General features: G+C 51.6%; 59 protein-coding genes, 1 pseudogene and 3 other annotated features (2 of these 63 running past the window's edge). Of the genes and pseudogenes, 55 read left to right on the top strand and 5 right to left on the bottom strand.

The window, feature by feature from the left end; genetic code table 11:
• The 28 genes from EDM56_RS08645 to EDM56_RS08780 all read left to right on the top strand — a co-directional run.
• Window positions 1–914, top strand: the 3' portion of a protein-coding gene (locus tag EDM56_RS08645) for a type II secretion system F family protein (RefSeq protein WP_122917489.1). The gene continues 295 nt to the left of window position 1, outside the view; only the last 914 of its 1,209 coding nucleotides appear in the window; its start codon lies beyond the left edge, outside the window; its stop codon occupies window positions 912–914.
• Window positions 915–936: 22 nt separating this feature from the next.
• Entirely contained in the window at window positions 937–1,449 is a 513-nt protein-coding gene (locus EDM56_RS08650) for a type II secretion system protein (protein WP_246009312.1), read from the top strand.
• A 55-nt stretch (window positions 1,450–1,504) separates the two neighbouring features.
• Entirely contained in the window at window positions 1,505–2,278 is a 774-nt protein-coding gene (locus tag EDM56_RS08655) for a prepilin peptidase (protein ID WP_246009313.1), read from the top strand.
• Between the two features lie 10 nt (window positions 2,279–2,288).
• Window positions 2,289–3,383 carry a type IV pilus biogenesis protein PilM gene (pilM, locus tag EDM56_RS08660; RefSeq protein WP_122917490.1) on the top strand — a complete coding sequence of 365 codons (1,095 nt, stop codon included), beginning with the start codon at window positions 2,289–2,291 and terminating at the stop codon, window positions 3,381–3,383.
• Window positions 3,380–4,015, top strand: a complete 636-nt coding sequence (locus EDM56_RS08665) for a PilN domain-containing protein (protein WP_122917491.1) — start codon at window positions 3,380–3,382, stop codon at window positions 4,013–4,015. The genes pilM and EDM56_RS08665 overlap by 4 nt, the downstream gene beginning before the upstream one ends.
• 29 nt (window positions 4,016–4,044) lie before the next feature.
• On the top strand, window positions 4,045–4,752 hold the full coding sequence (pilO, locus tag EDM56_RS08670; RefSeq protein WP_122917492.1) for a type 4a pilus biogenesis protein PilO: 708 nt from the start codon (window positions 4,045–4,047) through the stop codon (window positions 4,750–4,752).
• Window positions 4,753–4,828: 76 nt separating this feature from the next.
• The gene (locus EDM56_RS08675) at window positions 4,829–6,205 is read left to right on the top strand and encodes a hypothetical protein (protein WP_122917493.1); all 1,377 of its coding nucleotides are present in this window, start codon (window positions 4,829–4,831) and stop codon (window positions 6,203–6,205) included.
• A 162-nt stretch (window positions 6,206–6,367) separates the two neighbouring features.
• A complete protein-coding gene (locus EDM56_RS08680; RefSeq protein ID WP_122917494.1) occupies window positions 6,368–6,610 on the top strand; it encodes a DUF4321 domain-containing protein in 243 nt (80 codons plus the stop codon).
• 31 nt (window positions 6,611–6,641) lie between these two features.
• A complete protein-coding gene (locus EDM56_RS08685; RefSeq protein WP_122917495.1) occupies window positions 6,642–7,235 on the top strand; it encodes a Maf family protein in 594 nt (197 codons plus the stop codon).
• Between the two features lie 74 nt (window positions 7,236–7,309).
• Window positions 7,310–8,011 (top strand): RadC family protein, encoded by a 702-nt coding sequence (gene radC / locus EDM56_RS08690; RefSeq protein WP_122917496.1) that lies wholly within the window; start codon window positions 7,310–7,312, stop codon window positions 8,009–8,011.
• A 64-nt stretch (window positions 8,012–8,075) separates the two neighbouring features.
• On the top strand, window positions 8,076–9,119 hold the full coding sequence (locus EDM56_RS08695) for a rod shape-determining protein (RefSeq protein ID WP_122917497.1): 1,044 nt from the start codon (window positions 8,076–8,078) through the stop codon (window positions 9,117–9,119).
• Between the two features lie 12 nt (window positions 9,120–9,131).
• On the top strand, window positions 9,132–10,115 hold the full coding sequence (mreC, locus tag EDM56_RS08700; protein WP_122917498.1) for a rod shape-determining protein MreC: 984 nt from the start codon (window positions 9,132–9,134) through the stop codon (window positions 10,113–10,115).
• Complete coding sequence (mreD, locus tag EDM56_RS08705) at window positions 10,115–10,639, top strand: rod shape-determining protein MreD (RefSeq protein ID WP_122917499.1); 525 nt, start codon at window positions 10,115–10,117, stop codon at window positions 10,637–10,639. Before mreC ends, mreD begins: the two co-directional genes overlap by 1 nt.
• A 31-nt stretch (window positions 10,640–10,670) precedes the next feature.
• Window positions 10,671–13,106, top strand: coding sequence for a peptidoglycan D,D-transpeptidase FtsI family protein (locus EDM56_RS08710; protein ID WP_122917500.1), 2,436 nt, complete (start codon window positions 10,671–10,673; stop codon window positions 13,104–13,106).
• Window positions 13,107–13,202: 96 nt separating this feature from the next.
• Window positions 13,203–13,871: a septum site-determining protein MinC gene (gene minC, locus EDM56_RS08715; RefSeq protein WP_122917501.1), complete on the top strand. Its 669-nt coding sequence runs from the start codon at window positions 13,203–13,205 to the stop codon at window positions 13,869–13,871.
• A gap of 128 nt (window positions 13,872–13,999) precedes the next feature.
• The gene (gene minD / locus EDM56_RS08720) at window positions 14,000–14,794 is read left to right on the top strand and encodes a septum site-determining protein MinD (protein WP_122917502.1); all 795 of its coding nucleotides are present in this window, start codon (window positions 14,000–14,002) and stop codon (window positions 14,792–14,794) included.
• An 82-nt stretch (window positions 14,795–14,876) separates the two neighbouring features.
• On the top strand, window positions 14,877–16,004 hold the full coding sequence (locus EDM56_RS08725; RefSeq protein WP_122917503.1) for an FtsW/RodA/SpoVE family cell cycle protein: 1,128 nt from the start codon (window positions 14,877–14,879) through the stop codon (window positions 16,002–16,004).
• Window positions 16,005–16,256: 252 nt separating this feature from the next.
• Window positions 16,257–16,457 (top strand): cold-shock protein, encoded by a 201-nt coding sequence (locus tag EDM56_RS08730; RefSeq protein ID WP_122917504.1) that lies wholly within the window; start codon window positions 16,257–16,259, stop codon window positions 16,455–16,457.
• 184 nt (window positions 16,458–16,641) lie between these two features.
• Entirely contained in the window at window positions 16,642–17,442 is an 801-nt protein-coding gene (locus EDM56_RS08735) for a M23 family metallopeptidase (RefSeq protein WP_122917505.1), read from the top strand.
• On the top strand, window positions 17,435–18,280 hold the full coding sequence (locus EDM56_RS08740) for a M50 family metallopeptidase (protein ID WP_122917506.1): 846 nt from the start codon (window positions 17,435–17,437) through the stop codon (window positions 18,278–18,280). Before EDM56_RS08735 ends, EDM56_RS08740 begins: the two co-directional genes overlap by 8 nt.
• Window positions 18,281–18,371: 91 nt before the next feature.
• Window positions 18,372–19,853, top strand: a complete 1,482-nt coding sequence (locus EDM56_RS08745; protein ID WP_183192355.1) for an Rne/Rng family ribonuclease — start codon at window positions 18,372–18,374, stop codon at window positions 19,851–19,853.
• A gap of 73 nt (window positions 19,854–19,926) precedes the next feature.
• Window positions 19,927–20,015: a sequence feature (ribosomal protein L21 leader region), on the top strand.
• 13 nt (window positions 20,016–20,028) lie between these two features.
• The gene (gene rplU / locus EDM56_RS08750; protein ID WP_122917508.1) at window positions 20,029–20,340 is read left to right on the top strand and encodes a 50S ribosomal protein L21; all 312 of its coding nucleotides are present in this window, start codon (window positions 20,029–20,031) and stop codon (window positions 20,338–20,340) included.
• A 12-nt stretch (window positions 20,341–20,352) separates the two neighbouring features.
• On the top strand, window positions 20,353–20,709 hold the full coding sequence (locus EDM56_RS08755; RefSeq protein ID WP_122917509.1) for a ribosomal-processing cysteine protease Prp: 357 nt from the start codon (window positions 20,353–20,355) through the stop codon (window positions 20,707–20,709).
• Window positions 20,706–21,005 (top strand): 50S ribosomal protein L27, encoded by a 300-nt coding sequence (rpmA, locus tag EDM56_RS08760; protein ID WP_425456287.1) that lies wholly within the window; start codon window positions 20,706–20,708, stop codon window positions 21,003–21,005. Before EDM56_RS08755 ends, rpmA begins: the two co-directional genes overlap by 4 nt.
• Window positions 21,006–21,282: 277 nt before the next feature.
• On the top strand, window positions 21,283–21,861 hold the full coding sequence (locus EDM56_RS08765) for a Spo0B domain-containing protein (protein WP_183192356.1): 579 nt from the start codon (window positions 21,283–21,285) through the stop codon (window positions 21,859–21,861).
• 22 nt (window positions 21,862–21,883) lie between these two features.
• Complete coding sequence (gene obgE / locus EDM56_RS08770) at window positions 21,884–23,164, top strand: GTPase ObgE (RefSeq protein WP_122917511.1); 1,281 nt, start codon at window positions 21,884–21,886, stop codon at window positions 23,162–23,164.
• Between the two features lie 167 nt (window positions 23,165–23,331).
• A complete protein-coding gene (locus EDM56_RS08775; RefSeq protein WP_183192357.1) occupies window positions 23,332–23,883 on the top strand; it encodes an HAAS signaling domain-containing protein in 552 nt (183 codons plus the stop codon).
• Window position 23,884: 1 nt separating this feature from the next.
• Window positions 23,885–24,754: a DUF4097 family beta strand repeat-containing protein gene (locus EDM56_RS08780; RefSeq protein ID WP_122917513.1), complete on the top strand. Its 870-nt coding sequence runs from the start codon at window positions 23,885–23,887 to the stop codon at window positions 24,752–24,754.
• 110 nt (window positions 24,755–24,864) lie between these two features.
• Here EDM56_RS08780 and EDM56_RS31440 read toward each other — a convergent pair whose 3' ends face one another.
• On the bottom strand, window positions 24,865–25,014 hold the full coding sequence (locus tag EDM56_RS31440) for a hypothetical protein (RefSeq protein WP_183192358.1): 150 nt from the start codon (window positions 25,012–25,014) through the stop codon (window positions 24,865–24,867).
• 206 nt (window positions 25,015–25,220) lie between these two features.
• On the opposite strand from EDM56_RS31440, the gene EDM56_RS08785 reads away from it, so the two are divergent.
• The 6 genes from EDM56_RS08785 (at window position 25,221) to EDM56_RS08810 (ending at window position 32,079) form a co-directional block, all read left to right on the top strand.
• Window positions 25,221–25,667, top strand: coding sequence for an ACT domain-containing protein (locus tag EDM56_RS08785; protein WP_122917514.1), 447 nt, complete (start codon window positions 25,221–25,223; stop codon window positions 25,665–25,667).
• 81 nt (window positions 25,668–25,748) lie between these two features.
• Window positions 25,749–27,047, top strand: a complete 1,299-nt coding sequence (locus tag EDM56_RS08790) for a homoserine dehydrogenase (RefSeq protein WP_122917515.1) — start codon at window positions 25,749–25,751, stop codon at window positions 27,045–27,047.
• 4 nt (window positions 27,048–27,051) lie between these two features.
• Window positions 27,052–28,143 carry a threonine synthase gene (gene thrC / locus EDM56_RS08795; protein WP_122917516.1) on the top strand — a complete coding sequence of 364 codons (1,092 nt, stop codon included), beginning with the start codon at window positions 27,052–27,054 and terminating at the stop codon, window positions 28,141–28,143.
• 4 nt (window positions 28,144–28,147) lie between these two features.
• Window positions 28,148–29,071, top strand: a complete 924-nt coding sequence (thrB, locus tag EDM56_RS08800; protein ID WP_122917664.1) for a homoserine kinase — start codon at window positions 28,148–28,150, stop codon at window positions 29,069–29,071.
• Between the two features lie 20 nt (window positions 29,072–29,091).
• Window positions 29,092–29,970 (top strand): prephenate dehydratase, encoded by an 879-nt coding sequence (pheA, locus tag EDM56_RS08805; RefSeq protein ID WP_122917517.1) that lies wholly within the window; start codon window positions 29,092–29,094, stop codon window positions 29,968–29,970.
• Between the two features lie 129 nt (window positions 29,971–30,099).
• Window positions 30,100–32,079, top strand: coding sequence for an FUSC family protein (locus EDM56_RS08810; protein WP_122917518.1), 1,980 nt, complete (start codon window positions 30,100–30,102; stop codon window positions 32,077–32,079).
• 46 nt (window positions 32,080–32,125) lie between these two features.
• Here the strand turns inward: EDM56_RS08810 and EDM56_RS08815 are convergent.
• Window positions 32,126–33,289 (bottom strand): annotated as a pseudogene (locus EDM56_RS08815) (2-isopropylmalate synthase); the annotation flags it as partial.
• Window positions 33,290–33,464: 175 nt separating this feature from the next.
• Window positions 33,465–33,735: a binding site (T-box leader), on the bottom strand.
• 61 nt (window positions 33,736–33,796) lie between these two features.
• Window positions 33,797–34,074 (bottom strand) — a binding site (T-box leader).
• Window positions 34,075–34,222: 148 nt separating this feature from the next.
• Here EDM56_RS08815 and safA point away from each other — a divergent pair.
• A complete protein-coding gene (gene safA / locus EDM56_RS32055; RefSeq protein ID WP_281274944.1) occupies window positions 34,223–35,383 on the top strand; it encodes a SafA/ExsA family spore coat assembly protein in 1,161 nt (386 codons plus the stop codon).
• A 15-nt stretch (window positions 35,384–35,398) separates the two neighbouring features.
• Window positions 35,399–36,418, top strand: a complete 1,020-nt coding sequence (locus EDM56_RS08825; RefSeq protein ID WP_122917666.1) for a phosphotransferase — start codon at window positions 35,399–35,401, stop codon at window positions 36,416–36,418.
• A 99-nt stretch (window positions 36,419–36,517) separates the two neighbouring features.
• Here EDM56_RS08825 and EDM56_RS08830 read toward each other — a convergent pair whose 3' ends face one another.
• The gene (locus EDM56_RS08830) at window positions 36,518–38,488 is read right to left on the bottom strand and encodes a bifunctional 2',3'-cyclic-nucleotide 2'-phosphodiesterase/3'-nucleotidase (protein WP_122917519.1); all 1,971 of its coding nucleotides are present in this window, start codon (window positions 38,486–38,488) and stop codon (window positions 36,518–36,520) included.
• A 196-nt stretch (window positions 38,489–38,684) separates the two neighbouring features.
• On the opposite strand from EDM56_RS08830, the gene EDM56_RS08835 reads away from it, so the two are divergent.
• The 17 genes from EDM56_RS08835 (at window position 38,685) to yajC (ending at window position 53,733) form a co-directional block, all read left to right on the top strand.
• Window positions 38,685–39,278 (top strand): BofC C-terminal domain-containing protein, encoded by a 594-nt coding sequence (locus tag EDM56_RS08835; RefSeq protein ID WP_246009314.1) that lies wholly within the window; start codon window positions 38,685–38,687, stop codon window positions 39,276–39,278.
• Between the two features lie 66 nt (window positions 39,279–39,344).
• Window positions 39,345–39,542 carry a hypothetical protein gene (locus tag EDM56_RS08840; protein ID WP_122917520.1) on the top strand — a complete coding sequence of 66 codons (198 nt, stop codon included), beginning with the start codon at window positions 39,345–39,347 and terminating at the stop codon, window positions 39,540–39,542.
• Window positions 39,543–39,690: 148 nt separating this feature from the next.
• Window positions 39,691–40,191: a crossover junction endodeoxyribonuclease RuvC gene (gene ruvC / locus EDM56_RS08845; protein ID WP_122917521.1), complete on the top strand. Its 501-nt coding sequence runs from the start codon at window positions 39,691–39,693 to the stop codon at window positions 40,189–40,191.
• A complete protein-coding gene (gene ruvA / locus EDM56_RS08850; RefSeq protein WP_122917522.1) occupies window positions 40,188–40,805 on the top strand; it encodes a Holliday junction branch migration protein RuvA in 618 nt (205 codons plus the stop codon). Before ruvC ends, ruvA begins: the two co-directional genes overlap by 4 nt.
• A 6-nt stretch (window positions 40,806–40,811) precedes the next feature.
• On the top strand, window positions 40,812–41,810 hold the full coding sequence (ruvB, locus tag EDM56_RS08855) for a Holliday junction branch migration DNA helicase RuvB (RefSeq protein WP_122917523.1): 999 nt from the start codon (window positions 40,812–40,814) through the stop codon (window positions 41,808–41,810).
• Entirely contained in the window at window positions 41,807–42,025 is a 219-nt protein-coding gene (locus tag EDM56_RS08860; protein WP_122917524.1) for a DUF2905 domain-containing protein, read from the top strand. The genes ruvB and EDM56_RS08860 overlap by 4 nt, the downstream gene beginning before the upstream one ends.
• A gap of 131 nt (window positions 42,026–42,156) precedes the next feature.
• A complete protein-coding gene (locus EDM56_RS08865; protein ID WP_246009315.1) occupies window positions 42,157–42,894 on the top strand; it encodes a M15 family metallopeptidase in 738 nt (245 codons plus the stop codon).
• A 67-nt stretch (window positions 42,895–42,961) separates the two neighbouring features.
• Window positions 42,962–44,581 carry an ABC transporter substrate-binding protein gene (locus tag EDM56_RS08870; protein WP_122917525.1) on the top strand — a complete coding sequence of 540 codons (1,620 nt, stop codon included), beginning with the start codon at window positions 42,962–42,964 and terminating at the stop codon, window positions 44,579–44,581.
• 29 nt (window positions 44,582–44,610) lie between these two features.
• A complete protein-coding gene (locus EDM56_RS08875) occupies window positions 44,611–45,615 on the top strand; it encodes an ABC transporter permease (protein ID WP_122917526.1) in 1,005 nt (334 codons plus the stop codon).
• Between the two features lie 12 nt (window positions 45,616–45,627).
• Window positions 45,628–46,503 (top strand): ABC transporter permease subunit, encoded by an 876-nt coding sequence (locus EDM56_RS08880; protein WP_122917527.1) that lies wholly within the window; start codon window positions 45,628–45,630, stop codon window positions 46,501–46,503.
• Between the two features lie 13 nt (window positions 46,504–46,516).
• A complete protein-coding gene (locus EDM56_RS08885) occupies window positions 46,517–47,488 on the top strand; it encodes an ABC transporter ATP-binding protein (RefSeq protein ID WP_183192359.1) in 972 nt (323 codons plus the stop codon).
• A 4-nt stretch (window positions 47,489–47,492) separates the two neighbouring features.
• The gene (locus tag EDM56_RS08890; protein ID WP_122917528.1) at window positions 47,493–48,290 is read left to right on the top strand and encodes an ATP-binding cassette domain-containing protein; all 798 of its coding nucleotides are present in this window, start codon (window positions 47,493–47,495) and stop codon (window positions 48,288–48,290) included.
• Window positions 48,283–48,813 (top strand): helix-turn-helix domain-containing protein, encoded by a 531-nt coding sequence (locus EDM56_RS08895; protein ID WP_122917529.1) that lies wholly within the window; start codon window positions 48,283–48,285, stop codon window positions 48,811–48,813. The genes EDM56_RS08890 and EDM56_RS08895 overlap by 8 nt, the downstream gene beginning before the upstream one ends.
• A 190-nt stretch (window positions 48,814–49,003) precedes the next feature.
• On the top strand, window positions 49,004–51,073 hold the full coding sequence (locus EDM56_RS08900; protein ID WP_122917530.1) for a SpoIID/LytB domain-containing protein: 2,070 nt from the start codon (window positions 49,004–49,006) through the stop codon (window positions 51,071–51,073).
• Between the two features lie 42 nt (window positions 51,074–51,115).
• Window positions 51,116–52,147 carry a tRNA preQ1(34) S-adenosylmethionine ribosyltransferase-isomerase QueA gene (gene queA, locus EDM56_RS08905; RefSeq protein ID WP_122917531.1) on the top strand — a complete coding sequence of 344 codons (1,032 nt, stop codon included), beginning with the start codon at window positions 51,116–51,118 and terminating at the stop codon, window positions 52,145–52,147.
• A 96-nt stretch (window positions 52,148–52,243) separates the two neighbouring features.
• The gene (tgt, locus tag EDM56_RS08910) at window positions 52,244–53,374 is read left to right on the top strand and encodes a tRNA guanosine(34) transglycosylase Tgt (protein WP_122917532.1); all 1,131 of its coding nucleotides are present in this window, start codon (window positions 52,244–52,246) and stop codon (window positions 53,372–53,374) included.
• A gap of 38 nt (window positions 53,375–53,412) precedes the next feature.
• Entirely contained in the window at window positions 53,413–53,733 is a 321-nt protein-coding gene (gene yajC / locus EDM56_RS08915) for a preprotein translocase subunit YajC (RefSeq protein ID WP_122917533.1), read from the top strand.
• 116 nt (window positions 53,734–53,849) lie between these two features.
• Here yajC and EDM56_RS08920 read toward each other — a convergent pair whose 3' ends face one another.
• Complete coding sequence (locus EDM56_RS08920) at window positions 53,850–54,224, bottom strand: TIGR04086 family membrane protein (protein ID WP_122917534.1); 375 nt, start codon at window positions 54,222–54,224, stop codon at window positions 53,850–53,852.
• Window positions 54,225–54,357: 133 nt separating this feature from the next.
• Here EDM56_RS08920 and corA point away from each other — a divergent pair, with 133 nt between their 5' ends.
• Both corA and EDM56_RS08930 read left to right on the top strand, forming a co-directional pair.
• A complete protein-coding gene (gene corA / locus EDM56_RS08925) occupies window positions 54,358–55,335 on the top strand; it encodes a magnesium/cobalt transporter CorA (protein ID WP_122917535.1) in 978 nt (325 codons plus the stop codon).
• A gap of 143 nt (window positions 55,336–55,478) precedes the next feature.
• Entirely contained in the window at window positions 55,479–56,177 is a 699-nt protein-coding gene (locus EDM56_RS08930) for a YetF domain-containing protein (RefSeq protein WP_122917670.1), read from the top strand.
• Here the strand turns inward: EDM56_RS08930 and spoVB are convergent.
• A protein-coding gene (gene spoVB, locus EDM56_RS08935; protein WP_122917536.1) for a stage V sporulation protein B crosses the window boundary here: on the bottom strand, window positions 56,174–57,671 show its 3' portion. 83 nt of this gene lie beyond the right edge of the window; the window shows 1,498 of its 1,581 coding nt (coding positions 84–1,581); its start codon lies beyond the right edge, outside the window; the stop codon is at window positions 56,174–56,176. The two genes, EDM56_RS08930 and spoVB, sit on opposite strands and share 4 nt — an antisense overlap.

The following is a 57,671-nucleotide window of genomic DNA, read 5'->3' on the forward strand; positions in this document are numbered from 1 at the left end:
GCAAAACTTTGATTGAAGTGACCGAAAAGCTGCGCAAAGGAACAGCGCTGTCGCAGGCAGTCGGCGAATTCCCGAAAATTTTTCCGCCAATTTTCATTAACATGGTGCGGGCAGGGGAAGAAGCAGGGAATCTCGATGACGTACTGGAACGGTTGGCGATCCAATTTGAAAAAGACTATTTCACGATGGAGAAAGTGAAATCGGCCATGACGTATCCGATTGTGGTCGGCATCTTTTCCATTCTGTCGATCGCGTACCTGCTGACGAATGTCGTACCGCAATTCGCGGGTATTCTCACGGCGGCAGGCACAGAAATCCCTGCGCTGACGCGTTGGGTGATGGGTATTAGCAACAGCTTGGTCGAGCAGTGGTATTTGTGGTTGCTCGGCATCGCGGCCCTCCTACTTGCGTGTAAGCTCATTTCGAGCAACCCGAAGGGACGATACGCGATTGATTACATGAAGTTACGGCTGCCGATTTTCGGCGTCGTGTTCCGCAAAGCCGCGATCGCCCGGTTCACCCGCACGCTCGGTTCACTGTTCAACAGCTCCGTACCTGTGCTGCAATCGCTGTCGGTCGTGGAAAGAGTCATCGGCAATGCAGTCATCGCAGAGGTCATCCGCAACTCTCGCGAAAGCCTCAGCGCCGGACAACGCCTGTCCGATCCGCTGCGCCGTTCCTGGGTATTCCCGCCGCTCGTCACCCAAATGATCGCGATCGGCGAAGAAACAGGTGCGCTGGATCACATGCTGGGCAAGATTGCCGATTTCTACGAATCCGATGTGGAAAACACCGTAGACAAGCTCAAATCACTGATCGAACCCATCATGCTCCTCATAGTCGCAGGAGTAGTCGGCACCATCATCGCCTCGATCATGCTGCCGATGTTTAAGATTTATGAAACGATACACTAGGAACGGATTGGAGAGAAGGAAAATGAAAAAAATGTGGGCTCGTTTGCAACGGTTGGTTAAAGAGGAAAAAGGTTTGACGCTGATTGAACTTTTGGCGGTTATTGTTATTTTGGGGATTATTGCTGCCATTGCGGTGCCGGCGATTACGGGGATAACGAATAATACGAAACAAGAGGCTCATAAGGCGAATGCTCATCAAATTGTTGAGGCTGCGAAACAAATGGTTGCGATTAATAATTCTTCGTTGAAATTTATAACTGATATTACGAAAGAGGGAGATATTACCGTTAATTCAAAAGGTGAAATTATTAAATTGGAAGACTTGGAATCTGCAAATTATTTTCCGAACGGTATTAAAGATCCAGTAAATCCGAGTAAAAATTATGATAGTGATAATTCATCAGTTATAGTGATTAAAGACACTAATGGCTCTTTCCAATACTATGTTACTTTGGTTGCTGATTCAAATGGAACCAAATATTTTACGAAAGTCAACGAATTAAAAATCGATACAACCGCACCTGTAAAACCTTAAGTAAACGTAATATGTATGGAAATTTTAATTAAGTAGCCCCCCGAAAGGAGCCATCATGGCGCCACTGGATCTCTTCTTCACCCTCTTCTTCTTCATCCTGGGGCTCTGCTTTGGCTCCTTTTACAACGTAGTCGGCCTGCGCATCCCGCTGAAGCAATCAATCGTGAGCCCGCCCTCCCGCTGTCCGAAATGCGAGCGGCGGTTGAGCTTTCTCGATCTGCTGCCGGTCGCAGGCTTTCTGCTCCGACGCGGAAAATGTGCCAGCTGCAAAAAGCCAATCGCAATCATGTATCCGCTCATGGAATTGTTGGCGGGCATTTTGTTCGCGTTTGCCTATCTGCAATACAAAACGCAGCCAACAGAGCTGCTTATCGCACTTCTATTAATCTCACTTTTTATCATCGTATCGGTCAGTGACACCACCTACAGACGAATCCCCAACGCGGTGCTGCTGACCTTCTTGCCGCTGATCGTCCTATGTCGGATCATCTGGCAGATGGATTCGTGGTACAGTTATTTGCTCGGCGGGGTGCTCGGCTTTGCGCTGCTGTTCGCTATCGCTGCCATCAAGCCGGGGGCGATGGGGATGGGTGATGTGAAGCTGCTCGGTGTATTGGGATTCGGTATCGGTTGGCAGAACGTGCTGCTCACATTATTTCTCGGATCCGTGATCGGCTTGCTGGTCGCCATCGTTTTGCTCGTTTCGGGCAAGGTGAAATGGAAGGGCGCAATCCCGTTTGGCCCTTCTCTCTGTGCTGCGGCGCTGCTAGCATTTTTTTACGGCGATCGTTTGCTCGAAGTCTATTTATCCTTGTTCATCCAACTGTGAGGTGAAGGTCATGTGGAAACGTCTACTGAATGGGAATACAGCGAATTGGCAGGTCGGGCTGCACTTCCTTCCCTATGCGATCAAGCTGGCGGAGGTGCGCGCCGCCGATTCTACCTATGTGCGCAAGCAGGGGATCGTCCCGATTAATCCCGACATCATCGATAACCATGGCGTTCGCGACCGGGAATGGTTGGCTTTTGAACTGGAGAAAAAAGTGAAGGAATGGCATCTGCGCGGTAAGGAGGCCATCCTGTCTGTACCGCTTTCCAATGTTATCATTCGACGGCTGTCAATTCCGAAGGTACATGACAAGGAGATTCGCGATCTGGTGGAGGTCGAAATCGAAAACTCGCTGCACCTACCGTTTCAAAATCCGGTGTTCGATTTTGTCAAAATCCAAAATCATCTTTTCTTGCCCAAGAAGGACGAACAGGAAAAAAACAGCGAGAGTGCCACTGGGTATGAGCTAGAAGCTGAGCTGGAGCTTCAGCGCGAGCAAATCCAGCTGATGGTAATCGCTGCGCCGGAAGATACGGTCCAAAGCTATGTCGAAACGGTACGTAAGGCTGGTTTGAAGCCGATTGCGGTCGATATCGAGCCGCTAGCCCTGTATCGAACGCTCGATCAGGAGTTTCCGGAAATCTCGGGAAATGGCATTTTAATGATCAACATCACCTTAGCCGGAGCGGAGGTCGCGATTTTTTCAGCAGGCTACCCGGAGTTCGTCCGCTCGGTCGAGCTGTCGGTTCCTTTTTTCAACGCGCAGCGCAGCAGAAGCTCGCTAGAAATGGCGAGACAAGCGATCGGCTTAATGGAGCGGGAAAATCGGCTGGAAAGCTATGTGAACGACCTGAATTCGGAAATGACAAGAATCATGAACTTTTACCAATATTCCATGCACGATGGAAAACAAAAAGTCGAGCAAATCTATGTGACGGGCGACTTTGGCGATATGCCAAAGCTGGCGGAAAAGCTGCGCAGCCGGTTTAGCATACCTGTCCATACCCCGGCTTTTTCACAAGTGGTCCGTTTGGATAAAATCAGCAGCCTGTTTGCCTTTGAAGCGGCGGTCGGTCTTGGACTAAAGGAAGTGCATAGTCGATGAGCGCTCACATTCAGATTAACCTTTTGCCACGGCCCAAACGAAAAATACGTCAAATTCCAATCATATTGCTGCTCGGTATTCTTGTGATCGGGGCGGGCAGCTGGTATTTGCTAAGGGACTATCAGGCGGCGGTCCGTGACAATGCCGCGCTCGAAGCGCAAATTCACGCGGTCAAAGCCCAAAAAGAAGCGTTGCAACAGACAATGACGCAAGCCAACCAAAAGCCAGCTGATAAAGTGGATGCGACGGCATATCTTGCGCTGCCGCAATTAATCCAGAATGCGTCGGTTTCGACCGATTTTCTTTTGGACCGATTAGCGGAGCTGTTGCCTGCGGACAGTGTAATCAGTACCGTTGAATTCAAGGAACCGGACCAGGTGAAGGTTAGTGGAAAATTCAGCACGGTCGAAGAGGCGGTCAGTTTCATCCAAGCTGTTGACCATTCTGCTTATTTCTCGATGGCAAAGATCGGGTCAGTCAGTGTAAGCAAAGACCAAAAAGCGTTGGTAGAATCCGTGATCGGGCAAAAAGTCGCTCCGTTTTACATGCTGTCCTTTGAATTGGTGGTCAAGAAGAATCAGGTCACGGGTTCGCCGAATGCACAGCCAGCGACCCCACCCCAGGGACAATAACACACCAAAAAGGAGAGGAGAAATGTGGCATGACGATCAGTCGACAGACACTGCTTTTGGTGCTGATGTTATTTTTCCTTGCTGGGGGTGCGTTTTATTACTTCACTCTCATGCCGCTAAAAGCGAAGTCAGCCCAGCTCTCCGCAGATTTAGAGAAGGAAGAGTCGTATCTTGCAGCACTTAAAAAAGCAGACGTGAAAAACAAGGAGCAGGAAGTGGCAACGCTCCCGCCAAAGTTCCAAAACCAAGTACCAGAAGCCCCCTATCTTGAGCAAATCATGCTGGACATGACCCGTTTGCAAACTATCAGTGGAGTTGAGATGGATGGGATCGGACTGTCCAACAGCTTGGAAAATACAGCGGATCAAACTGGCCAAGGCAAACCAAAAGCCACGAAGTTTACGCCGATCGGAAAGGCGGCAGGGCAAGAGGGACCCACGTTTACCGGATTGGAGAACGTAAGCATCTCGACGAAAATTACGGGCAGCTATGCGCAGGTACACCGCTTTTTCCAAGAGGTGAACCAGTTGCCTCGGGTGATTCGCATCGATCAGGTCAAAATCACGTCAAATGGCGGGAACAATCTGATAGAGCTGCGCCCTTCGGCCGATGTGCAGAAATTCACCGCTGATGTGACGATGGAAGCGTTCTTCTCACCAGCGCTCGCACCTTACTTCCCGAATCGTTTGCCGATTGTCGTAGCGCCACCGGCCAAACATGTCAGTCCATTTGAATAAAAAGCTTGTCATATTCGTAGATTTCCCCCCGTATGCTAGTTACTAGAAGAGTGCTAGTCAGAGGGGGATTTTTTTTATGCAAGCCAAAAAAAGCAACCAAATCACGATTAAACTAGATGGACAGCCTTTGCCCCAAGCAAAACCGAGCCGTCTGCCTATACAGCCTATCAAACCCGCCCTAGCCGAACAGCAGGAAAAGACACAGCATCAAACCATGCCAGCTTTCGAGGATACGAAAATGCCAGCAAATCCCGTGCCGGCGCCAGTAGCCATTCCCCATGACGATGACGCCATGCAGCGCCTATCAGCCATCCGGCAAGCCCGGGAAAGCAGAGCAGTAGAAGCTTTCCATAAACCGGAGTTGGTGGAAGCTGAAGTCCTTCCGAGTGACATCCGTGTAGCAGAAAACATTGAAACGAACGATATACAGCAAGGGCCGCTGTGGGAGGAAGAGGACGAGCCGAAACGTGGCAAGGTTGCTGCGTTTTTCGGGAACAAATACCGCGTGCTTTGGAAAAAGCCAGGGATGAAGATGCTGATTACTGTGACAGGGGCGGTGGTGGTCGGGCTGCATTTCGGGTTCCTCGTCCTCGCTGTGTTCATGAACGAACAGCTATCCCAATCCTATCGAACCGTCCTGGATGGAACGGTGCAGACGTTGGCGGCAGTTCAGGGAAATGTGCAACAAAATACACAACAGAATGGACAAAGCACCGCGGCTGGGACGCATGCTCCGCCTGTGGCAGGCGAGGCATCGAAAGGGGCGATAGGAAGCCAGGAGATACAAGTGACGCTGCCTGACCAACGGCTTTTCATCGCGCAGGGCGGTGTGTTCAGCGATCAGAAAGCGGCTGATCAGGCGATTAAACCGCTTGTTGATAAGCAGCTGCCGCACATGTACTTCGAAGACGGTCAGAAACGTTACCTGTATCTCGCGGCAGCGACGAGCCGCGACCAAATTCTCGGCCTCGCCAGCCAGTTAAAAGCAATTGGTCAGGATGTTTATATAAAGGAAGTGTCATTTCCAGGAATTAACAAATGGCTGACATTCCAAGCCCAACCGACGGTAGCGGGTATACAGCCTGCCTCATCGGTCAATCCGGCGGATGCACAAGAGTTTCTGCTCACGGGTTTTGAGCTTGCCCGCACGCTTGCGGATTGGTCGGGACAGATGATGCGTGACGGCAAGGTGGTGAAGCTACCCGCAGATGCTGATGCCAAGCTGACCGAGCAGCATCGAAAACTGCTCGAGCAAAAAAAATCTTTTGTCCAAATTATGCCTGAAGCGGCGCATCAAGACCTTGAATCAATGGTGAACGGCATCACCCAAGCGGTGACAGCGTATGCCCAGGTGAAAAATCCGAACGCGGAATCGTATGCCTGGCAGGCGCAAAAAGGGGTACTCCAATTTGTGGAAAGCTACTTGCAGTTCGTAAAGAAAATACAGCCGTAATAATTGATGGGACAGACTTTCTTGCATGGAGGTCTGTCTTTCTGTAGAGTGGAAAGCAAGAGGATTTAAGGGATTGTTTCGCCATCTGTCATTTGCTACACTTATGTGTGGTTGTGATACCATCCAACCTTATGAAAGTAAGGATATAAAGGAAGAGAGAGAATGATCGGGAGAGAGACAGTTACGTTCGTGTTGATTTTGCTCGCTGGAATGATTGCGGGAAGTATTCTCGGCGATATTTTGGGGGAGTGGCTTCCTTTTTTGAGGGTATCGAAGACTGTGTCATGGTCTCCTTCTCTGGACCTTGACATTCTGACGTTCAAACTTTCGCTTCAGTTGAAATTCAACTTGGCCAGCATCGCTGGACTCGCATTCGCATTCTGGATTTCACGACGTGTAAGATAATTACTTGCTAGTAAGCTGGGTGGGAACAAAAATGTCAATTCAATCAACGCTTCTTCCGCTCATTTTAGCCTCGGGTTCTCCGCGCCGAAAAGAGCTGCTTTACGCATTGGGGTTTCCTTTTGTTGTGCAGTCAAGCGATGTGGACGAATCTTGTGACGCCGATTTGGCACCGGAAGCAATTGTAGAAGAGCTGTCGCTGCGAAAGGCAAATGCCGTGGCAGCAGAAAAGACGAGCGGGCTGGTGCTCGGCTCCGACACGATCGTCGTATTGGACAATCAGGTTCTGGGCAAGCCGCAGGACGAAGCGGAAGCGTTCCGCATGTTAAAGTCTCTGACTGGTCGCGAGCATGTCGTTTTCAGCGGAGTTGCTTTGGTGGACGCAGCAAGCGGACGGCATGAAGTGGCGCACAGCTCAACGAAAGTACGGATGCGGCCGATGTCAGATGAGGAGATTCTCGCTTACATCGCGACAAAGGAACCGATGGACAAGGCAGGAGCCTATGCCATCCAAGGAATTGGAGCAACCATCGTCGAGGGTATCGTCGGCGATTATTTTACGGTTGTGGGATTGCCTCTTGCATTGACGGCAGACTTGCTCAAGCGATTTGATTTGCATGTCCTGTAGCGGATGATCCGACTGCCTAGACCTTCTTCTTTAGAAAAATCACCGCAACGAAAGAAGAAGCGGAGGGCAGAAAAATGAGTAACGCAAATGTGTGCAACAATTGGGGGAGCAATTACGTCTTTATAGAAGAGCGTCCACGCGAGCGTTTGCTTCGTTTGGGTGCTCAAGCCCTTTCAGAGGCGGAATTGCTCGCAATATTGCTGCGAACAGGCACAGAAAAAGAGAATTCCTATCAGCTTTCTATTCGCCTGTTGTCTTCATTTCACGATTTGCGCGGGCTCTCACAGGCTTCTTATGATGAACTGGTCAGGATCAAGGGAATTGGACCGGTTAAAGCAATTGAATTGCAGGCCGCGTTTGAGTTAGGTCGTCGGCAAATGGGAAATATAGTTGGTAAACGTCCGGTCATTCGTTTACCCAGAGACGTAGCCGACTTGATGATGCCGCAGATGTCGATGCTCACGCAAGAGCATTTTGTCTGTCTGTTTCTCAATACGAAAAATCAAGTGATTGGCAAACAAACGGTATTTGTGGGCAGTCTGGACGCTTCGATCGTACACCCGCGTGAAGTCTTCAAAGAAGCGATTAAGCGTAGCAGTGCTTCCGTCATCTGTTTACATAATCATCCGAGCGGTGATCCGACACCGAGCCGCGAGGATATTGCTGTAACGAAGACACTAGTGGGAGCAGGGGACTTGGTGGGCATATCAGTGCTCGACCATGTCATCATTGGTGATGGTAAGTACATCAGTTTGAAAGAGCAAGGCTATTTGTAAGGATTAATTCGTTAGAAAGAGCAAGATTCGTTCTTGCTTGCGAACATACGGAAGGAGATTTTTTATGTTTGGTGGTTTCGCACGCGACCTGGGCATCGACCTGGGTACAGCCAATACGCTTGTTTATATTAAAGGAAAAGGGATTGTTGTCCGTGAGCCGTCCGTCGTGGCGATTCGGACCGATACGAATACGATCGAAGCGGTGGGGAATGCCGCTAAAAACATGATCGGTCGTACGCCAGGCAATATCGTGGCTGTCCGCCCGATGAAGGATGGGGTCATTGCCGATTTTGAAACAACTGCGACAATGATGCGCTATTTCATTCATCAGGCGCAAAAAAACCAAGGCTTGTTCAGCCGTCGTCCCAGCGTGATGGTTTGTGTTCCTTCCGGCATTACCGCAGTAGAAAAGCGTGCGGTTGAGGATGCGACCAAGCAAGCAGGAGCGAAAGAAGCGTTTACGATCGAAGAGCCGTTTGCAGCCGCAATCGGTGCTGATTTGCCGGTTTGGGAGCCAACAGGAAGCATGGTTGTCGACATCGGAGGAGGTACGACCGAGGTTGCGATCATTTCGCTCGGCGGGATCGTAACCAGCCGTTCGATTCGTGTAGCAGGTGATGAAATGGATGAAGCGATCATCCAGTATATCAAACGCCGTTACAACCTGATGATCGGTGAGCGCACTGCGGAGACGTTGAAGCTCGAAATCGGTTCAGCAATTGCACCGGAAGAAGAAGAGTCTGTCGATATTCGCGGACGCGACCTCGTAACCGGATTGCCGAAAACAATCAGCGTGACGAGCGAGGAAATTGCTTCCGCTTTGTCCGAAACCGTAGTATCCATTGTTGAAGCAGTGAAGATCACACTGGAAAAAAGTCCGCCTGAGCTTGCTGCAGACATTATGGACCGCGGAATCGTGTTGACCGGTGGTGGTGCACTTCTGCGCAACCTGGATCGTTTGCTCAGCAAAGAGACCGGGATGCCCGTTCACGTTGCCGAAAATGCGCTTGACTGCGTAGCAATCGGTACCGGACGAGCACTGGATAATATGCATCTGTTCAAGTCGAAGCATGGTATTACCTCTTCCCGTTCCAAACGGGGCCGGTAAGAAGGCGGTGGCATGTTGTTCTTTGGAAACAAACGATTAATGGTAGTGCTTGTCGGGCTCGTGCTGCTCATTTCCGTCATGGGTTTTACCTCCAAGACGCGCGGAGCGTTGACGTGGCCTGAGAAGTTTTTAAAGGATACATTCAGCGTGGTGCAGGGCATTTTTTACGGCCCTGCCCAGGCTTTTTCCACTTTTTTTGAAGATGTCGGTGATGCCTATAACGTCTATGAAGAAAACCGGGCATTGAAAGCCAGCCTTGACCAATATGCGCAAGTCACTGCCAAGCTTGCTGTCCTCGAAGCGGAAAATGATGAATTGCGCAAAACATTGCAGGCGGAAACGTCTACCTTAAAGCAATACCATCTCCGAATTGCGGAGGTTGTTGCCCGCAGCTCTGATTATTGGAACAATGCAGTGACGATCGACAAAGGGCTCAAGCATGGGATCAAAAAAGACATGGCTGTCGTGACTGCGCAAGGTTTGATCGGCCGTGTGCAAAGTGTTTCGAATTTCTCCTCAACTGTGGAGCTTTTGACAAACATTGAGGGTGGCAACCATATCGCTTCTGTCATTTTGGGCAAACAGGTTGTCAATGGCACGACGGTGTATCAACAGGCGAACGGCGTCATCGAAGAGTACGATCCACGGGAACGCATGTTGATCATGCGCAAAATTCCGCTCAACCAAAAAATTGAGGTCAACCAACAGGTGCTGACATCAGGCCTTGGCGGCGTCATTCCGCGCGGCTTGCCGATCGGGATCGTGGCTCGTGTGCAGCCTGATGATTACGGCCTGACCCAAACCGCATACATACAGCCAAGCGCGGATTTCGGCAACTTGAATGAGGTCATGGTTGTGGAGCGCGCGTTTGTGACGACGCCAACAGGAGAATTGATTCCGTCCTCGCAACTGGATGAGACAGGCAATGTCAAATCACCAGCAGTCGGATCGCAAAAAACTCCCGGTACGAAGTCAAGCAGCGGAGGCGGACAGTAATGCCACGTTTTTATTTGAGTGCAACGCTGCTGCTTCTGTTTTTGCTTGAAGGCACCGTCTTTCAAGTGTTTACCCCGCAACGATTTCTGGAGACAATGACGCTTGTTCCACGCTTTGCTTTGGTCGGTGCCATTTTAGTTTCCTTCTTTTTAGGGAGGCGAGAGGGACTGTTTTATGGCATGGCGCTTGGCTTCCTCCATGACGTCCTGTTCGGCAATCTGATTGGCGTTTACACGTTATCGATGATGGTAGCGAGTTATTTCGCCGGTTTGATTGTCAAACTGTTCCATCGCAGCCCAGCGGTTTTTTTAACGACGATCAGCATTGTTCTGTTCGGCCATGAGTGGCTAGTCTACAGTTTGTTCCGGTTGTTTTCGATTGCGATAGTCGATGTGCAGTGGGTGTTAACGAAGCAGATCATCCCGAACGTCATCGCCAATGTAATCTTCGCGATCATCGTCTATTGGCCGATGGCAAAACTATGCGACAAAGTCCGAGCAAGACGAGAAAAAACGAGTGAGTAGTGGGAGTATGTGAGAGGAGGAGGATGCGTTGATGGGCGAAAAGAAAGAACACCAATCACATATCCCAACCCGCTTGAACATCTTGTTCGTCGTCGTGTTTCTGTTTTTCGCGATTATTATCCTTCGACTTGCGTTCGTACAGCTTGTGGAGGGTGAACAATATAAGCACGATTTGGAGAAATACAGCACGCGTGAACTGCCGATTCCGGCACCGCGTGGACGTATTTTGGATGCGAATGGTGAAGTGTTGGTCGCCAACAAGCCGGTTTATACCGTGACGTTCGTTGAAGACCAGAATCAATCGATCAACCAAGAACAGGTTGCCGATAAGCTAGCAGGCATTCTGAAAGAAAACGATGAAAAGCCAGGCACAGACAAGGAATTGGTGAAAAAAGCGCTAGAGTACAAAGCCACGCTTCCTGTCTCTTTTAACGCACAAGATACCGCAAAGCTGATCAGTAGGCTCGTGCCTTACTTAAACAGCCTCCCAAAGGCGGAGAATGTTGATCGGCTGAACGATTCGGATTTGATCAAGACGGCGTTGAAAATCAACCAGACCGTCCGCTCTCCGCTTGACGGTGACGGGCGGGAAAAATTGAAAAGCCAAGTCAAAGCGGCATGGAAAACAAATGCTCCCGCGACCGATTTGCAGGATGTTATGGACGGGGAACTGATGAAATATGCCATCCAATACAACCTGGCAATTCCGGCGCGTCTCGATGACAAGGATCGGGAAAATTTGGCCAAGGAAGTAAAGGCAGGGCTGCGCTTGTTGCCAGAGCCTGCGAATCTCAAAGAGCGTTCCGACATGGACCTGCTCAAATACGCTGCGATGTTTGATCTCGATGTACCGCTTAATCTGACGGAAGAGCAGCGACTCTTTCAATGGCGCAAGATGGGGATTTTAAAGGAAATGCGGTCTTATGGCATCGCAAGCTATATCCCGCGTCGCGTCAAAGTGAACATCTCGCATGAGGAAATGTACCAGATTGAAGAGCGCCGCTCTGAGCTGCCCGGGATTAACGTCATTTTGGAGCCGCTGCGAGAGATTCACAAGGATCCGGACGGAACAGGATTCGGCACGCATTTTCTCGGCTACATTAAGCCGATCCGCCCCGAAATGCTGACTGAGTACGTTGCGCAAGGCTATTCGCGGACGGACATGGTTGGCGAGACAGGACTGGAGCGTTTTTATGAGCGCACGTTGCGCGGTAAAGATGGCGCCAGCGAAGTGCATGTGAATAAAGATTCGCAGACGGTCGAGAAAAGGCAAAAACGTGATCCAGAGCCGGGGAATGACTTGGTGCTTGCGTTGGATTGGAAGTTCCAAAGCAAGGTGGAGAGCATCTTAATGAATCATATCGAGGACTTGAAAAAGCGCCCATCCACCCCAAAAGAGCTGCGCGATGCGCATGTCCTGGTGATGAATCCGACGAACGGGGAAATACTGGCGATGGCCAGCTATCCAGATTATGACCTGAACCTTTATTACGACCAAGAAGAATTCAACAAGCAATGGAAGACATTGATTTTGCCAAACGAGCTGAACCATTTCATCGGCTCTTCCTATCCGCCAGCGTCAACCTACAAGCCCTTGTCCGTTATGATGGCACTGCAGGAAGGATTGACGACGCCGGGTGAAACGGTCATGGACCGGGGCGGCTTGAAGGTCGGGAACGTGTTCATGCGTAACTGGAAAGCGGGCGGACACGGTCCGGTCAATGCGCGCCGTGCCTTGCAGGTTTCCAATAACACGTACATGTACACGATGGCGGTCCGGCTTGCTGACCGCGCGATGAACAACAACATAAGCTATACCACACAGTTTTCGGTTCTCGATTACTACAATGCGCAATTCGGCCTCGGTGTGAAAACGGGTGTCGATTTGCCTTATGAAAGCGCAGGCTGGCCGAATCCCAACAATTATTACGGCAACCTCGCGCACGCGCTGATCGGGCAGTACGACCTCTTCACGCCGATGCAGATGGGCCAATATGTTTCAGCCATCGCAAATGGCGGCTATCGGATACGTCCGCATCTGGTCAAAGAAATTCGCAAAGGGACCACCGATCTGAAAAAGCCGGGACAGACGTTGACGATTATGGAAACGGAAGTGTTAAACCGCGTGCAGATCGATCCACAATGGATCAAGGTCGTGCAAGAAGGGATGCACATGGTGACACAGCCGGGTGGTACCGCTTCCGGCACGTTCAGAGGCTTGCCGTTTGAAGTGGCAGCTAAAACAGGGACCGCCCAGTTAGGGAAAAAGGCGGAGAATGCGCTGATGGTCGGCTACGCGCCTTATCAAAATCCACAATTGGCTTTTGTCGTACTAGTGCCTAACTCCATTAAGGATGGCGGGCACAGCTCTGATGCATCCGGTCCGATTGCGCGCAAAATTTTAGAGGCTTACAACGAGATGTACCCTGGAAAATTGACGCCGGCACCAGTCGTGCCTTCTCCCTAACAAAAGAAATAACGACGGATTTCGCCAAAATTTTCCCATTGAGCAGGAAAGTATTTGGGGATTGGCGAATGGTATCGTTTGAGGTGAACGGCGACAATGACTGCAACAAAGCAAAAGGTTACCATTAAAGGCAGAAAAGACGGCCTGGTCTTCTTCATGGATGATAGTTGTTCATTCGAAGAGCTAATGGCTGACCTGCGTGAAAAAATAGAGCATAGTCACAATCAGATCTTGTCTGGCCCGTTGATCCGCGTCACTATTCAGTTGGGGAAGCGCTATTGCTCGCCCGAGCAGATGGAGCAGCTGACACAGGTCATTCGGCAAAAAGGCAATCTGGTCATTCATACAATTGACTCTGACGTAATCTCCAAGGAAGAGGCGTATGCCGAGATGTTGAAGGCGCGCTTTTCTTTGGAGGTCCGCAACGTCCGCAACGGACAGGTCATTCACTTTGATGGCGATCTTTTGCTGCTTGGAGATGTAAATCCAGGCGCGATGATTACCAGCACGGGAAGTATTTTTGTATTGGGCCATCTCCGAGGAATTGCTCATGCCGGCGTAAATGGTGATAAGCAAGCGATCATTGCTGCCGCCTCCCTAGAACCGACGCAATTGCGGATCGCTGATGTGATCAGCAGGCCAGGTGAGGAATGGGCGGAACAAAAAGGGACGACCGAGTTCGCCTATTTGGAAGAAGATAAAATGATCGTCGCCAAAATGAATCATTTGATGCGCGTTCGCCCTGAATTAGGGGATAAACGGTGAAGAGCCGGTTGCCCTGTGTAACAGAGCGAAACTGCTGATAAACGAGACTACATCGATATGTTTGTAAAGGGTAGCACAGGCACCCTTGCAAACAGAGGCATGAGGCATGAAGAAAGTGGGGATGCGATTTGGGTATTGCAATTGTAGTAACATCGGGAAAAGGCGGGGTGGGCAAGACAACGACCTCAGCCAATCTGGGAACTGCACTTGCCATGAACGGTCAAAAAGTCTGCATGGTGGATACTGACATCGGATTGCGTAACCTCGACGTTGTGATGGGCTTGGAAAACCGAATCATTTACAATCTGGTAGATGTTATTGAGGGCGAATGCCGTCTGCAGCAGGCTTTGATCAAGGATAAGCGAGTAGAAACGCTTGCGCTATTGCCAGCTGCACAGACAAAAGATAAAACAGCCGTCACACCTGACCAAATGGAGAAGGTAATCAGCGAGCTGAAGGAAGAATTCGATTATGTTGTGATTGACTGTCCAGCTGGTATTGAGCAAGGGTTCCGCAACGCGGTAGCCGGTGCAGATCAGGCGATTGTGGTCACTACTCCGGAAAAAGCGGCGGTTCGCGATGCTGACCGCATTGTCGGCTTGCTGGAGCGGGAAAAAGTGGGGATGCCGAAGCTCATCATCAATCGGGTTCGCCAGCACATGGTGAAAAATGGCGACATGCTTGAAGTCGAGGATATTTTGGATTTGCTAGCCATTGACTTGATCGGGGTTGTCCCTGATGATGATTATGTAATCAAGTCGGCCAACATGGGGGAACCTACCGTGCTGAGCCATGAATCACGCGCTTCGCTTGCGTACCGCAACATTGCCCGTCGGTTGCTGGGAGAATCGGTTCCGCTTATGCAGCTTGACCAAAAAAGCGGCATGCTGACCAAGATGCGCAAATTTTTCGGATTGGGCTAAAACAAAGAAGGCTCTCGCACTTTGAGCTTCCTATCAGAGACAGGGGAATACCCTGTTTCTATATTTTTGTAGGGGGAGAAACATGGACTTGGAAAAAAGACTATGGAAAGAGCTGGACTGGACGGTCCTGCTGATTCTCCTTGGTCTAGGCGCATTCAGTTACTTAGGCATCTCAGGGTCGGCAGCAGGCGTCGATAAGGCGAACATGCAAGTAATTTGGTATTTGTCAGGATACGTCGTGCTGTTCGCGATGTTGCTTTTTGACTACCGCGTTTTCTATACGCTTGCTTTTCCTTTCTATGCGGTGGGGATCATCATGTTGATCGGGGTCTTTTGGACGACGCCTATCAACAACACGACGAGTTGGTACAATTTAGGACCCGTGCTGCTACAGCCGGCAGAACCGATGAAGCTGTTCACGATTTTGGCTGTGGCGCGGCTGTTGGCCAAACAATCGGAGAATCCGGACCGTTTCCGCTATTTTTACCAGCTGATCCCTCCTGCAATGATGATCGGTGTTCCGACGCTTTTGATCTTGGTTCAGCCCGATCTGGGGAATGCGACGGTCTACTTGGGAATCGCGGCCACGATGCTGGTTGTCGGTGGGATTCGCAAGCGGCACATCTTGTATCTGCTGACCTTGATGGGTGCTTTTGTCGGGGTCATGACCTACTTTTACATGTACCATCGGGATACAATTTTCTTTAAAATCTTCAAGCCTTACCAGTGGGACCGCATCGTCTACTGGCTGAATCCCGATCTGGATGCAGTGGGAAAAGGCTTTCAGCTGAAGCAAGCGCTGATTTCCATTGGTTCCGGACAATTGATGGGAAAAGGTGTCCATACGGCAACGCAAGCCAGCTTCGGTTGGGTTCCGGTAGGGGAGAGCGACTTCATCTTTACGGTCGTTGCGGAGAAGACAGGGTTTATCGGCGGGGGGATTTTGATGATCCTGTACTTTTTCCTCGTCTATCGTCTGATCCAGATCGCGATGCAGGTGAAGGACCCATTCGGCTCCTATGTTGTCTCCGGCGTCGTCGGGATGCTGACCTTCCAAATATTCGAGAATATCGGGATGACCATTCAGCTGATGCCGATTACGGGTATTACGCTGCCGTTTATCAGTTACGGGGGAAGCTCGTTGATCACGAACTTTATGATCCTCGCCGTCGTGCTGAATATTGGTATGAGAAAGAAGTATGGCAGGTAACAAGTTTGTGCAATCGCCTTCAAAAAGCGTGACAAACCCAGATAAGTATGGTAAACTCTGTTTAAGTTAACCATTTTACTGACCTAAAAGTGATTTGATGATTGGATGATAGTCGTACCTTATGAGATGCGTCACCATGTGGTCAAATCTCATTTGGTACGGCTTTTTTCGTACATGAAAGAGCGCTTTAGTAAATTAGGTTAACGCAACTTAACGCCTCAAATAGGCGTGATTTTTGGGAGGTAATTCTTCATGCAACAAGGTACAGTAAAATGGTTCAATGCAGAAAAAGGCTTCGGCTTCATTCAAGTTGAAGGCGGAGAAGATGTATTCGTACACTACAGCGCGATCCAATCCGAAGGTTTCAAAACCCTCGAAGAAGGTCAAAAAGTTGAATTCGAAATCGTTCAAGGTAGCCGCGGTCCACAAGCTGCTAACGTTAACAAGCTGTAAGCTTTAATTGAACGATCAAAGCAGTTTCTCTTGAAAAAGGGAAACTGCTTTTTCTTTTTTTCGCAGATGCTGAAGCGCAGCCCTGGACGATGCAGGATACGCGGCCGAAGGCGTGTCCAGACACGGCATATACGGGGGAGACAAGTCATACAATGATACAAACGCTTGCCCCGGAGGGACGCCTATGTTCAATGAGGTAGACCGTGTTAAAGAGCGGAGACGGGAGCGCATCGAAAAAATCCGCATGCAGCAGCCGCGGGATGGGATGCCCCCTCATTTTCATGAGTTGAATGATCCGATTGAGGAGAGTTTTCGGCCAAGCCTGTATCCTGTAAGCAACCGTGTGGAAGAGGAGAAGGACGAGACGCTGCGCATGCCGCCGCAGGACAGGCTTGGCTTGCAGACGTTTGGTTCTCTCCTGTTAATCGGCGTAGCCTATTTGGTGTTCCAATCCAATGTCGTGTTGCCGACCGGATGGAAGGAGACGGCGAAGGAGGTCATGACGCGCGATTATAACTTTGAAACCGTCGCGAACTGGTATCAAAGCGCGTTTGGCAAGCTTCCGTCCGTGTTGCCGGCGTTTGCCGGAAAAGATGCAGCTGTGCCTGCCCAAACCAATGTTCAGACGCAGAAATGGACGGCACCTGCAACGTGGAAGGTCGTACAGCCGTTCACTAATGCAAACGGGCGTGTCGTTGTAAATGTAGGAGCCGACGGCAAGGTGCTGAATGCGGAGCAAGGGTGGGTTACCTTTATCGGCGAAAAGCCAGGGCTGGGGTTTTCGGTTGTGGTACAGTACGCCAATCAGCGGGAAGTCTGGTTTAGCAACTTGGAGCAAGCAGCAGTCGCTCTCAACGATTGGGTGTATCCGGGCAGCACGATTGGAATTGTGAGAGCAAATGGGAACCAAGAGCGGCAAGCCGTGCTGGTGGCCAAGGAGGGAGAGAAATTCATTAATCCACTGGATGTGATTCCGATTGAGTAATCTACAATTTCGCGGCATCAAGTTTCGCATCCATCTGCTCTTCTGGGGCGTCATCGCGTTATCGCTCGCGGCTGGCTACTTCATTGAAACGATCACGCTTTTCGTGATCATTTTCATCCATGAGCTCGGACACATCGCGGTGGCCCGGGAGCTGGGCTGGACAGTGAAAGAAGTGCAGTTCCTGCCATTCGGCGGTGTGGCGATTATGGAGGATGAGGCGGCCTCGGCCCCTTTGGATGAGATCGTAATAGCCTTGGCAGGGCCGTTTATGAATATCGTGATGATTTTTTTTTCACTTCTCTTTTGGCGGTTCGGCTGGTGGACGGAAGAGTGGACCCAGTTTTTCATGGTAAGCAACTGGCTGATCGCAGGGTTCAATCTGCTGCCGATCTGGCCGCTGGACGGGGGACGGATCGTGCAGGCGATCCTTTGCTTCTGGCTCCCTTTCCGGATGGCAGCGCTCGGGACGTTGGGCATGAGCGTGCTTCTTGCCGGTATCCTTTTGGGCAGCGGCCTATTTTTTCATCATATCAACAGCGTGGTGGTTGCGCTTTACTTGCTGTTTGTGAACATCGAGGCGTTTTTGCGATTTCCCTATCACTTTATTCGGTTTTTGATGGACAAGTACGCACGGCTGGAGGAAGAGGAACGCATGCATCCAGTTGCCGTTCATGGGGCGACATCAGTGGCAGGAGCTTGTCAGGAGCTTCGGCGTGGGTATCAGCATATGTTTATTGTCAAAGGGAAGTCAGGCGGCATTTTGACTGAAGAGCGTTTGTTGTATGCGCTGCTTGTGGAACGAAGGCATCAGCATCCAATATCTAGCTTGCTGACGTAAGGAGCCGCTTGCAGCAGGGTTGCAAGCCTACGGTCTTTCCTTGTATAACAGGGATAGGCCTTTTATTATGGATACTTCGGAGGCGGACAGTTTGAAGCGAATTTTGATTGAGGCGTACAACGGGAATGAGCGCATTGCCGTTTTGGAGAATGGACGACTCGCCGAGCTATACTTGGGAGCGGACGGGTCGGGACAAATTCTCGGCAACATTTATCGTGTTCGAATTCAAAAAGTATTGCCTGCGATGCAAGCGGCATTCGTGGATGCCGGGCCGGAGGGCAATTTTTATTTGTATATCGACGATGCTTTGCCCCCAAGCTGGAAGGAAGAGCGCGGGACGCCCAAGCCGAACATCCGCGATTTGGTGCGTGAGGGAGAAGAGAGGATCGTGCAGGTATCCAAGGAAGCGGTGGGCAGCAAATCGCCCAGCGCTTCCTTGGACGTGGGGTTGCCCGGCCGGATGCTGGTGTATCAGCCTTTCGCAGGCGGTCAAATTTCGATCTCGCGAAAGCTAGACGATGAGAAAGAGCGGCTGCGCTTAAAGCAGGCTGTCACCCCCTTGCTTGCCGGCACGGAGGGCGTGATTTTGCGGACGCAGGCGGAAGGGGCGAGTGCGGAGGAGTTGGGCCAAGAGCTCGCATATTTGCGGAGCATTTGGACGGATGCGCTTGCAGATACGGCTGGAAAAAAAGTGCCTTGTCTCATCTACCAGGATGCCGATCCGCTGTTAAAAATGATCCGCGATACGGCATCCGCAGAGCTTGATGAGCTGGTCATCGGCGATTTTACCGTTTTTTCGCGAGTTAAACGATATGTGGCTGCTGTTTTTCCCGATATGCTCGAAAAGCTGTCGTTCTACCAAGGCAAGCAGCCGTTGTTTGACGTATCCAAAATCGACGACGAGCTGCATCGGGCCCTGCAGCGTGAAATCACGCTTCCGAGCGGAGGCTCGCTTGTGATCGACCAGACGGAGGCGATGACCGTCATCGACGTCAATACGGGCAAGTTTACAGGCAAAGCGTTTGGTGATCTGGAAGAGACAGTGACACGCACCAATCGGGAGGCGGCCAAAGAAATCGCCTACCAGCTGCGACTGCGTGACATCGGTGGGATCATCATCATCGATTTCATTGATATGAAAAAGGTGGCCAATCGCGAACGGGTTCAAGCGGAGCTGACTGCAGCGTTGGCGGCAGATCGTTCGCCCGGCAGCGTTTTGGGTTTCACCAAGCTAGGCTTGATGGAGATGACCCGCAAAAAGAGCCGGCAGACACTTTCGCACGCGCTTACAGTGCCATGCTCGCTTTGCAGTGGCAAAGGCAGGGTCTTGTCAGGGGGCGAGCTGCTGTATCAGCTGGAACGGGATTTGCAGCAGATGGTTCGCCTCAATGACATCGAGGCCGCAGTCATCGAGCTGCCTGCTGAACTGCACGAGCAAGCGAGAGAAATGGCAAAGCGCCTTTCCATCGAGCTGCTTCTTGGAACGCCGGACAGCCATCAGCCGGGCAGCTGTCAGATTCGTTATGCGGGGAGTTTGGCCGAAGCACGTGCAAAAGCAGAGAGAATGAAATGAGACTGTGCTATTGACGATAGGCTGCTAGCTATGCTATTCTAATCTTTGTCATGCAGATATGCTTGTCACCTCAAGCATGCTGTAACCGCACGAACCAGGTACATAAGCTGACCGTACCCGCTGGGAGCAGTCACACCTGTCATGGCGAGTCTTAGTATAGGGAGGTGCAATACAAATGTACGCTATTATCGAAACTGGTGGCAAACAGTACAAAGTTGAAGAGGGCTCCGTTCTTTTCATCGAGAAACTGACTGCAGGTGAAGGCGAAGCTGTTACTTTTGACAAAGTTTTGCTCGTGAGCAAAGACGGCAAAGTAACTGCAGGTGCTCCAACTGTAGCTGGCGCGACTGTAACTGGTAAAGTAGAAAAACATGGCAAAGGTCAAAAAGTGCTCGTGTTCAAATACAAAGCCAAGAAAAACTATCGTCGCAAGCAAGGTCATCGTCAACCATTCTCCAAAGTTGTGATTGAAAAAATCAACGCTTAATTTGGTGACACGATGATTACGATTGAAATCAAACGCAATCCTACCAGTATTGAAGAGGTCATTGTCTCCGGACATGCCAAGGCTGCCAGACACGGAGAAGACATCGTCTGCTCCGCTGTTTCGGCAATTACCTTTGGCACTCTCAATTCTGTTCACGTATTGCTCGGAATCATGCCTGACGTAAAGCAAGCGGATCAGAGCGGCGGCTACCTCAGCTGGCGGCTTGCCATCGATACCGATAAGGCCATCGGGGAAAAGCAGCAATTGCTGGCGGAAAGCATGGCGATTTCTTTGATCGCAATTGCGGAAAACTACGGCAGATATGTAACAGTCTCTGATACAAAATGGCAAGGAGGTGCAACACAATGAAAATGCTTTTTTCCGTTGATCTTCAGTTCTTCGCCTCCAAAAAAGGGGTAGGTTCGACCAAGAACGGACGCGATTCCATCGCGAAACGTCTGGGCACCAAACGTGGTGACGGTCAATTCGTAAAAGCTGGTAACATCCTCGTTCGCCAACGCGGTACGAAGATCTATCCAGGTACGAACGTAGGCATTGGCGGTGACGACACGCTGTTTGCTACTGCTGATGGTATCGTTCGCTTCAAGCGTCTGGGCCGCGATCGCAAACAAGTTGTGATCGAACCAGTAGCGACTCAAGCATAAGAAAAGTCAGCGAGACATAACCCAGCCTAACCGCTGGGTTTTCTTTTTAACGAACGACAACTCATATGCATTAGCGTGATATGATTCGGAGTGTAAGAAGACTCCATCCAATCGCGGCCACTCTTCGCTGAGCTGGCCGCGATGGAGGTTTTCGTATGAAAAGGACCCCGTTTTTGTGAAGCGAGCCGTTGCGGAATCGCTGGCTCGACAAGGAGTGGCCGCATTCTGAATCGATGTGCTGGCAAGCGGGGATTATATGGTATCGGGTGTGAAGACGTTGAGCGACGACCAAAAAATGATTACCAAGCAGACGGACCTGGTGCTCCAGCTCTTAAATCTACAGCGACATGATTGGTTAAACCATGTTCAGGTACTGATGAGCTATTTGAAGCTGGGTCGTCCGGAACGTGCGGAAGAATATTTGAGGCGGGTAACCGAGCTGACATTTCAAGAAGGAATGATTTCTCGCATTCAATTTCCACAATTGGCCGTTTTTTTGCTTAGCTTTCATGCGCTGCACAATGAGCTGCGGCTCGATGTGGAGATGGAAGGACCCATCGACTTCTCAACTATCGATATCGATCGCGAAAGCGTGTATCGGTTTCTAACAGGTCTGGTGTTTGCGGTACAGGAACATCTGGACTCATCGGCTCCTGATGCAGCCAGCATGCTGATTTCGTTTTCTCAAACAGAGGAAGCCCTTGTCATTCGTTTTGACTTAGATGGGATGCTTACTGCATCAGGGGAAGCGATTGTGGCAAAAATGGTAGAACAACAATCAGCTGCATGTATGACCGAATGGATACATACCGAGGAAGAATGGCTTTTGGAAACACGCTTTTTATATAGGATGTAACGATCAAAGGGTAGGTGGCACCATGTTTGTAGATCAAGTGAAAGTCTATGTTAAAGGCGGGGATGGCGGAAACGGAGCGGTATCCTATCGCAGGGAAAAATACGTTCCGCTCGGCGGTCCTGCTGGAGGCGACGGAGGCCGCGGCGGCGATGTCGTGTTTGTCGTGGACGAAGGATTGCGCACGTTGGTAGACTTTCGTTATCAGCGTCATTTTAAGGCACCGCGTGGCGAACACGGACGCAACAAGTCGCAGCACGGCGCGGGCGCAGAAGATATGCTGGTTCGCGTACCTCCAGGAACAACCGTCGTCGATGCGGATACGGGCGAAGTGATTGCTGACTTAGTTGAGCACGGACAGCGTGGAATCATTGCAAAAGGTGGACGCGGCGGACGCGGGAACACTCGTTTTGCCACTTCTGCCAATCCGGCGCCGGAGATTGCGGAAAACGGCGAACCAGGCCAGGAGCGCAACATCACGCTGGAATTGAAATTGATTGCGGATGTCGGACTCGTCGGCTATCCGAGCGTGGGCAAATCGACGCTGCTTGCCAGCGTCACGGCAGCACGCCCCAAAATCGCAGCGTATCACTTCACGACACTAAAGCCGAATCTGGGCGCAGTCGATTTGGGAGAGCGCAGCTTTGTGCTGGCGGACTTGCCTGGGCTGATCGAAGGTGCGCATGAAGGCGTCGGCTTGGGACATCAGTTCCTGCGCCATGTGGAGCGGACGCGCCTGATCATTCATGTAATCGATATGGCAGGCACAGAAGGCCGCGATCCGTACGAGGATTATTTATCGATCAACCAAGAGCTAAAGCTGTACAACATCCGTTTGGAAGAGCGCCCGCAAATCATCGCAGCCAACAAAATGGACCTGCCGGAAGCGGAAGAGAACCTTAATCGTTTCCGTGAGCTGGTCCCTAATGTGCCGATCTATTCGATCTCGGCTGCTACGAATCAAGGCGTCAAAGAACTGATGTATGCGGTAGCGGAGAAGCTGGAAACCTTGCCGCTGAAACCGGTGATCGAAGAAGTGGCAGAGGTGGAAGCGCGCGTCGTATTCAAGGCAGAGCCAGAAGCGGCAGAGTTCGAGATTACGCGCGACAGCGAGGGTGTATTTATCGTGAGCGGCGAAAAAATCGAGAAGCTGGCGCGGATGACCAATCTGAACAGCTACGACTCGATTCAGCGCTTTTCACGCATCATGCGCAGCATGGGCATCGACGACGCGTTGCGTAAGCGCGGCGCGAAGGATGGCGATACCGTGCACATTGGCGATTTCGAATTCGATTTCGTCGAATAATCATCAAATGCAGGCAAAAGGAGGGGAGCAATCCCTCCTTTTCTTTTTGCAGAGACCGTGTTGCTCTCGAAAAGGACAACTGCTAAGATTTCATGAAGCGGATTGTCAGCATGATCATTTTGATGCTAATATTTGGGAAAATCGGCTTTGAAGGGAGAAGAGAGAGCTTGACGCGGTTGGAATTTATCCAAGAGCTGGACGGGTTATTGCGGAGTTTGTCCGACAAGGAACGGTTGGACATCCTCGCTGACTATACCAAGCATTTTTTAAGCGGCATGGAGCAGGGAAAAAGCGAGGAGGAGATCGCTGCTTCACTGGGAAGTCCCGAAATGATTGCACAGCACATCATCGAGGCGCGCGGACAGGAGCGGCAGGTAGCGGGGGAGTCCGTTCCGATCGGCGTCAGATCGATCATCGTGGCGATCGCCTTGATCATGTTCAACCTGATTTTTGTGCTGGGGCCGTTCATTGGTTTGTTAGGGACACTGTTCGGCATGTTCGCGGTAGCTGTAGCCCTCGTGCTATCTCCGCTCGGCATCGTAAGCGGCATGGGCTATGCAGGCACGGAAGCTGAACGATGGTTTATCGTCTTTGCCGGAATCGCGGCGGTAGGGCTTGGAGGCATGATCGGAGTAGCGTTAATTGCCATCACCAAATGGATCTTCTATTTGACCAAGCGTTACCTCCAGTTTAATTTGACGCTGATCCGGGGGAAATAACATGAAACGAATTTTGAAATATGTATTTTTGCTGTCGTTACTGCTGTTTTTTGTAGGGGCCGGCGGACTTGCCTATACGTACATCAAGCATCCGGACATTCAATTTGGCTCAATTGCGACGAAAAAAATTGAGGAACAGAAAAAATTTCCGGCAGACCAGATATCAACGCTTGCTGTGGAAACGGACACGACTGATATCTCGGTCATCCCGTCCGCTGATGTGGACATCCATGTAAATCTGGGTGGGCAAATTTCCGAGCAGCAAAGAAAGGGGCTTACGTTCGAGACCAGTCAATCAAAGGACGGCACATTGAGCGTCAATGTAAAAAAAGGCATCGTATTTGGCTTTCCGTTTCAATTCGATGGTAGGCTGGAGCTGATTATCTCCGTTCCGCAGAAAGCGTTTGAACGCATCGAGCTCACGAGTAGCACAGGCGATGTCAAGATCAAGAATGCGCAAGCCAAGCAGATGAAAGTGGAAACGTCGACAGGGAACGCATTTGCGCAGGATAGCCAGACACAGGATTTAGCGATCCACACATCCACAGGAGATGTTAAGCTAGCGGATCTCACAGGCAGAATCGATCTTTCCACCGATACGGGCAATATAAACGCGACCTTTTCGAAAAAGCTGGAGCAAGACCTGACAGTCGATTCCTCTACGGGCGATGTGGCGATTCAATTAGGAGCGCTTCCGGATGCATTGCGTGCAGAACTGGAATCATCGACAGGCGAAATCCGGGCGAGGATCAAAGGCCTTCAGGCAGAAGAGCAAAAAGAGCACTCGTTCAAAGCCGCATACGGCACCAACGGTCCACTGATTCGCGTTACAACGTCGACGGGAGAAATCGAACTGACACAAAAACAATAATGACCGTTTTTCCCCTCTCATCGAGGGACAAAAGTGCTGACCGCAAGCAGTCACATCCAATCTAACGAAAAACGTCGAGACGTTTTACAGAAAAAAAACGAGCAGGGGCTTTAGCCGCCTCGCTCGTTTCCTTCTGTAACCGGGGATGAAGACGCCATTCTTTTGTCTGCTTCACGCCCAAACTGATCGAGATCGCTCGGGCGTCCCGGAGGATGATTGTTGCGGCGTTCCGATTTGTCCGATTTGCCACGTCCACCCATGCTGGACTCACCTCTCTTTGTTTGATCAACACGCCTCTAGTGTTAACGTAGCACCCTTCCCTTATGTAAATGCTCACCTGCCCGATTTTATCCAGTATCATCATTTGTTTGACTTTTTCCTATTTTGTGATTTGGGGTTGCCACTCCTTGTTGATTCCGATATAATGTCCACTAACGGAAAACAGTTGTATTCCTTGGGAGGACATATGTCGAAACGTGAGGAAAAGTTTTATCTGATTCGCTCGGATATCCTGCCAGAGTCGATCGCCAAGACGATCGAGGTAAAGAAGCTTCTCGAAGCGGGCGAGGTGGACACCGTCCATGAGGCGGTGGAGCGCGTGGGTCTGAGCCGCAGCGCATTTTACAAATACAAGGACGGGATCTTTCCTTTCAACGCGATGATGCGAGAGGAGATCATGACGGTGATGCTCACGTTGGATCATCGGTCCGGCATTTTGTCCAAAGTGCTGCAGCTTGTGGCAGATCAAGGCGGCAACGTCTTAACGATCAATCAGACCATTCCGTTGCAAGGGATCGCCAATGTCTCGATGTCCGTTGAAATGGCGAACTTGAAAATATCCAGCACCGAATTCCTCGATAACCTGCAGCAGTTCACAGGTGTACGCAAGGCGATGATTGTAGGGCGAGGTTAGGAGAATTCATCGAACCAGGCTCTGCCAATCTATTGGTGAAGCCGGTTTTACTTATTTTTTGCATAAATAGGAGGAAGAGAGATGGCAGAAAAGGTTGTTAAGGTTGGCTTGTTGGGTTTTGGCACTGTAGGAACCGGCGTCGTCCGCATCGTGCAGGGGCACCAGGATGATTTGGTCAAGCAAACTGGCTTGGGCATCGAAGTCCACAAGATTTTGGTAAAAGACAAAGAGAAAAGCCGCAGCATCAACGGCTTGGATAATAAAATCACTTCGGATCCATACGACATCATCAATGATCCGGACGTAGACGTCATCGTGGAAGTGATCGGCGGTATTCATCCGACGAAAGAATACATTCTCGATGCATTGGAGCAGGGCAAGCATATCGTGACCGCCAACAAAGACCTGATGGCGCTGCATGGTGCGGAAATTTTGGCAAAAGCCGAGGAAAAAGGCTGCGACGTCTTTTATGAGGCGAGCGTGGCGGGCGGCATTCCGATCCTGCGCGCACTGGTGGAAGGCTTCTCCTCCGACCGCATCACCAAAATGATGGGGATCGTCAACGGTACGACCAACTACATCATGACGAAAATGAGCCAGGAAGGCGCGGACTATGCTGATGTTTTGAAAGAAGCGCAAGCGCTCGGCTATGCGGAAGCAGACCCGACTTCAGATGTGGAAGGGTTTGACGCAGCGCGCAAAATGGCGATCCTGACCACGCTCGGCTTCCGTGTGCCGCTCAAGCTCGACGAAGTCGATGTGAAAGGTATTAGCAGTGTGAGCAAGGAAGACATCGCGTACGGTAAAAAATTGGGCTATGTGATCAAGCTGTTGGGTCTGGCTCGCCGCGATGAGGATGAAGTGGAAGTAAGCGTGCAGCCGACAATGGTACACAAGGATCACCCGCTCGCATCCGTAAACGGTGTGTTCAATGCGGTATACGTTCATGGTGAAGCGGTAGGCGAAACCATGTTCTACGGACCAGGTGCTGGCGAATTGCCAACTGCGACTGCTGTCGTCTCCGACCTCGTAACGATTGTGAAAAACATGAAGCTTGGCGTAAACGGCCGCGGCATGGTTGCACCTTATAAAGAGAAGAAACTGAAAGACGATTCCAAAAAGCTGTCCAAATACTTCCTGCGTCTGATCGTCGCCGACAAACGCGGTGTGCTCGCGCAAATCACCCAGCTGTTGGCGAACAAAAACATCAGCCTGGATCAAGTGCTGCAGCAGCCATACAACGGTGGCCAGCAAGCGGAGATCATCATGGTGACGCACGTAGCGGCCAAGAGCGACATGAACGACGTGCTGCTATTCCTGAAAGATATGGACTTTATTACAGAAATCAAGAGCTGCTACCGTGTTGAAGGAGGAGAATAAACAAATGAACACCCAAGCCCAAAACCAGTACACACGCCAATCCGGCATCATCGCCCGCTACCGCGAGTTTTTGCCGGTAACAGATAAAACACCGATGCTTACCCTGCACGAAGGAAACACACCGCTGATCCATGCACCGAATTTGTCCAAGGAGCTGGGGCTTGATCTGCATTTCAAATATGAAGGGTTGAACCCAACCGGTTCATTCAAAGACCGCGGTATGGTGATGGCGGTTGCGAAGGCGATTGAGGAAGGCAGCACCACAATCATGTGCGCTTCCACGGGGAATACGTCCGCTGCAGCTGCAGCTTATGCGGCTCGCGCTGGCCTGCGCTGCATCGTGCTGATCCCGAACGGCAACATCGCGCTAGGTAAACTGGCACAAGCGATCGCTTACGGCGCAGAAGTCATCGCGATCGACGGCAACTTCGACGAAGCTCTCAACATTGTGCGTGAAATTACTGCGACAGAGCCGATCACATTGGTGAACTCGGTCAACCCGTACCGCATTGAAGGGCAAAAAACATCCTCCTACGAAATTTGCGACGCATTGGGCAAGGCGCCTGACATTTTGGCGATCCCGGTCGGCAACGCAGGGAATATCACCGCGTACTGGAAAGGCTTTAAGGAATACAAAGCGGCTGATCGTATTAGCACGCTTCCGAAAATGTACGGCTTCCAGGCAGCTGGCGCAGCGCCGCTCGTGCTTGGTCATAAAGTAGAAAACCCGGAGACGATCGCGACTGCAATCCGTATCGGCAATCCGGCAAGCAAAGAAGGGGCGCAAAACGCACTGCGCGAGTCGGAAGGCTACATCGATTCTGTTACGGATGAGGAAATTCTCGATGCTTACCGTCTGCTCGCCAGCAAAGAAGGCATTTTCTGCGAGCCTGCCTCTGCGGCGTCGCTCGCTGGCATCATCAAGGCGCGCAAGGCCGGTAAAGTGGCGGATGGCCTGACGGTTGCATGCGTCTTGACCGGAAACGGCTTGAAAGACCCGAACATCGCATTGAAAGCGGTAGGAGCAGAACCGCGCGAAGTGGCGGCCACGCGCGAAGCGGTGATGGCGGTTATCACAGGAAGCAAGGGTGAGTAAGGACGTGAACAACATGACCGTGCGGGTAAAAGTACCGGCCAGCACCGCCAATCTTGGGCCCGGATTCGACACGCTGGGCATGGCGTTCCAATTGTACAGCACGATTACCATGCGTTTTGCCGAGAAGACGGAAATCCGCTTAATTGGCGAGGAATTGCAAGAGCTTCCGGTTGACAAGACCAATCTGGTGTATGAAGTGGCGGCAGGACTTTTTGCAAAAGCCAATCTGCCAGAGCCAGAGCTGTACATCGAAATCGAAACCGAGGCACCGCTGACCCGTGGATTAGGCAGCAGCGCCTCGGCGATTGTCGGTGCGCTTGCTGGTGCGAATGTGCTTGCTGGGGAGCCGTTTACCCGCGATCAACTTTTTGAAATGGCCAGCTGGCTGGAGGGGCACCCGGACAATGTGGGGGCCTCCGTTTTTGGCGGATTTGTCGTCGCTACTTTGCCTAAGGATGAATCCCAACCGATTCCATACGTTACGTTTCCTGTACCCAAAACGCTTAAGACACTCGTTGTCATCCCTGATTACTGGCTGGCTACCCATAAAGCCCGCGGTGTCCTGCCTGAGGTGTACACCAAGGCGGATGTCATATATAATGTAGGGCATAGTAGCCTGCTGGTCGCGGCATTGGCACAAGGTCGCTTGGATTTGTTGGGGAGCGCGATGCAAGACCGGATGCATCAGCCGTATCGCGCACCGCTTGTCCCAGGGTTGGCGGAGATGCTTGCCGAAGCGACAGCACATGGCGCGCTCGGCGCAGCGTTGAGCGGAGCCGGACCCACCACGTTGTTCTTCTATGAGAATGAGCAGCAGGAACAAGAGCTGCGCAGTTTTATCGCAGCGGTGATGGCTCGCCACGAGCTGTCCTATGAGCTCATGGAGCTGTTGATCGACGAGCAGGGCGTACAGATCGAAACCGTGTAGAAACGGATAGGAGTTTACTTATGGAGAAGAAACTAGCCTTTTTAGGGCCGCGTGGAACGTTCAGCGAGGAAGCGGCGCGCTCACTGCCCATTCCAGGACAGATCGACTATCTTCCGCAGCCAACGATCATCGACGTGCTGGAAGCGGTTTGGAATGACAAAGCGGAGCTCGGCATTGTGCCGATGGAGAATTCCATTGAAGGAACAGTCAATTCCACCATGGATTGGCTGATTCATCAGGTGGATCTGCCGATTTTAGCCGAGCTGGCGCTGCCGATTTCCCAGCACCTGGTAGTGGCAAAAAGAGAAGAACCCCTGCCATTTGAAAAAATCACTAAAATTTTGTCGCATCCCCATGCGATTCCACAATGCCACAAGTTCATCAAGGAGTTTTTGCCGCATGCTGCGCTTGAGACGGTCAGCAGCACGGCGAAGGCTGCGCAGATCGTTAGTGAGCATCCGGAGGAGACATGGGCTGCGATCGGCACCAAGCTGACACCAGAAATTTACCCGCTGCAATTCGCGCGTCAAAACATCGAGGATTTTCCGAATAACTATACCCGCTTTGTGCTGGTTAGCAAGCAGCCAGTCGAGCTGCCGCCATCCGATAAGGAGAAGACGACGATTCTGATCACACTACCGGAAGATTTCCCGGGCGCGCTGTATCAGGTGCTGGCGGCATTCGCATGGCGCAAGATCAATCTGTCGCGCATCGAATCTCGTCCAACCAAGCGGGGGCTCGGTAGCTATTATTTCATCATCGATATCGAACAGCGAATGGATGATGTGCTGCTGCCTGGCGCTTTCGCCGAGATCGAGGCGATCGGCTGCGAAATTCGTCAGCTGGGGACGTATCCATTGTTCACGTACCAGCATAAAAGCGAGCATCAAACGGTCTAGTGAAAAACATGAAACGGCAACCATCTCAGTGATGGCTGCCGTTTTTTTGCGCTTCGTTCGCAAAGCATAACGCACTTGCTTGTGAAACGCGCTTTAGGGAAAAGTAAGGGGGGGAAGGGGGAGGAGAAAATGGCGGAAAAAACCAAACGCGGACCCGGCTTCAAGGACGCGAGCGAGCATGCGCATGAAGTTTTCGCCTCTGCTCCTGAAATGCATCGGGTAAAAGGAGCGTTCCAGTTTAAGCGATCGCCTTTTCCTTGGGCAAAAGCGATCGGTTCGGGACTAAGCTCCGGATTACCGATTTTGTTCGGCGTGCTGCTTGGACATCTCGATTTTGGGCTGATGGCCAGCATGGGAGGCTTTTCTTATCTATATGGGGTAAACGAGCCTTATCGCAGACGCGCAAAAAAAGTCTTGCTCGTGCTCTTGTTTCTCGCGCTTTCCCTCGGAATCGGCTCCATGAGCGCAAGCAATCGGTGGGTTACCGTTCTCGCATTGGGCCTTGTCGGCGGGATTGCCTTTTATTGCAGCGGTGCTTTGCAGATCGCACCACCTGGCGGATTTTTCTTTGTGCTCGCTTGTGCGGCGGGAACAGGGTTGCCGTATGACCCCGCTGCAATCCCGATGCGCATGCTGCTCATTGGATTGGGCGGCTTGCTAGCCTGGCTTATTTCCATGGCGGGATGGCTGTATCGACCTCATGGACCGGAAACGAGAAAAGTCACGGATGTATACATACAGCTTGCTTCCGTGCTGGAAACGGCGGGAACGCAGCGATTCGAGCTGGCGCTGCACCAAGCGGCTGTTGCGCTGCGCGCTGCTAGGGTAGCTGTTCAGCCAAGCAGGACAGTTCGTGGGCAACAAGAGCCTCAACTGGCCCGCAATGCCATATTCATGAAAAAAGCGGAAGAGCTCTTCCTTACAGTCATTCAGGTCGCCAATGAGGGTAAGCAAGAAGGAGCGAAACGGCTCGCAGCAATCATGCGCAATCTTGCCCAATTAATCGCTACCCCTCATGCCGTCATTTACCCTACGATTGCGATCGTCGAGCAACATGGCACCACCACTGCGGAACGGACGCTTTACCGTCAGCTGAAAGATGTCATTGCAATAGCGACGGGGACGAGATTGCAGATGGAGGCGCTGCAGCCATTAACCATCCGCCCAAGCCTATGGGAAAGGCTTGGTGCGGCTTTTGACCGCAAATCGCTCGTCTTGCCGATGGCGGTAAGAATCGGTGTGATACTCATGCTCGCGACAGGAATCGCCTATTCATTGGGTATCCACCGGCCTTATTGGGTTCCGCTCACTTGTGCCGCGGTTATGGTGGGAACAAGTGGAATGGCTGCCGTCCAACGGGCGCTTCAGCGTTTCGCTGGGACCGTGGTTGGCATGCTGCTTGGCAATCTGTTTTTAAGTATGAGCCCACATGGAATTACGCTTGCGGCTGTAGTCATGGTGCTGCAATTCATCGTGGAGCTGGTGATCGGGCGAAACTACGGTTTTGCCGTGCTGTTCATTACGCCGATTGCGTTAATTATGGCGGAGGCGGGCCATCCCGAGTATTCTCATGCGTACTATGTGACAGCAAGGCTCACGGATGTTTTTATCGGTTGCCTGCTCGGTCTTGTTGGAACAATGCTGCTTGGAAAACGGGCAGCTTCTTTACGGCTCCCCGCAGTCATCTGCAATACGCTGCTGCGCGAAGAAGAGCTTTTGCAGAGTATGCTTGCTGGCAAAACTAGCGAGCACGAACGTCAGCAATTGCAGACTGCCTTAATCAACACACGGATCGTTTATGACACCTCACTCAATGAAGTTTCCCGAAGCCGCACGAGCGTGGAGGCGATCTGGCCTGCGGTGTCTTCCGTCCAGCAGCTCGGCTACACGCTGCTCGGCTTGTCGGGAAAGGAGCAAGCGAGTATTTCCCAAGAGGAAAAGCGAATGCTACAGCACGCGTTTTATGAGCTTGCGCTGGCATTTGAGCACAGGCGCGCACCTGAGCCGTTACATTGGCCCGAATTGGTCGCCTATCCCGAGGTGAAGCAAGCATTGATGACGATCTGGGAACGACTGCATGTGGTGCAAGGTATCAGGCAAAAGAGCTGAATCGTATATTTTATTGAGATCAGGAAGCGGAATTCTCCTGAATGGGGATCACCTGCTCGACAATCGCGCGCAATTGCTCGTCATTGATTACTTTTTCGTGATCAGCGGCTTGTTTAAAGCCTATATACACCTCTTGCAGCTCCAGCTCCGTCAAAGCGATGCCCAACTGAGCGCAGCGATGCTTGATGGCGTGGCGTCCGGAATGTTTGCCCAGCACGATCATCTCGCGTGGAATGCCCAACTGCTCGGGATTCATGATCTCGTAGGTGCTGCGATGCTTCAGCAAGCCGTCCTGATGAATGCCGGATTCGTGCTGGAACGCATTGCGTCCAACGATCGGCTTGTTGTAGGCGATTGGGAAATGCATGGCGGCACTGACCATCTGGGAGACAGGATAAATTTCTTCCGGTCGGATGTTGGTGCCAAAGCCAAGCGCTTCTTTACGTGTATAAAGCGCCATAACCAGCTCTTCCAGGGAGCAATTGCCGGTTCTCTCACCGACGCCGTTCACGGTCACTTCCACCTGCGAAGCGCCACCCTGAATCGCGGCGATGCTGTTGGCGACGGCCAAGCCGAGGTCATTGTGGCAATGGGCGCTGAATTCCACTTTGTCGCCGCCGCGCGCTTCTTTACGTACACGGCGGAACATATTTCCATACTCATCCGGAAGTGCATAGCCTACCGTATCGGGCAAGTTGATGATCGTAGCGCCTTCACCGATCGCCACCTCGACCATTTCGACCAGAAAGTCATGATTGGAGCGCGTGGCATCCATGCAGGTGAATTCGATCCGATCAACAAATTGCTTGGCGTAAGCGACCATTTCGCGGGCTACTTCCAAAACCTCGGCGCGGCTTTTGCGCAATTGATGCTCCAGGTGAATGTCTGAAGAGGAGAGGAAGAGGTGAAGCCGTCGTTTGCCAGCATCATGCGTCGCTTTGACAGCGGCCTCGATATCTTCCTTGACGGCACGGGCGAATCCGCAAATTTCCACTTGCTGAAAGCGGCGGGAGATTTCCTGTACGGCGGCGAATTCACCTGGACTCGAAATCGGGAAGCCCGGTTCGATCACATCCACACCCATGCGGACCAGTTTTTCGGCGATCGCCATCTTCTGGTCGTGCGTCAGCGTCGCGCCGGGAGCTTGTTCGCCGTCCCGCAGCGTCGTGTCAAAAATCGAAATGGTTCGTGCAGCTGTATTTGTATTCATCATGGATATCCAATCCTCTCTGTTATCAAAATTAGTTTTCGTTACGCTCCCATGCATCCCGGGATTAGAAAACCTGGCTACGCCATGCTTTTTGGCGGAGCCGCGGTTGCACTTATACTGGATAAGAATTTTATAAATTCTTATCTGTATAAAAAACAGACCCGTCGTCTCTAGTAAAAGAGACGACGGGTCTTCACCATCGCGGTACCACTCTTCTTGGCTTCGAAAAGCCCAGCTCATGCAAGCCCGGACGCTGTGCGCATCAGCATCGCGGTTTTGCACCTGATAACGGAGGTCAGCCGGATAGACTTATCCATGAGCGATTGCTCAAGTTTCGGTCCATCTGCTCCCAGACGAGTTCAAGCCTGCCATCGACTGCGTCGCACCAACCCGCAGCTCTCTGACACGATGGTCATGGCCTTACTACTTCTGTTCGTTGCATTTCTTCGGTTTGTAACGTTATGTGCGGCTTTTTTTACAACAATAAAAAGCCTGCCATCTCTTTTGGAAAGAGACGACAGACTTGGCTATCGCGGTACCACTCTTCTTGGTTCCTGTCTTTTGCAGCAGAGAACCCTCTTATGCAGCATTAGCAAATTGTCCGGACAATTTGCTTTGCTGCGCCTCGTTACGGGGGCCAACCGTCACCCTGTACGCCATGTCTTGAGACATGTCTCCAACGTGCCGCTCGCAGGCGAGTTCCGAAACACCATCGACTGCGTTGCACCAACCCGCAGCTCTCTAAACCCGGTGATTACCGTACTACTCCTGTTCATTGCGTTTCCTCATTCTGGATTTGTTGAACATTATATCGACACAGCATGGTGTTGTCAACCATGCAAAGATGGGCTGATCGATAAGGGCGCACGGTGAGCAAAACACCTATGGGTGCATACCATGGTAAGGACTTGAGAGAGGGAGGAGAATCATTTCGTGAAAATTCATATCGTACAAAAGGGTGACACGATGTGGAAAATCGCACGAAGATACGGCGTCGATTTCAAAGAATTGCTCCGTGCGAATAGCCAACTAAAAAACCCTGACCTGATTTATCCAGGGATGAAGATCAAAGTTCCTTCTGGTAGAGTACCTGCAAGGCCGCACCATCATTCGGACAGCGGGATGGGAATAAAGGAAAGGCCGCATAAAGAAGCTCCGATCAAAGAGGCTCCGATCAAAGAGGCTCCGATCATCCCGCCACCTGTGAAAGAAGAAGAAGTACCGCCCAGCGTGGAAACAAGACCATATGAATCTCCCGAGCAGCCGGCACCACCACCACCGCCACCACCACCACCACAAATTCAGCAAGTGCCAACACCGCCAGCGCCCATTCCAACTCCACCACCAGCTCCAGTCGTGCCGCCTCCTGCTCCGCAAATAAAGGTAGCGCCAACGCCCGCGCCGCCAGTAATACCGCAACCGATACCACAGATGCCACAGATACGGCCATTTATCAAGCAGCAGCAGCCAATTATGCCGTACCCGCAGATGCCAAGTCCACAGATAAGTCCGTTCATGCAGCCGCGCCCGATGATGCCGCCGGTTACGATCATGCCGCTACCTCCAATGCCGATGCAGCCGCAACTGCCGTTTCCACAGCCGAACCTGCCGTTTCCGCAGCCGAACCTGCCGTTTCCACAGCCGAACCTGCCGTTTCCGCAACCACAATTGCCGATACCGCAAATGCAGCCGCGTCCGTATTGCCCGCCGTGTCATGCGCAGCGCTATCACAAGCTGCCGATTCCGCAGGAACCGATTTGTCCGCCGGCGCTCATGCCTGAACGAAGAGAAGCCCCTTGGGAAATGGAAGACAGCTGTGAATCATCAGTACGCAGAATGCCGAGAAGCAGTGACGAAACGAGCGAAACGGTTTTGTATCATCACCATCATCATCGTGCCATACCCGAATCGTATGACAACCCTTACATGCGCGGTTATACAGGCGGACACCCCTCGAGCAGTACGAACCGGTCGTATATGAACAGCTCAATGTATCCGGCACCGCAGCTGATGCCACCGATGCCTGGACATGAAGTCTGGCCAAGATGGGAAAAAGGGTTTGAAGAATCCTCTTCCCTGTACTGCACAGATTAACGCAATATGGCAACCATGGACGAAGGACTGTTTCCTTCTCTTGAACAAGCATTTCGCTGTCACATACATGGGGTGAAACCGCGCAGAAATGTTTATTTTGTTAAAACAAACCGTGGATTGTGGGTGGTAAAAGGATATAGCGACCGTATCAAGGCTGAGTGGGTCACACAGCTTGCCCACCAGCTCAGAGAACGTGGATTCCATCAAACCGTCCAATATATGAGTGACATCCAGGGACAAACCGTTTTTCCCTATAACGGGCAGTTTTACACGATCATGAAAGCGATAGAGGGCAGGGAAGCGAATAATTCTTCCCTGTACGACGTGAAAAAATCGGCAACCGCACTGGCTCGCTTTCACTTGGCCGCGCAAGGCTTCCCGACGCCGCAGGGACTTACCTGTTACAGGCCGTCGATCATGGACAAGTGGGAGACACGCTTGCAGCAATTCGATCAGATTGTGGCAAAGTTGAAAAAGCGGGAACCGCAAAACCGCATCGAGCAAACCATCCAGTTGATGGTGAAGGAAGTGAAGCGGGACGCTGACCAGGTGATGGAGCAGATGTACAAAATTCCGTTATTTTCCGAAATGGAGCGAGCGATCGAGCTAGGGACGATGGCGCACCGCGACGTAGCGAGCCACAACTTTTTGATCGCCCCTACAGGTAACTGCTTCTTGATTGACTTGGACACCGTCGATAATGATATGCAGCTCGTGGACCTCGTTCAGCTGATGGGACGAATGCTGCTCTTGCAAGAGTACAATTTCGATTCGTTCATGGAAGCAATCGACGCGTACCACAAAGTCAAGCCGCTGAGCGACACGCAAATTTGGATGGTCTTCCAAATGCTGCGCTACCCGGATAATGTGCTGCGTGAGGTTACAGGTGTCTACTACAAACGGCCCGGGTATTCGGCACGTGGGGTTACCGAGCTGTTGCAGATGGAACGGAAGCTCAGGCATGCCAGACGCGCATTTCTCCAATCTGAACAGCGAATATTCCAGCGGATTGGCCCGTATACGTACGTTGGATAATCAAAAAACAAAAAAAGCTGATGATCGGAAGAGATCACCAGCTTTTTAAAGCGAGGGCGTCGTCAAAAAGGCGACACCCTCGTTTGCGTGAAGTGAAGCTTATTTTTTGGACAGGTTGATTTGATATTTAGCAAATCCGCTCTCAAGCGTGGAAACGTATTTCAGCGCTGGGATTTTCTCAGCATACGCTTTTGCGTCAGGAGAAGTTTCGAACGTCACAACTGGAGCACCTTGGATAGGAGCGAAAGACCAGTTGTTATCTGCAGCAGGGTTGATCGTTTTTTGCTCCAGCAAGTAGTTGATGATCACTTGACGGTTTTCGTCTTGGGAATCGATGACGATGTTTTTGCCGTCGAGACCTGGGAAGTGGCCACCGCCGCTTGCACGGTAGTTGTTGGTAACAACCAGGAAGTTTTGGTCTGCGGTCACTGGTTTGCCGTTGTAGGACAGGTCTTTGATGCGGTTTGCTTTTTCGTTTACGACTTTACCGTCTTTGTCGTATTTTGCAGGCTGCGTCACGTCGATTTGGTACGTCACGCCATCCAGCACGTCATAGTTGTAGGTTGGGAAGTCGTTGTTTACCAAGGCTTGTTCTTCTTTTTTGTTCGGGTCGATTTGGTTGAATTGACCTGCGGACATTTCCAGCCATTCTTTCACGGTTGCGCCGCTGACTTTCACAGCTTTCAATGTATTTGGATATACATACAGGTCAGAAACGTTTTTCAAAGCGATTGTGCCAGCTGGGATGTTGGTGTAGTAGCTAGCGCCGTTGCGGCCGCCTGCTTTGAACGGAGCGCCAGCAGACAGGATTGGCAAGCCTTCCAGCTCGGTACCTTTTACGTTTTTCTCAACGAACCATTTTTGTGCGTTGGTTACGATTTGGATAGATGGGTCATCTTGAACCAAAGCAAAGAAGCTGTAGATTGGGGACGTGGTGTTGCCAACTGCAGAACGAACCCATTTTACTGTCGCCTCATGCTCGGTTTTTACAGCGTCGACGATTTTTTGATCTGCATCGACCAAAGCTTTTTTCGTTGCCTTGTCATAGATTGGACGAGCAACGGATTGGGAATCGGTTACTTTCCATTTGCCGTTTTCTTTTGTCAGCGTCAGATCGATTACACCCAAGTGGTCGCCCCAGAAGCCTGGTTGAACAGCTGCCACGCCATTGATGGTGCCTTTTGTTGCGTCGATGCCAGGAACGTTATAGCCAGGGCCAGGGAACACGATGTGTGTGTGGCCGTACATGATTGCGTCGATGCCAGGCACTTTGCTGAGCAGGTAGGTTGCGTTTTCTTCCATGCCGCTTTGGCTTTCTACCGGACCGATACCGGAGTGAGGGAGAGCGACGATCAGGTCAGCGCCTTTTGCTTTCATCTCAGGGATGAATTTTTTCGCAGACTCGATGATGTCTTTTGTGATCACTTTGCCGTCGAGGTTGGTTTTATCCCACTGCATGATTTGCGGTGGAACGAAGCCGATGACGCCGACTTTCAGTTTATGTGTTTTACCGTTTTCATCTGTTACCGTTTTCTCGATGATTTGATACGGAGTGAAGTAGTTTTTGTCGTTGTTCGGGTTTTTGTCCTTGTCATCAACATATACGTTCGCATTGACGTAAGGGAATTTTGCACCTTTCAGGCTGTTTTGCAGGAAGTCGAGGCCATAGTTGAACTCGTGGTTCCCTACGTTGCCCGCATCATATTGCAAGAGGTTCATAGCTTTGTAAGCTGGATGAATTTGGCCAGCTTTCAATGGATCCACTTTTGCAACGTAATCGCCCAGCGGGTTACCTTGAAGAAGGTCTCCGTTATCGAACAGCAAGCTGTTTTTAACTTCTTTACGAGCGTTGTTGATCAAAGTGGCGGTTTTCGCCAAACCGAATTCATCGGTTGCGTTGTCTTTGTAGTAGTCATAGTTGACCAAATTTTCGTGAATATCTGTCGTTTCCAACAGACGAAGCTTCACAACCGGTGAGGCGTTCGTACTAGCCGCAAATGCTGGAACGGCAGCGCTTACCAGCATGGATGCGCCCAACACGCTGGTCAAGGCAATACGTTGTTTCTTCATGCTTGTGATACCCCCAAAAAAATTTTTAACAGCAAATTAATCCTATCACAGGTCAGAAAAATTTGGTAGAAAATGTGGTAGTTTCCTGAAAGTTTTTGTAGATTTTTTTGAGAGGATTAGGACTTTTGTCGCTTTGTATGTTTTTGGTAGTTTCGGGGCATCCTATGAAAAAAAGACCTTAGAGGGGTTCCTTTCGATGAAACAGCGCTATTCGTATTTATTTGTATGGTCGGTCGCTTTGGTGATGTTGACAGCGGGTGTCACCACATATGTAATGACGAACACAAAGGAGACGATGTTCTCTCTGCCGTCCCTTCCGCAGCTGCTGACCGGACAGAAACCTGCGCCTGTCAAAGCGAAGGTGACGGAGCTTGTACTGGCCCACACGTATTTGTGCGGTTCGCGCGATGAGGAACGAAAACCGGTGCTAAACGACTCCATTGACAAAATGCTCGGGGATTATGCCGGTTGGGAAATCATCGGGTACCAGAACGGCAAGCTGATGCTCTTGAAACGTGAAAATGACATCTCGCCTTTGTGTAAGGAAAATGGCTACTTCGGGATCAATGAGGACGACATCCTGACGCTTTTCAACGGCATGCCCAAGGAGAAGCAGGTGATCCAAACGTACTATCCGATTAATACGTCTCGAATGGAAGCAGGCCTTCCCAAGGAAGAGGTGGAAGCGCTGAAAAAAGGCATTCGCATCCGCGACTTGGCTGAGTACAACAGCGTGCTGTCGACGTTTGTCCATTTTCAGGCGGACGGTACGGTTTCGGGTGGTCACTGAAGGATAAGCACGCTGCATTTCAAGCATAATAAGCGTGATACGGCGATCAAAAGGAGGAGTCTTTGCATGTCGACAATGCCTCGTGGCTCTTACAAAGACCAATTCCATCAGCGTTTGTATGTTCGGTTGAATGAAGGTGCGGCTCACGGAAAACTCGATTATCGTCGGATGAACGTGATCCAAGAGCACATGCAGTCACAGGTGGACCAATTCGCTCATATGCAGCACGACAATGCGGATGAGCTCGGATTGAACAAACACTAATTGGCGCCGTATCAAAAGCCTGGCTCGGTTTCGAGTCGGGCTTTTTTTCTTTTGGGAAGAAAAAGTCGCATCCAAATGCATGTTCGCTTTTCTAACTGAATATGGTACAGTTAAGAAGAAATGAGAGAGACGTAACGGAGAGTGTTCCATGCGAATTTTGGGAATTGACCCCGGGATTGCGATTGTCGGTTTCGGGATCATCGAGAAACAAGGGAGTCAGCTGCGGCCGGTACAGTACGGCAGTATCCAGACAGAGGCGGGACTTCCGGTACCGCTTCGCTTAAAGCAAATTTTCGAAGCGATGCAGAACTTGCTGTCCACCTATCAGCCAGACGAGGTTTCTGTGGAGAAGTTGTTTTTTACCAAAAATGTGACAAACGGGATCACGGTCGGCCAAGCGCGCGGTGTCATTCTACTGGCCGCCGAGCTGGCAGGGCTCCCGGTTTACGAATATACCCCGATGCAAGTAAAGCAGGCCGTAACAGGTTATGGCGGGGCGCAAAAAAAGCAAATCCAGGAGATGGTGCGCATCCTTCTAAAACTGAAGGAAACACCGAAACCGGATGACGTCGCAGATGCGATCGGCATTGCGATCACGCATGCCCAATTTAGCAATTATGTTCGATTATCGGAAGGTGCGAAAAAATGATCGATTTCGTGGAAGGTACCCTCGTTTATTTGGAATCTGAATTCGTCGTCGTTGAGACGGGCGGAATCGGCTATCGGCTGTTTTCGCCAAACCCGTATGCCTTTATTCAAAACCAAGGGATGAAGCTGCGGTTTTTCACCCATCATCACGTGCGCGAGGATGCTATGCATCTGTACGGATTCGCTACCCGGGACGAGCGCGATTTGTACCGCAAGCTACTGGAGGTAACCGGAATCGGGCCGAAAGGTGCCTTGACGATCATGGGCGCCGCCACACCTGAGGAGATCGTGCGTGCGGTTCAACAGGAAAATGTGGCGTATTTGACCAAATTCCCCGGCATCGGGAAAAAGACCGCGCAGCGTATGATCCTCGATCTGAAAGACAAGCTGGCCGGCTATACGCCGTCGATGGTGCTGCCGGTAGATGGCGTTGCTGCCGCCGCTGCGCATAATGCTCATTCTATCCTGACGGAAGCGCTGGAAGCGTTGACGGCCCTCGGTTATACGGATATGGAGATTCTCAAGATCAAAAGCGAGCTTGCGGCCCAAGCGGAGGCGGGCGCCGATGTGGAGCGGCTGATTAAGCTGGGTCTCGCCCAGTTGATGAGGGGGTAACAGAGCTTGGATGAACGAATCATTACCACCCATCTGAATTGGGAGGAAGATACGTCGGAGTTCAGCCTGCGCCCGCGCTATCTTTCCGAATACATCGGACAGCAGCAGGCAAAGGAGAACCTGAAAATTTTTATCGAAGCGGCTAAGCTGCGCAAAGAGGCATTGGACCATGTGCTCTTATACGGACCTCCTGGATTGGGGAAAACAACGTTGTCCCAAATCATCGCCAATGAGCTCGGCGTCAACATTCGCACAACCTCGGGGCCAGCGATCGAGCGTCCGGGCGATTTAGCGGCAATCTTGACCAACCTGCAGGAAGGCGATGTGCTATTCATCGACGAGATTCACCGGCTGCAGCGAAGCGTTGAAGAGGTGCTGTATCCTGCGATGGAGGATTTTTGCCTCGATATCATCATCGGGAAAGGGCCAAGTGCCAGAAGCGTGCGGCTCGATTTGCCGCCGTTCACATTGGTAGGCGCGACGACGCGTGCAGGCCTTTTGTCGGCACCGCTGCGCGACCGCTTCGGCGTGGTGAATCGGTTGGAATTTTACACGGTCAATGAGCTGGCCTTCATCGTTACCCGTGCTGCGGATATTTTGCAAATCGGTATTTCCGAGGGCGGGGCAGTAGAGATCGCCAAACGTTCGAGGGGGACTCCGCGTGTGGCAAACCGTCTGCTGAAGCGCGTCCGCGATTTCGCGCAAGTGCGAGGAGATGGCATAATCACTAACGACATCGCGGATGAAGCGCTCCTGCGTCTTCAGGTTGATGCCTGCGGTCTCGATCATGTCGATCACAAACTGCTGTTGGCCATCATCGAAAAATTCGCGGGTGGCCCGGTCGGGCTGGATACGCTTGCTGCCACGATTGGGGAAGAGTCGCAGACAATCGAGGATGTGTATGAGCCGTACCTCATGCAAATCGGCTTTATCCAGCGTACGCCGCGCGGTCGTACCGCTACGATCAGCGCTTACCAGCATTTTGGGAAGGAGATGAGCAATTGAATCCTGTTGCCAAATTGCTGATTATCGGTGGAATTGTGCTTGTTGTCATCGGGTTGCTGTGGCAGATCGGCGGTCGTTTTTTACCGTTGGGCCGATTGCCCGGCGATATTGTCGTGGAAAAGGAAAACATGCACTTTTACTTTCCGGTGGTCACGTGTATTGTCATCAGCGTGTTGCTCTCTTTGGCAAGCTATCTGTTCAAGCTGTTTAAATAAATGCATCGAAACCGGCCGTTACTGCGGCTGGTTTTTTTGTGCTTGCATTTCAAAATGGGAATTCATTTAATTAAAAAATTTTGCAGTTTACTAAAAAATAAAAATTATTTAGAATAAAGGAAAATTAATGGTTGGAGTTGACGATTGTGAAAGGGATACCGATACCAGAACGTCTCGGTCAGCAAAGCATACGCGATTCGAAAACTTGTGTGGCCATTGAAGAGTGTGGGGAGCCGATCCGTTCCGTCACCGGGCTGTCTTTGCGGATACAGTCGTATCCATATTACCAAAAGCTTGGCTTTAAGGCGGCATTGACCGATTGTTATGTGCGAGAAGGTGTCGCAAAACGCCTTGTTGATGCGGCCGAGCACTTGCCGAAAGGGTATTCACTGATCATTTGGGATGGATGGCGACCGTATGAGCTGCAGCAAGAGCTGTACGACCGATACCGCGACACGTTGATCAGCCAAGGTTGGACAGATGGCGAAGCATTGAAGCAGGAGGTGACCAAGTTTGTGGCGCTGCCCTCCGTTAATCCGGATCAGCCTGCGCCTCATTTGACAGGCGGAGCGGTCGACTTGACAATCGCCGGGCCGGATGGGTGGCTCGACATGGGGACGGAGTTTGATGAATTTTGCCCAAAGGCGAGAACACGCTATTTTGAATCGTTGGAGAACCCGACGCCAGCCGAGGCTGCGGTCAGGGAGAATCGGCGCTTGCTGTTCCATGTCATGCGAGAGGCCGGCTTCACGAATTATCAGGAGGAGTGGTGGCATTTCGATTACGGGAATCCGCGATGGGCGGCGCAAAAAGACGTCCAGCCGATCTATAAAGGAATTTTGACGTTGCAGGAACAAAAAATAGATTGAATTTTAGGAAAGTATTCAATATATTTAATTTATCGTCAATATATTGAAAATACAGGGGGAGTTTTACGTGAAAAGGAAATGGCTACCTTCACTGCTCAGTCTGGCAGTGGCTGCTTCATTCGGGCTGGCCGGCTGTAGCAGTTCAACACCAGCGCCTACCCAAGACCAATCGAAACCAGCGGAGCAATCGTCCCAGCCGGCGCAGCCTTCCGCAAATGCCGTATCATCCGATACGCTGGTTGTGGCGATCAGCTCTGACCAAGGCACGCTTGATCCCGCGGTCACTATGGACAACAGCGCATGGGCAATCACGTATTACACGTATCAGCGCCTTGTCGAGTACGATGGAGCCACATCTGAGGTGAAACCCGGCTTGGCAAAAGAATGGAAGGTTAGCGATGATGGGCTGAACTGGACCTTTACGTTGCAAGATGGGAACACATTTGCAGACGGAACGCCAGTCACCGCGGATGCAGTCAAATTTTCTTTTGACCGGATCTTGAACATCAAAAAAGGGCCGTATGACGTGTTCAGCGTGATCAAGGAAGTGAAAGTCGATTCGCCGACATCCGTCACATTCGTCCTATCCAAAAACTTCCCTCCTTTCCTCTCGACGCTCGCAGCTAACTACGGCAGCATCGTCAATCCGAAGGTGAAGGAAAAAGAACAGAACGGCGATTTGGGACAAGCATTCCTTGCGAGCAATACAATGGGAAGCGGTGCCTATGAGCTGTCAGAATGGAAAAAGGGCGAATATTTCAAGTTAACTGCCAATCCAAAAGCAAAAGCACAGCCTGCACTGAAAACCGTTTACTTCAAAATCATTCCGGATGCGACAGCACAACGCTTGCAGCTTGAACAGGGTGAGGTCGACATTGCGGAAGGCATTCCGGTTGAGCAGCTTAAGTCGGTCAAAGAGTCACCTGAGATCGATTTGATTCAAAAGCCGAGCCTTTTCGTCGATATCGTGTACCTGAACACTTCAAAGGGCAATCCGGCCCTGAAAAATCCGAAGGTGCGCCAAGCTTTGAGCTACGCGATCGACTACGATGCCTTGACAAACTCGGTTCAGGAAGGCTTTGCGACGCAGATGCGCGGCCCAATCCCGCAAGGCATGTGGGGGCATGACGACAATGCTATGCAATACAAGCATGATGTGGAAAAAGCAAAAGCACTGCTTGCAGAAGCGGGAACGAGCAATTTGACGCTCGATCTGCTCTATTCGGACAACAAGGCGTGGTGGGAAACCGAAGCGTTGACCATCCAAGCATTCTTGGCTGATGTCGGCGTCAAAGTGAATTTGAAGAAGATTGCGTATGCAACAGCACGTGAAATGATTGACAAAGGTGAATTCGACTTGTGCTTGGGTGTTTGGAGCCCTGACTTTGCAGATCCGTTCATGTTTATGAACTACTGGTTCGACTCCAACAACTTTGGCCTCGCCGGCAACCGCGCCTTCTACAAAAACGACAAAGTAGACCAGCTGGTTCGCCAGGCTGCGACCACGAACAACAAAGACGAGCGGACCAAACTGTATCAGGAAGCGCAAAAAATCGTCATCGACGATGCGCCTTACATCTATCTCTATCAAAAAGATTATATCGTGCCGATCAGCAAGAAATTGAAAGGATTCGTCTACAACCCGATGCTGGAAAACATGTACAATCTGCCAGACCTCTCCAAGTAACCGGGTAATCGAATGCAAGGGGTGTCATCATGAAGCAATTGATCGCGAAACGACTAGGACTGCTCGCATTCGTGTTGGTGGGAGTGACATTGATCACGTTTTTCATGTCGCATGTCATTCCCGGCGACCCAGCGCGGATGATGGTCGGACAGCGTGCTAGTGAGGAAACCCTGCAGGAAGTTCGTCGACAATTGGGCCTGGATCAACCGATCTGGGTCCAATATTTCACATACATGAGCGGGCTTTTTACAGGCGACTTTGGAACCTCGATCCGCACGCAAAAACCGGTAATCGACGATTTGATCGCATTTTTTCCTGCCACGCTTGAGCTTGCGTTAACCGCATTCGTCCTTGCGATTTTGGTCGGCGTGCCGATCGGGATATTATCGGCGGTAAAAAAAGACACGGGGTATGACCATTCAGGCCGGTTCTTTTCCATTGCTGGCGTATCGACGCCGGTATTTTGGAGCGGGCTGGTTGGCATTCTGATTTTTTATAAATTTTTTAACTGGCTGCCATCGAGCGGAAGACTTGATTTTGCAGTGGCGCCTCCAACCAAGATCACAGGGCTGTACGTGTTGGACAGTCTGTTGACGGGTAATATCGCCGCGCTGAAAAACAGCATATGGCACTTGATCCTGCCTGCACTCACATTGTCCTTCGCTCAGCTTGCAGTCGTCTCGCGCCAGGTGCGCGCAAGCATGCTTGAGGTGTTGGGCCAGGAGTACATCCGCACGGCATTGGCAAACGGGATTGGCGGCGCCACGCTGCTTTACCGCTACGCGCTGCGCACAGCCTTGATCCCGACGATTACGGTCGTCGGCCTGTCCTTCGGCTCCCTGCTCGGCGGCGCCGTTGTGACGGAGACGATCTTTGGTTGGCCGGGGATGGGCAAATATGTGGTGGAATCGATTGCGTTCCTCGATTTTCCGTCGATTATGGGCTTCACGTTTGTCATCGCATTTGGCTACGTATTGATCAACCTGCTCGTCGATCTCGCATACTACATGCTCAATCCGCAAATCAAACAGTAGGGGGAGAGACAGGTGTCTACAGAAGTCGTTGTGCAAGTTCCGCAAAAACGCAAGGCTGTCAATCCATTTTGGTTCAAACTGAAGAAAAATCCGTTAACGCTCGCAGGGCTTGCAGTCATCGTGCTGATTTTGCTCGCATCCGTTTTTGCGCCGCTGATCACCTCCTATGACCCGACGAAAATCAATATCATCGAACGGTTTGGTGCCCCAAGTGCCAAGCACTGGTTTGGGACCGATGAGGTAGGACGCGACATTTTTACCCGGATTTTGTACGGTGCCCGCCTGTCGCTTGGCGTCGGGGTAGCTGTCGTTCTCGGGGCCGGTTTTTTCGGCACACTGATCGGGGCGATCTCCGGTTATTTCGGCGGGCGCGTCGATCTGGCAATCATGCGGGCGATGGATATGATTCTCGCCTTTCCGTCCCTTGTGCTCGCAATGGCGGTCGCAGCGACGCTCGGGCCTAATCTGCAAAATGCGATGATCGCGATCGCCATTGTGAAAATTCCGGTTTATGTGCGGCTGGCACGTGCCGAAACGCTGGTGTTGCGTGAAAAGCTGTACGTGCAGGCGGCCATTACCTTCGGCCTCTCTTCATGGCGGATCATTTTCAAGCACATCATTCCCAATGCAATCTCTCCTGTCGTGATACAGGTTACGCTAGATATCGGCGATGCGATTTTGGTGGTCGCCACGCTTGGGTTCCTCGGTCTGGGCGCACAGCCGCCGACACCCGAATGGGGGGCCATGATCAGCATCGGCTGGAAATACTTGCTCGATTACTGGTGGTACCCTACGTTTCCGGGGCTCGCGTTGTTCCTCGCCTCCTGTGGGTTCAATTTGATCGGCGATGGGATCCGCGACATTCTCGATCCGAAAAACAACCGTTGAAAGGAGGAGCCACATGCTGCTGTCGATCCAGAATTTATCCGTTTCCTTTACCTCGATGCAAGACCAGATCAAGGCGCTGCATCAAGTCTCGCTTTCCATCGATCGCGGGGAGATCGTAGGGATCGTGGGGGAGTCCGGCTCGGGCAAATCCGTTACCGCGCTTACCGTTCTCGGACTTCTTGAACGCAATGCGAAAATTACTGAGGGCGAAATCATCTACAATGGTCAAAATGTTCTCAAGCTTTCGCCCAAAGAATTGCATGCGCTGCGGGGCAAGCAGATCGGGATGGTGTTTCAGGAGCCGATGACCGCGCTTCACCCAACGATGAAAATCGGAGACCAGCTGGCAGAGGTCATTCGCCGTCACCGCAATCTGTCCAAAAAAGAGGCGTATGCACAAGCCGTGAAAAGTTTAGAAGAGGTGCATATTCGCGAACCGCAGCTGGTGGCACGAAAATACCCGTTCGAACTTAGCGGCGGGATGCGCCAACGTGTGGTAATTGCGCTCGCAATGGCAGCCCCGCCTGATTTATTAATCTGCGACGAACCGACGACAGCGCTGGATGTCACGATCCAGCACGAAATTCTCAAGCTGATGAAAGAGCTGTCCAATACCCGTGGAACAGCGATTATGTTCATTACGCACGATTTGGGCGTCGTAGCAGAAGTTTGCCATCGGGTGGCGGTCATGTATGCGGGGGAGGTTGTGGAAACCGGTGAGACCAAGGCCGTGCTTTCTGATCCGCAGCATCCGTATACCCGCTCCTTGATCGGGGCGCTTCCCGACCTGACTGATCCGGACCAGCCGCTGCAATCCATTGCGGGCGAAATCCCCAATCTGCGCAACCGGCCACAAGGCTGCATATTCGCGTCGCGCTGCGAGCATGCCGATGATCGCTGCCGCCGCGAGCGGCCGGAATTGAAATCTTGGAACGAGACAGCAGGGGCGAATCACGGTCATCTAGCTGCTTGTTGGTTGAGGTGATACGATGGAACCACTCATTCAATTGTCCAACATACAGAAAGTTTTCGGCAGCGGCACCCAACAGGTAACCGCAGTAAGCGATGTGAGCTTTGATATTTATCCGGGTGAGACATTCGGATTAATTGGTGAGTCAGGCTCGGGAAAAAGTACGTTGGGGAAGATGCTGATTGGATTGGAGGCGCCCACCCAAGGCGACGTCCTCTATGCAAAGGGGCGACTGTGGCAAGGAGGTGCCTTTAAACGGCAGCGGCCGGGCGAGGTGCAGATCGTGTTCCAAGACCCGCAATCCTCGCTTGATCCGCGTTTGCGAGTAAAAGAAATTGTGCTTGAGCCGCTATTGGCCTTGCCAGCCGCACAGCGTAGAGAAAAAGCAGCGCCACAACGACTTAGCGAACTGATTACCCGTGTCGGATTGAAAGAGGAGCATCTGTCTCGTTACCCGCACGAATTCAGCGGCGGGCAGCGGCAACGCATCGCCATCGCGCGAGCTCTCGTGTCCGATCCTAAATTTGTCGTACTGGACGAGCCGACCTCTGCGCTGGACGTATCTGTTCAGGCACAGGTTCTCAACTTACTCAAGGAATTGAAGCGGGAGCGCAATCTGACCTATTTGTTCATCTCGCACAACATGGCGGTGATTCGCTACATGTGCGACAGGATGGCTGTCATGTATAAAGGGAAAATCGTTGAGGTCGGTGCGTCACAGAAAATTTTTCGGGCGCCTGACCACGATTATACGAAAACGCTGCTGTCCTCACTGCCAAGCATGTTCGCAGATCACGAGGAGCCGAGCCATGTTTAACGGGGCAGAGGTACGGCAGCTGCGCCAACAAAAAAGGCTGACATTGCAAAATCTGGCGGACAGGACTTCGCTCAGCGTTAGCTTGCTCTCGCAAATTGAACGTGGTTTGGTTGATCCGACCATCAGCACCTTCTGGAAAATCTGTTCGGCACTCGATGTGCCGATCAACCATTTTTTTCAGCTCCCGCCGGAGCAAGATCCGGTCATTCGCAAAGACCAGCGGAAAATCATCGAGCTGGCAGAGACCAACGTCAAATATCACGTGCTCACACCGATCCAGCAAGGGAAGATCGAGTTTTTGCTGGTAGAAATCGAGCCGGGCGAGATCGTTCAACCGGAGCTCGTCGCCCACTCAGGGGAAGAATGCGGCTTTGTGCTCCAAGGCGAATTGAAGGTCATGCTTGACGATCGGGAATATCACTTGCATGAAGGCGACAGCATCGGGTTTCCCAGTACACACCCGCATCGCTACCTCAATCCAGGGAAAAAAACATCCATCTCGATTTGGGCGCGCGCCACATAGGCGCGCCTTTTTCGTACAGATAAGAATTTATAAAATTCTTATCCAGGTTTTCTAATTTTGCACGCTAGCCGGCGTCTGCGCCAACCGCGCTTTGGGCAGGAGAATGGGGAACGGTGTCGAAAAAAGAGGAGGAGAATCTTGGTAAACTTGCGCTTTTCGCAACAATGACACGACAGAAAGGAAGAAACACATGCGGAACAAATGGATCGGGAAAGTCGCTTTGTTTGCAAGCGCACTTTCCCTTGCAATTCCTTACGGCACAACCGGAGTTGCGGCAAAAGCCGATGAAATCCGTGTCGCCTTATTTATCGATGCAGGAGTCGGCTATCGCGGCGTCGTACCGGCCGTCACGCTGTCGAGTGACAGCGGGCTTGCTATGGAGCTGCAATCTGAATCGGGGGATGTTTCCTTGCCTGACATGCCGGGGAATGCAGCACGGTTCAAGGTCGACCAACTGCAGGTGACTCTCATCGAAACGCCGAACAAAAGCGAAGCGCAACGGATCACCACCCTCGCGTCGCAACAGAAAATCGATGCGTCCATTCAGGTGGAGGGGAGCGACGCGCAGCCATTCTACCGCGTCGTTAGCGGATCATTTGAAAGCTATCAGGCTGCCCAGACGCATGCGCAAAAAGCGAAGGCACTCGGTGTAGCCCCAAAAATAACGGGACCCTACCATTTGGATGCCGGTCAATACGGAAGCTTGAAAGAAGCGGCCCAGGTCGAATCCATCTTTGAATCATCGGGAATACCGGCGCACGTTGTTCTGGTGCCGATAGGGAAAAACAAAGCGAGCTACGGTGTATGGGTCGGAAGTGAAGTAAACAAAGATTCACTGGCAAAGCTGACTGTAACCGCTTCAGCGGTGCTCCCGACGATTTCCTATCGAACAGCAACCGCGCAAAGCTATGTGCTTGTAAACCGTGAGCTATCTGGCGGCTCGACTATTTATCAATACGCGTTCGCACCGCAGTCTACGCTCGTCGTAGAGCCTGACAAAGGCGGCGGTACACCGCTCATCGGCGTTTTGGAGCGGGACAAACGGAAATATCGCGGCCAATTTGAGCTGTCCAAGTACAACGGCTATTTGACGGTGGTCAACCAATTGCCGGTGGAGGAATATCTATACGGCGTTGTTGGCTCTGAGATGTCAACCGGCTGGCCGCTCGAGGCGTTGAAGGCGCAAGCGGTGCTGGCGCGAACGAAAGCGATGAGCCAACCGAACAAGTACAAGGTTGCGGACGTTTCCGATACGGTGAACGAGCAGGCGTACTATGGCTATACGAAAGAAGCGGCTGATATCCGCAAAGCGGTTGACAAGACGGAAGGCGAGGTCATTCGTTACAACGGCAAGTTGGTCGAAGCACTCTACTATTCCAATGCTGGCGGCATTACGGCGGATGGCACGGAAGTGTGGGGCAATCCGGTTCCGTACACGCACACCGTGGAGAGTGAGGATGCAGCTCCGCAGGTGACGGCAATCATGTGGTACCGTGTCGAGCTCGCGGACGGGACCATTGGCTATATTCGTTCTGATTATGTCAATATCAGCGGGACCAATTCGATTGGCTTGCAAACGGGCATCGTCAATACGGATAACCTGAACTTCCGCAACGGACCGAGCGCGACCTACAACAAAGTGCTGCAAACGTTATCGATCGGGACAGCGGTCACGATCATCAGCGAAGAGCCTGAGGAAAACGCCTATTCATGGACGCGTGGACCGTATACAGCGCAAGAAGTGACCACGATGATCAACAACAGCAAGGCAGGCAGCTTTTCCTCCCCGATCAGCACGCTCTCCGTATCTGAACGCGGGCCATCCGGACGCGTAATCGCGATGGAAGCGGACGGGCGCGAGCTCAAAGTTTCTTCTCCGGACGCACACCGCTCCGTATTTAAGCAGAGTGACAGCTCGCTGCGCAGCACGCGGTTTACGGTGGAGCAGCTAGGTGGCTTCACCGTGGTCGGCGCGAACGGGCGAATGACCCAGGCAAAAGGATCGGGCCAGCTGTATGCGATTAGCGGCAGCGGATACGGAACAATGCCTGCGAACGGATTCAGCGAGGATTTTGTTGTCTATACTGGTGCTAGCGAGTGGAACGTCTTATCCAAAACGAAAAAATTCCTGTTCCGCGGGAATGGGTTCGGCCATGGCCTTGGCGTTTCCCAGTATGGAGCGAAAGCAATGGCGGAGCAAGGGCTGGATTACAGACAAATTCTCGAGTATTACTACAACGATATTACGATCGGCGAATAAAGTAAGCCGTTCTCGACATGAACGACAGATGGGAGCATCAACATGGACGTAACGCAATTTGACTTTGATTTACCAGAGCGCTTGATTGCCCAGCACCCGCTGGAGGACCGCAGCGCTTCACGGCTGCTTGTATTGCACAAACAGACCGGAGCTGTTGAGCATCGTACGTTCACCGACCTGATCGATTACTTGCGGGAAGGCGATGTGATGGTCTTAAATGACAGCCGCGTGCTGCCAGCGCGATTGATTGGCGTGAAGACGGATACCGGAGCAAACATTGAGGTGCTGCTGTTAAAATCATTGGGTGATGACCGCTGGGAAACGCTTGTCAAGCCAGGCAAGCGGGTGAAGCCTGGAACGGAGATCAGCTTTGGTGACGGGTTGCTTCGGGCAGTATGCGAATCATCGACGGAAATGGGCGGGCGGATCATCCGCTTCTCCTATGAAGGAATCTTCTATGAGCTGCTCGATCGCCTTGGCTCCATGCCGCTGCCGCCGTATATTCATGAGCAGCTGGAGGATCGGGAGCGCTACCAGACTGTATACTCCCGGGAGCTGGGATCGGCGGCGGCCCCCACGGCTGGCCTGCATTTTACGAAAGACTACTTGCAGCGGCTGGAGCAAAAAGGCGTGCAGCTCGCCTACATCACGCTTCATGTCGGTCTAGGCACGTTCCGACCGGTGAGTGCCGATACGGTCGAGGAGCACGTAATGCATGCCGAATACTATGAAATTCCGGAGGAAACAGCGAGGATCGTCAATACCGCGAAAAGCGAGGGGCGACGCGTAATCGCAGTCGGAACGACATCGTGCCGGACGCTGGAGACGGTGGGAAAAGCACATGGCGGCAAGCTTGCCGTCGAATCGGGCTGGACAGATATCTTCATCTACCCAGGCTATCAATTCAGCATCATCGATGGCATGATCACCAATTTCCATTTGCCGAAATCGACACTGGTCATGCTGATCAGCGCGCTTGCGGGCCGGGAAACCATTTTGAATGCGTATCGCGAAGCGGTCGAGCAAGAATACCGTTTCTTTAGCTTTGGTGATGCGATGCTGATTAACCCGTAGCATTTCCCTTGTGCTTCTGTTCGCAAACCACTATAATAGATTAGAATTGGGTTATATTTCTATCGAAGAATTTAGTACTTCAAGGAGTTGCAAAACGTGGCGGTACGGTACGAATTGATTAAAACTTGCAAGCAAACTGGGGCGCGTCTTGGCAAGCTGCATACGCCTCATGGAACGATAGATACACCGGTTTTCATGCCGGTCGGCACACAAGCAACCGTAAAAACGATGAGCCCGGAAGAGATCAGCGAAATGGGAGCGGGCATCCTGCTGAGCAATACATACCACTTGTTTTTACGCCCGGGACACGAGATCGTCCGGGAAGCTGGTGGCTTGCACAAATTCATGAACTGGCCTGGCGCCATTTTGACCGACAGCGGCGGTTTCCAGGTGTTCAGCTTGAGCAAGCTCCGCAAAATTACCGAGGAAGGCGTTTCCTTCCGTTCTCATCTGAACGGAGAGTCGCTGTTCATCGGGCCGGAAGAAGCGATGAAAATTCAAAACGCGCTCGGCGCCGACATCATCATGGCGTTTGATGAATGTGCTCCGTATCCGGCTGATTATGATTATGTGAAGCAATCGATGGAGCGGACGACCCGCTGGGCGGAACGCTGTCTCACCGCGCACGAGCGCAAAGCGGACCAGGCGCTGTTCGGCATCGTACAGGGCGGCATGTATCACGATTTGCGTGCGCAAAGCGCGCGTGACCTCGTTTCTCTCGATTTCCCAGGCTACGCAGTCGGTGGCTTGAGCGTCGGGGAGCCGTTCCCGCTGATGTATGAGGTGCTGGAGAGCACGGTTCCACTACTTCCAAGCAATAAGCCTCGCTATTTGATGGGGGTAGGTTCCCCGGATGCGCTTGTGGAAGGCGCAATTCGCGGAATCGACATGTTTGACTGCGTGCTGCCGACGCGCATTGCCCGCAACGGGACATGCATGACAAGCCAAGGGCGTCTGGTCATCCGCAACGCCAAATTCGCTCGCGATTTCGGCCCGCTTGATCCAGAGTGCGACTGCTACACATGCCGCAATTACTCGCGTGCATATTTACGCCATCTGATCAAGGCGGAGGAGACGTTTGGCATCCGTTTGACCACGTACCACAATCTGTACTTCCTCATTAAGCTTATGGAGCGAGTCAGACAAGCAATTGCAGAAGATCGGCTGGGCGATTTCCGCGACCAGTTTTTTGCTCAATACGGATTGGGCGAGAATAGATCCTTTTAAAACCTTCATTTTCGTAAAATGACCGAGGAGGAATTTTCATGCAAGGGATTCAACAGTTTTTACCGATCATCATCATGTTCGCGATCTTCTACTTTTTGCTGATTCGTCCTCAGCAAAAGCGCACCAAAACCCGTAACATGATGCTGTCAGCGCTGAAAAAAGGCGACAAAGTGGTAACGATCGGCGGCATGCACGGCACGATCCAAGAAATCAACGATCAATCCGTGACACTTCGCATCGCGCACAACGTGAATGTAACGTTTGATCGCGGCGCAGTGAATGCTGTTTCCTCCGCTTCCGCAACAACGGAAAGCGCGCCTGCTCAAGCGACAGAGGCGGCCAAGGAAGAGAGCAAATAATCGTCAGTGAACCAGCCCCTGCTGTCAGAAGGTAGGGGCGATTTTTTTGTTTGGAAAGATAGAAAACCTGAAGCAAAAAAGGCAGATGAGCGAGTGGCTCGTCTGCCTTCTTTTTGCTACCTTCTCCTCGAACCGGTGTTGACGCCGAACATGCCGCCGACCGCGCTGAGCATGAATGCGCCGATCAGGTAAAAGAGCGTTTTAAGCGAAAGCGGTGTATCGAGTCCAAGATAGCCGATCAAGATGACGAACAGGAAGTAAAACAGTCCGGTGATGCCTCCATAATACCAGCCTCTTCCTCCGCATTTGCGTCCGGTGATGAAGCCGCCGACCAATAGCCCGAGCACGTTGATGACATACGTAAAGTAAGGAAGTGAGCTTTCGCGCAGACTGGTAAACGACAACAGCACAGCCGTGAGTAACGAGCCGGTTAAGACCAGAGCAAACGTGAAGATCAGCCCGGTCATGACAGAGGTGGATGTACTGCGCACGTAGGAATCCCTCCTTGTCTCCCATTGGGTTTGTACCATCTTATGAGAGGCTAGGCCAACGTATTCATTCTCAGATTGAACAATAGGAAGATTTTTCGTATGATGGATGAGGAACCAGACGGGGGTGAACGAAATGATCAAAACGTACTTTTATAATCATTCGGAAAAGAAGATGCACCACGATGTCGATCTGACGCAAAAGGACAGCTTTCTTCGCGCTCCGGAAGATTTGCTGTGGATCGATCTGTACGATGTGGGAAACAATGAGCTGCAATATATCGCCAAAATATTCGACTTCCACCCGCTGGCGATTGAAGACTGTCTGCATGTGAGCCCGCGCGCGAAAGTGGACAACTACGAGGATTATTATTTTTTCGTATTCCACGGCCTGCGCTATAATGAAGAAAGCGACAATGAGATTACGACGGCTGAGCTGAACGTCTTTTTGGGCCCGAATTACTTGGTAACCATCCACAAGTCGCCAATGAATACAATCGGGCGGATTGCGGCTGCCTGCCATCGCAGCAATGCGTTTCTAAACCGGGGACCGGACTATCTCCTGTATGCGATTGTGGACGGCATCACAGATGAGGTTTTTCCAATTATGGACCGGATCAGCGTACGTATCGATGAGCTGGAAGACGAGATTTATGAGCACCAGATGGAAGAGATCACCGAGGAATTCTTGGCTTTGAAACGGACAATCATCCTGATCCGAAGGGTTATCATGCCGCAGAAGCGAATATTCGCCAATGTGAATGGAAAATATTCGTTTGATATAAATGAAGACAATATCCCCTTTTACACGGATTTGACGGACCACTTAGAGCGAATATCAGAGTCGGCCGAGACGTTCCGCGACCTCGTAAACAGCGCCCTGGATACGTATTACACGATCATCAGTGCGAAAACGACCGAGATCATGCGCGTCCTGACGATCATTTCGACGATCATCCTGCCACTCACGTTTGTTACCGGACTATTTGGGATGAACACGTTTGCCTGGATGGGGGAAAAGGCAGAGCCGATCATGCTGATCATCGCGGTTGTCGTGATGCTGGGCATGACGCTTGCGATGCTCTATATTTTCAAGAAAAGAAAATGGATTTAACACAGGAGACAGGCTCGCAGTTCTCGTGCGAAAAAACAGTAGGAGAAAAGGAAACGCATAGCTTGAGTTGCTTTCGACAAGACTAAACTCGATTCTTTTTCGAGGGGAGGCGTGAGTCGAAAGTGGAATTGATCACGATTTTGATGCGTACCCTTTTCACCTACTTTTTTTTATTGGTGCTCTTGCGGGTGATGGGCAAGCGAGAATTGGGCAAGCTGTCCGTTTTTGATGTCGTCATTTCCATCATTCTCGCAGAATTAGCTTCGCTCGGGATTGAAAATGTGGACAAGCCGGCGATGCATTTCTTGCTGCCGATGCTGTTGATCGCGCTGTTGGAAGTGGCTGCCGCTATGATTTCGCTGAAAAGCAAAAAATTCCGGGATGTTGTCGATGGTTCCGCAGACATGATCATCGAGAACGGTGAAATTCGCGAGGACGCGATGAGGCGCAACCGGATGAATTTGGATGACTTGATGGTGCATTTGCGCCAGAAAAATATCAAAAACTTGGCAGATGTCGAGTTCGCCATGCTGGAGCCAACGGGTCAGATGAGCGTTTTTCGAAAGCGGGACAAGGAAGCGTTGACCAAAGGGGATCTCCATGGACCCGCGAAACAGCCACAATCGACGGGCGTTTCCTTCAGCGGATTGCCAATTCCGTTGGTAATGGATGGGAAGATCCGACAGGAAGCACTCCGCAAGGTCGGCAAAAATACGTTTTGGCTGAAACAGGAGCTGCGAAAGCACGGGATCAAGGACGTGAAGCAAGTATCCTTTTGCAGCATCGACAATCGCGGCGTCTTATTCATCGATAAAAAAGATGGCCCCCGTCCAAAAAGTTAGCGACGGGGGAAAAAGACGGCCAGCTGATCGCCGATCCACGGGATCCGTTTGACATCCTGTTTGCCGAGGATGCGCATGGCTACCAGCAGTCCGACATACAGCGTCGTGCCGCAAACGCTGCTGATCAACAATGTTTTTGCAAGTGCAAGATGGGGAAGCCAGTGCGTTGCCATATAGGAGCTGGCGTAGCCCATCGCGAGCATCGATGCGCCAATTTTCAGGAATTCTGTCACTTGGATGGTAAAGCCGATCCCTTTCATCAAGCTGGCGAAATGGAGCATGGTCACGAGCGTAATCGAGAGGTTGAGCGAGATGACCGTTCCGTGAATGCCAAATGAGGGCTGCATGGTCAGAAGCACCATGGCGGCCGTTTTTACTACCGCCCCGATCAATGTATTGCGGAACACGACATTTGCATGATCGAGTCCCTGCAGAGCAGAGGCGAGGGGCGCCTGAAAAAACAGGAATACGGAGAACGGAGCCATCTGACGCAACAAGACGCCGACATCCGGATGACCGTACAGAAGCGTGCAAAGCGGTTCGGCAAATACATACAACAGGACGGTGAACGGCGCTCCGATCACAAGCGAGATGCGCATCGCTTGGTAAATGCGACGATGGACGAGCTGTGCTTTTTTCTGGTAGGCCGCTTCTGCGACCGCAGGCATGAGTGAAATGGACAGGGAGTAGGTCAAAAACGTCGGGAACAACAGCAAAGGCACCGCCATGCCGGCAAATTGCCCATATAACCCAGTCGCTTGTGCCGTCGTCACACCGGAGAAGATCAAGGCGAAAGGGACCAGCATCGGCTCTAGCACATACGCGATTGATCCGACCAACCGGCTCATCGTGACGGGCAGCGAAACGTGAAAAAGCTCGTTGAATCGTTCTCTATTTTGTGACAATGAAGCAAAAAGTGGTTTTTTCAACAGCTTTTCGGTTGTATTGACGGTTGCGCGCTTAGTCTGCCAAAGCATGTAAAGAAGACCGGCACCTTCGCCAAATAAAATCGATAGCACGGCGCCCGCTGCGGCGTATTCCACGCCTTTTCCAAGGAAAGCGATCGTGATGACACCGACGAAAAGAAGGCGAATGACCTGCTCGACCAGCTGGGAAACGGCTGTCGGCACCATGTTTTGCTTCCCTTGGAAATAGCCGCGGAGCACGGCGGACACACTGGCGATGGTGACGACCGGGAGTGCCGCAAGCAAGACGAGATAGGCCCGTTTGTCTGCAAACATGAAACTTGTCACCCAGTTAGCCGTAAAAAATAGGATTAGGGTGATGGCAATGCTAAAGGTGATCGTGGCCGCGAGCGACAGGATCAAGTACCGGCGTGATTTGTTGGAATCGCCAGCCGCTTCTGATTCGGCCACTTGCTTCGCGATTGCGACTGGCAATCCAAAGGTGGTGAGGGTAATCATAAAATAGAGAAGCGGCACAACCATCTGATACAATCCCATGCCCTCCGCCCCGATAAGGCGGGAGAGGACG

The sequence above is a fragment of the Brevibacillus fluminis genome (assembly GCF_003710825.1).
Taxonomy (GTDB): domain Bacteria; phylum Bacillota; class Bacilli; order Brevibacillales; family Brevibacillaceae; genus Brevibacillus_D; species Brevibacillus_D fluminis.

Bases quoted from the DNA above. Each gene is read 5' to 3' on its own strand.
- EDM56_RS08875 (WP_122917526.1), top strand. From the start codon at position 44,611: ATGAAGCAATTGATCGCGAAACGACTAGGACTGCTCGCATTCGTGTTG.
- ruvA (WP_122917522.1), top strand. From the start codon at position 40,188: ATGATCGATTTCGTGGAAGGTACCCTCGTTTATTTGGAATCTGAATTC.
- EDM56_RS08890 (WP_122917528.1), top strand. From the start codon at position 47,493: ATGGAACCACTCATTCAATTGTCCAACATACAGAAAGTTTTCGGCAGC.
- EDM56_RS08710 (WP_122917500.1), top strand. From the start codon at position 10,671: ATGGGCGAAAAGAAAGAACACCAATCACATATCCCAACCCGCTTGAAC.
- corA (WP_122917535.1), top strand. From the start codon at position 54,358: ATGATCAAAACGTACTTTTATAATCATTCGGAAAAGAAGATGCACCAC.
- rplU (WP_122917508.1), top strand. From the start codon at position 20,029: ATGTACGCTATTATCGAAACTGGTGGCAAACAGTACAAAGTTGAAGAG.
- EDM56_RS08695 (WP_122917497.1), top strand. From the start codon at position 8,076: ATGTTTGGTGGTTTCGCACGCGACCTGGGCATCGACCTGGGTACAGCC.
- EDM56_RS08685 (WP_122917495.1), top strand. From the start codon at position 6,642: ATGTCAATTCAATCAACGCTTCTTCCGCTCATTTTAGCCTCGGGTTCT.
- EDM56_RS08735 (WP_122917505.1), top strand. From the start codon at position 16,642: ATGTTCAATGAGGTAGACCGTGTTAAAGAGCGGAGACGGGAGCGCATC.
- ruvC (WP_122917521.1), top strand. From the start codon at position 39,691: ATGCGAATTTTGGGAATTGACCCCGGGATTGCGATTGTCGGTTTCGGG.
- EDM56_RS08680 (WP_122917494.1), top strand. From the start codon at position 6,368: ATGATCGGGAGAGAGACAGTTACGTTCGTGTTGATTTTGCTCGCTGGA.
- EDM56_RS08900 (WP_122917530.1), top strand. From the start codon at position 49,004: ATGCGGAACAAATGGATCGGGAAAGTCGCTTTGTTTGCAAGCGCACTT.
- pheA (WP_122917517.1), top strand. From the start codon at position 29,092: ATGGAGAAGAAACTAGCCTTTTTAGGGCCGCGTGGAACGTTCAGCGAG.
- minC (WP_122917501.1), top strand. From the start codon at position 13,203: ATGACTGCAACAAAGCAAAAGGTTACCATTAAAGGCAGAAAAGACGGC.
- EDM56_RS08825 (WP_122917666.1), top strand. From the start codon at position 35,399: ATGGACGAAGGACTGTTTCCTTCTCTTGAACAAGCATTTCGCTGTCAC.
- radC (WP_122917496.1), top strand. From the start codon at position 7,310: ATGAGTAACGCAAATGTGTGCAACAATTGGGGGAGCAATTACGTCTTT.
- EDM56_RS08830 (WP_122917519.1), bottom strand. From the start codon at position 38,488: ATGAAGAAACAACGTATTGCCTTGACCAGCGTGTTGGGCGCATCCATG.
- EDM56_RS08895 (WP_122917529.1), top strand. From the start codon at position 48,283: ATGTTTAACGGGGCAGAGGTACGGCAGCTGCGCCAACAAAAAAGGCTG.
- EDM56_RS08665 (WP_122917491.1), top strand. From the start codon at position 3,380: ATGAGCGCTCACATTCAGATTAACCTTTTGCCACGGCCCAAACGAAAA.
- EDM56_RS08840 (WP_122917520.1), top strand. From the start codon at position 39,345: ATGTCGACAATGCCTCGTGGCTCTTACAAAGACCAATTCCATCAGCGT.
- EDM56_RS08650 (WP_246009312.1), top strand. From the start codon at position 937: ATGAAAAAAATGTGGGCTCGTTTGCAACGGTTGGTTAAAGAGGAAAAA.
- EDM56_RS08790 (WP_122917515.1), top strand. From the start codon at position 25,749: ATGGCAGAAAAGGTTGTTAAGGTTGGCTTGTTGGGTTTTGGCACTGTA.
- EDM56_RS08930 (WP_122917670.1), top strand. From the start codon at position 55,479: ATGCGTACCCTTTTCACCTACTTTTTTTTATTGGTGCTCTTGCGGGTG.
- rpmA (WP_425456287.1), top strand. From the start codon at position 20,706: ATGAAAATGCTTTTTTCCGTTGATCTTCAGTTCTTCGCCTCCAAAAAA.
- EDM56_RS08725 (WP_122917503.1), top strand. From the start codon at position 14,877: ATGGACTTGGAAAAAAGACTATGGAAAGAGCTGGACTGGACGGTCCTG.
- pilM (WP_122917490.1), top strand. From the start codon at position 2,289: ATGTGGAAACGTCTACTGAATGGGAATACAGCGAATTGGCAGGTCGGG.
- queA (WP_122917531.1), top strand. From the start codon at position 51,116: ATGGACGTAACGCAATTTGACTTTGATTTACCAGAGCGCTTGATTGCC.
- thrC (WP_122917516.1), top strand. From the start codon at position 27,052: ATGAACACCCAAGCCCAAAACCAGTACACACGCCAATCCGGCATCATC.
- EDM56_RS08675 (WP_122917493.1), top strand. From the start codon at position 4,829: ATGCAAGCCAAAAAAAGCAACCAAATCACGATTAAACTAGATGGACAG.
- EDM56_RS08730 (WP_122917504.1), top strand. From the start codon at position 16,257: ATGCAACAAGGTACAGTAAAATGGTTCAATGCAGAAAAAGGCTTCGGC.
- EDM56_RS31440 (WP_183192358.1), bottom strand. From the start codon at position 25,014: ATGGGTGGACGTGGCAAATCGGACAAATCGGAACGCCGCAACAATCAT.
- EDM56_RS08885 (WP_183192359.1), top strand. From the start codon at position 46,517: ATGCTGCTGTCGATCCAGAATTTATCCGTTTCCTTTACCTCGATGCAA.
- EDM56_RS08655 (WP_246009313.1), top strand. From the start codon at position 1,505: ATGGCGCCACTGGATCTCTTCTTCACCCTCTTCTTCTTCATCCTGGGG.
- mreD (WP_122917499.1), top strand. From the start codon at position 10,115: ATGCCACGTTTTTATTTGAGTGCAACGCTGCTGCTTCTGTTTTTGCTT.
- obgE (WP_122917511.1), top strand. From the start codon at position 21,884: ATGTTTGTAGATCAAGTGAAAGTCTATGTTAAAGGCGGGGATGGCGGA.
- pilO (WP_122917492.1), top strand. From the start codon at position 4,045: ATGACGATCAGTCGACAGACACTGCTTTTGGTGCTGATGTTATTTTTC.
- EDM56_RS08755 (WP_122917509.1), top strand. From the start codon at position 20,353: ATGATTACGATTGAAATCAAACGCAATCCTACCAGTATTGAAGAGGTC.
- EDM56_RS08785 (WP_122917514.1), top strand. From the start codon at position 25,221: ATGTCGAAACGTGAGGAAAAGTTTTATCTGATTCGCTCGGATATCCTG.
- EDM56_RS08780 (WP_122917513.1), top strand. From the start codon at position 23,885: ATGAAACGAATTTTGAAATATGTATTTTTGCTGTCGTTACTGCTGTTT.
- EDM56_RS08810 (WP_122917518.1), top strand. From the start codon at position 30,100: ATGGCGGAAAAAACCAAACGCGGACCCGGCTTCAAGGACGCGAGCGAG.
- yajC (WP_122917533.1), top strand. From the start codon at position 53,413: ATGCAAGGGATTCAACAGTTTTTACCGATCATCATCATGTTCGCGATC.
- mreC (WP_122917498.1), top strand. From the start codon at position 9,132: ATGTTGTTCTTTGGAAACAAACGATTAATGGTAGTGCTTGTCGGGCTC.
- EDM56_RS08835 (WP_246009314.1), top strand. From the start codon at position 38,685: ATGAAACAGCGCTATTCGTATTTATTTGTATGGTCGGTCGCTTTGGTG.